A 47662-nucleotide genomic window follows, 5' to 3' on the forward strand; every position below is an offset into this window, starting at 1 on the left:
ACTTGATCGGGATCGACGAGGGCGCACCGTTGACGTTGGATCTACGCATCGAATCGGTGTCCGAAGGCGTGCTGGTCAGCGGGACGGTGTCGGCGCCGACGGCCGGTGAGTGCGCGCGCTGCCTGACCCCGATCACCGGCGACGTGGAAATCCAGCTCACTGAGCTGTTCGCCTACCCCGACAGCACCACCGACGCGACCACCGAGTCCGACGAGATCGGGCGGGTCGGCGCGTCGGGTGAGCCCGACACCGTGGATCTCGAGCAGCCGATCATCGATGCGATCGGGCTGGCGCTGCCGTTCTCACCGCTGTGCGGACCAGACTGTGCGGGGCTGTGCCCGCAGTGCGGGGTGCCGCTGGCCACCGCGGAGCCGGATCATCACCACGAGCAGATCGACCCGCGATGGGCCAAGCTCGCAGGTCTGCTGGACCAGGACGAGCCGTGACGGACCGGGGACCGCTGCTCAAAGCCTTGGGTGTCGACCTGCCCGCCGAACTGCTGACCATCGCGCTGACCCACCGCAGCTACTCCTACGAAAACGGCGGGCTGCCGACCAATGAGCGCCTCGAGTTCCTCGGCGACGCCGTGCTCGGCCTGACCATCACCGAAGAGCTCTACCACCGCCACCCCGACCGCTCGGAGGGCGATCTGGCCAAGCTGCGCGCCAGCATCGTCAACACCCAGGCGCTGGCCGACGTCGGACGCCAGCTCTCCGACGACGGCCTTGGCGCGTACCTGTTGTTGGGCAAGGGCGAGGAGCACTCCGGCGGCGCCGACAAGTCGAGCATCCTGGCCGACGGCGTCGAATCCCTTTTGGGCGCAATCTATTTGGAGCACGGCATCGCCGTCGCACGGGAAGTGATCATGCAGCTGTTCAGCACGCTGCTCGACACCGCCCCGACGCTGGGTGCCGGCCTGGACTGGAAGAGCAGCCTGCAGGAGCTGACCGCGTCGCGGGGCATGGGTGCGCCGTCGTATGTGGTGACCTCCACCGGCCCCGACCACGACAAGGAGTTCACCGCGACGGTGGTGGTCGCCGATGTCGAATACGGCAAGGGCGTCGGGCGGACCAAGAAGGAGGCCGAGTTGAAGGCCGCAGCCGCGGCGTGGACCGCGCTGTCCACCTCCGGTGTAGATGCCTGAGCTGCCCGAAGTCGAGGTCGTTCGGCGCGGATTGGCGGCCCACGTGACGGGCAGAACCATCACCGCCGTGCGGGTGCACCATCCGCGCGCGGTGCGCAGGCACGAGGCAGGTCCCGCCGACCTGACTGCCCGACTGCTCGACGCCAAGATCACCGGCACCGGGCGGCGGGGTAAGTACATGTGGCTGACGCTGGACGACGGGATCGACGAGCCTCTCGGGCGCGGAGAATCGGGCACAGCGTTGGTGGTGCATCTCGGCATGAGTGGGCAGATGTTGTTGGGTGAGGTGCCCAACGAGAACCATTTGCGCATCGCGGCACTGCTCGACGACGGCACCGCGCTGAGCTTCGTCGACCAACGCACGTTCGGCGGCTGGATGCTCGCCGAGCTGGTCACCGTGGACGGCACCGACGTGCCGACGCCCGTCGCGCATCTGGCTCGCGATCCGCTCGACCCTCGGTTCGACCGCGACGGTGTCGTTACGGTGTTGCGCCGCAAGCATTCTGAGATCAAGCGTCAACTGCTCGACCAGACCGTGGTGTCGGGCATCGGCAACATCTACGCCGACGAGGCGCTGTGGCGCGCGCGGGTCAACGGCGCGCGACTGGCGTCGTCGCTGTCGCGGGCGAAGCTGGCCGAACTGCTCGACGCCGCCGCGGAGGTGATGACCGACGCGCTCGGTGAGGGTGGCACGTCGTTCGACTCGCTGTACGTCAACGTCAACGGTGAATCCGGCTACTTCGACCGGTCGCTGGATGCCTACGGCCGCGAAGGTGAGCCGTGCCGGCGGTGTGGCGCGGTGATGCGGCGGGAGAAGTTCATGAACCGGTCGTCGTTCTACTGCCCGAAATGCCAACCGGCCCCGCGGGTCCGCCGGGAATAAGCTGCCGCGACAGACCGTGTTTGTACGTAGACACGCCGTGAATGTGTGGCATTTTGCGGTCTCTCGCGAGGAAGAGGAGTCATGACCGAACTGTGGGTTGAGCGCACCGGCGTGCGCAGCTACACCGGGCGCAGCACGCGCGGCGCGGAGGTGCTCGTCGGCAACGAGGACGTCGAAGGCGTCTTCACCCCCGGCGAGCTGATGAAGATCGCGCTGGCGGCTTGCAGCGGGATGGCCAGTGATGCGCCGCTGCGTCGACGCCTCGGCGACGACTACCAGACGACGATCAAAGTGTCCGGTGCCGCCGACCGCGACCAGGAGCGCTACCCGCTGCTCGAGGAGCGCATGGAACTCGACCTGTCGGGACTGTCTGCCGACGAGGTGGCGCGGGTACTCACGGTCGTCGAGCGGGCGATCGATCAGGTGTGCACGGTCGGCCGCACGCTGAAGTCTGGGACCAAAGTGACGTTTGAGGTCGGTGATGCAGGAGTTAGCTGAGGTACGGCTGACGGCATGGGTGCACGGCTATGTCCAGGGGGTCGGGTTCCGATGGTGGACCCGCTCCAGGGCGTTGGAACTCGGCCTGGTCGGATACGCCTCGAACAGGCCCGATGGTCGCGTCCAAGTGGTCGCCCAGGGCCCTCGGGAGGCCTGCGAACGGCTGCTTGACCTGCTGCAAAGCGGCAACACCCCGGGTCGCGTCGACAAAGTCATCGCCGACTGGTCAGAACCTGGCGACTCGCTTCAGGGGTTCACCGAACGTTAGCCTCCGCGGCGGTAGTGTGGCGCGTTGTGCACCTCAAGAGTCTGACGCTGAAGGGCTTCAAGTCCTTTGCCGCACCCACGACTCTGCGCTTCGAGCCCGGGATCACCTGCGTGGTCGGTCCGAACGGGTCGGGCAAGTCGAACGTGGTCGACGCACTCACCTGGGTGATGGGTGAGCACAGCGCCAAGACGCTGCGCGGCGGCAAGATGGAGGACGTCATCTTCGCCGGGACGTCGTCGCGGGCCCCGTTGGGCCGCGCCGAGGTCACCGTGACGATCGACAACTCCGACAACGCGCTGCCGATCGAGTACTCCGAGGTGTCGATCACCCGGCGGATGTTCCGCGACGGCGCCAGCGAATACGAAATCAACGGCAGCAGTTGCCGTTTGATGGATATCCAGGAACTGCTGTCGGACTCCGGCATCGGCCGCGAGATGCACGTCATCGTCGGCCAGGGCAAGCTCTCGGAGATCCTCGAGTCGCGCCCCGAAGATCGCAGGGCGTTCATCGAAGAGGCCGCGGGCGTGCTCAAGCACCGCAAGCGTAAGGAAAAGGCTGTCCGCAAGCTCGACTCGATGTCGGCAAACCTTGCTCGGTTGACCGACCTGACCACGGAGTTGCGCCGCCAACTCAAGCCGCTCGGCAGGCAGGCCGAGATGGCCAGGCGCGCCCAGACCATCCAGGCCGATCTGCGCGACGCCAGGCTCCGGTTGGCCGCCGACGACCTGGTCACCCGCAAGGCGGAGTTCGACAACACCGATCAGGCCGAGACCACGCTGCGCCGTGAACACGACGAGGCCGCGACGCTGCACGACGCCAAGACCGTCGAACTCAATGCGCACGAGGCGGCGGTCACCTCGCTCAGTGAGCGCGCAGATGCGGCGCAGCAGACGTGGTTCCGGCTGTCGGCGCTCGCCGAACGGGTCAGCGCGACTGTGCGCATCGCCACCGAGCGCGCACAACACCTCGAGGCCGAGCCGGACGTGTCCACCGGTCCCGACCCCGACGAACTCGAGGCCCAAGCCGACGAGGTCGCCGAACAGGAGCGGCGGCTGCTCGCCGAGCTGACCGAATCGCGGGCACACCTGGAGTCGGCGCGCGCCGAGCTCACCGAATGCGAGCGCGTGGCCGCCGAGGCCGAACGGGCTCATCTGGCCGCCGCCCGGGCGGAAGCCGACCGCCGAGAAGGTTTGGCGCGCTTGGCCGGACAGGTCGACACCATGCGAACCCGGGTCGAGTCGATCGACGAGACGGTGGCGCGGTTGACGGGCGGCATCGAGGAGGCCGCCGCCAAGGCGCAACAGATGCAGGCAGAATTCGAGACCGTGCAGAGCCGCGTCGGCGAACTCGACGCCGGCGAGGTGGGTCTCGACGAACACCACGACCGCACGGTCGCCGCGCTGCGACTTGCCGACGAACGCGTCGCCGAATTGCAGGCCGCTGAACGCGCCGCCGAACGGCAGGTCGCCTCGCTGCGGGCCCGCATCGAGGCGTTGTCGGTCGGGCTGGACCGCAAGGACGGCGCCGCCTGGTTGCAGCAGAATCACAGTGGCGCAGGCATTTTCGGGTCGATCGCCGATCTGGTGAAGGTGCGGCCCGGATACGAGGTGGCGGTGGCCGCCGTGTTGGGCGCCGCCGCGGACGCCCTCGCCGCGGAGAACTTCGGCGCGGCCCGGTCGGCCGTCGCGGCGCTGAAGGAATCCGACGGCGGCCGGGCGGCCATCGTGCTGAGCGACTGGCCGCATCACCCTGCGCCGCGCGACCCGTTGCCGTACGGCGCGTCGTGGGCCGTCGACCTGGTCGAGGCGCCGTACCGGCTACAGGGCGCGATCATCGCGATGCTGTCCGGTGTCGTGGTGGTGGCCGACCTCGCCGCTGCGCTGGATCTCGTCGCGTCGCGGCCGCAACTGCGTGCCGTCACCAGCGACGGCGATCTTGTCGGCGCGGGCTGGGTCAGCGGCGGCTCTGACCGCAAACCCAGCACGCTGGAGATCACCTCCGAGGTGGAGAAGGCCCGCGCCGAACTGGCCGACGCCGAGCGTCAGTCGGCCGAGCTGTCTGCTGCGCTGTCGGGCGCGCTGACCGAGCAGACCGCCCGCCAGGACGCGGCCGAGCAGGCGTTGGCCGCGCTCAACGAATCCGACGCCGCGATCTCGGCGATCTATGAGCAACTCGGCAGGCTCGGGCAGGACGCCCGCGCGGCCGACGACGAGTGGCAGCGGCTGATCCAGCAGCGCGACGAGCTGGAGGCGGGTCGCAACCGCACCGTCGAGGAACTCGCCGAACTCGAGCAGCGGCTGCACAACGCGCAGCAGGAGCCGACCTTCGAAGCCGAGCCCGTCGACCGTCAGGCGTCGATGGCGGCCGCGGAGCACGCACGCGCCTTCGAAGTGGAGGCGCGGCTGGCGGTGCGTACCGCCGAGGAGCGAGCGAACGCTGTTCGGGGACGGGCGGATTCGCTGCGCCGGGCAGCGGCCGCCGAACGTGAGGCGCGGCTGCGGGCCCAGCGTGTACGCGAAGCCCGCGAACACGCCGCAGCGGTCGCGGCCGCGGTGGCCGAATCGGGACGTCTTGTCGCGCAACGGCTGAGCGCTGCGGTCGCCGTCGCGTCCCGCGCCCGCGACGAGGTCGCCGCCGAACGTCAGCACCGCGCCGGCGCGCTGACCAAGACGCGGGAAGAAGTCAACGAACTGTCCGCGAAGATCACCGCGATCACGGACGCGCTGCACCGCGACGAGGTGGCCAAAGCGCAAGCGGCGCTTCGCATCGAGCAACTCGAGGCGACGGTCCTTGAACAGTTCGGGATGGCGACCGCCGATCTGATCGCCGAGTACGGGCCCGACGTGCCGTTGCCGCCGTCGGATCTGGAGATGGCGGAGTACGAGCAGGCGCGTGAACGCGGCGAGCAGGTGACCGCGCCCGCACCGATGCCGTTCGACCGGCCCACCCAGGAGCGGCGCGCCAAGAAAGCCGAACGTGAGCTCAACGAACTTGGTCGCGTCAATCCTCTTGCGCTGGAAGAGTTCGCGGCGCTGGAGGAGCGCTACAACTTCCTGTCGACTCAACTCGAGGACGTCAAGGCGGCCCGTAAGGACCTGCTCGACGTCATCGCCGACGTCGACGAGCGCATCCTCCAGGTGTTCGCCGAGGCCTACGCCGACGTGGAGCGCGAATTCCAGACGGTGTTCGCCTCGCTGTTCCCCGGCGGCGAGGGAAGGCTGCTGCTCACCGATCCCGACGACATGCTGACCACAGGCATCGAGGTCGAGGCCCGGCCGCCCGGTAAGAAGATCAAGCGGCTGTCGCTGCTGTCCGGTGGCGAGAAGTCGCTGACCGCGGTGGCGATGCTGGTGGCGATCTTCCGGGCCCGGCCTTCACCGTTCTACGTGATGGACGAGGTCGAGGCGGCGCTCGACGACGTGAACCTGCGCCGGCTGCTCGGGCTGTTCGAACAGCTGCGGTCGCAGTCGCAGCTGATCGTGATCACGCACCAGAAGCCGACGATGGAGGTGGCCGACGCGCTGTACGGCGTCACGATGCGCGACGACGGCATCACCCAGGTGATCAGCCAGCGCATGCGCGGCCAGGAACTGGTCGGCGCCGCCGCATCCGCCAACTGATCGGCGATTTGTGTGCGTTTCGGAGCGGTGAGCGCTCGAAACGTGCACGAATCACTGGATTTTGGTGACTCCGCGGCGGCGGAGCGCCGCCAGATTCGCCGCACCGCACCCGTGTAGGCACACCAGCAGCTCGTCGATGAACCGCTGCAGCCAATCGGCCACGGCCTCAGGCGAATCGATGGCAGGCGCCAGCAGCGGCCTGGCCACGGCGACCGCGTCCGCGCCCATCGCCAACGCCTTCGCCGCGTCCATGCCGGTGCGGATGCCGCCGGACGCGACGAGCGACACGTCGGGCAGCATGTGGCGCACCTCGACCAGTGCCTCGGCGGTGGGAATGCCCCACTCGGCCAGCGCGGGGTAGCGGATCTCGCCGTACCGGACGAACTGCTCCACACGCGCCCATGACGTGCCGCCCGCGCCCGCCACGTCGACGGCGGCGATGGGGGAGTCGACCAACTCAGCGGCCGCGGCCGCTCCGATGCCGTGGCCGACCTCCTTGAGCATCACCGGGAAGCCGATCGAGCCCGCGATGTCACGCAACCGCGCCACCGATCCGGAGAAGTCAGTGTCGCCCTCGTGCTGCATCGCCTCTTGCAGCGGATTGGTGTGCACCGCAACGGCATTGGCGCCGACGTGATCCAGCGCCGCGACGAGATCCGGCGCCATCACCGCGTTCAGCTGAGCCAACCCGATGTTGCCGATCAGCAACACATCCGGGGCCACGTCGCGCACCCGGAACGACGACGACGCCGCGCCCTTGTCGAGCATGATGCGCTGCGACCCGAGCATCATGCCGACGCCGAGTTGTTGCGCCGCCACCGCCAGATTGCGGTTGATGGTTTCGGACAGCTCGGCACCGCCGGTCATCGCGCCGATCAACACCGGCGCCCGCAACGCCACACCGAGGAATTCGGTGGACAGATCGACGCTGCCGAGATCCGTCTGGGTCAACGCGTTGTACGGCAACCGGTAGCGCTCCAGGCCGGTGGTGACAGACTGGAAATCGACCGCCTCGGACAGGCACATGTCGATGTGCCGTCGTTTGCGGGTCTCCATCCCGCCGGGGTCGACGGTCACCGGCTGTGCCCCCTGCGACAATGGCGTCGTGTCTGAAGCTGTGTGGATCGCAATCGCGGTCGTTGCCGTTCTGCTCGTGGTCGCGCTGGTCGTCGGGCTGGTGCGATACCGGCGCCGACGCATCAATCTGTCGTCTGCAGACACTGCCACGCCCATCGACCGCTCCGGCGGATATACCGCGTCTTCGGGCATCACGTTCACCCAATCGGCACCGACGCAGCCTGCCGAGCGCATCGACACCAGCGGCTTGCCCGCCGTGGGCGACGATGCCACCGTTCCGCGGGATGCGCCGAAACGGCCCATCGCCGACGTCAAGCTGCCTGAGCCCGCCGTCGAGCCGGTAGCGCCCGTAGAGCCGGTAGCGCCGGTAGAGCCGGTAGCGCCGGTAGAGCCGTTAGCGCCGGTAGCGCCCGTCGAGCCTGCCCCTGCCCCCGTCGAGGAGATCGCCCCGATTGACGGGCGCCTGGACCGGCTGCGCGGGCGGCTCGCCAAGTCGCAGAACACGCTCGGCCGCGGCATGCTCGGCCTGCTCGGCGGCGGCGACCTGGACGACGAGTCCTGGGAGGACGTCGAGGACACCCTGCTGATCGCCGACCTGGGGCCCGTCGTCACCGAATCGGTGGTGTCGTCGCTGCGGTCGCGGATGGCCAGCAGCCGGGTGCGCACCGAGGCCGACGCCAAGGCCGTCGTGCGGGAGGTGCTCATCGAAGAACTCCAGCCGCAGCTGGACCGGTCGATCAAGGCGTTGCCGCACCACGACAAGCCGTCGGTGCTGCTGGTCGTCGGTGTCAACGGCACGGGCAAGACGACGACGGTCGGCAAGCTGGCCCGTGTGCTGGTCGCCGACGGCCGCCGCGTGGTGCTCGGCGCCGCAGACACGTTCCGCGCCGCGGCGGCCGATCAGCTGCAGACCTGGGCTTCCCGGGTGGGTGCGGAAGTGGTGCGCGGCGCCGAGGGCGCCGATCCCGCGTCGGTGGCGTTCGACGCCGTCGACAAGGGCATCGACTCGGGCGCCGACGTCGTCGTCATCGACACCGCGGGCAGGCTGCACACCAAGACCGGCCTGATGGACGAGCTGGGCAAGGTCAAGCGCGTGGTCAGCAAGCGGGCAGAAGTCGACGAGGTGCTGCTGGTGCTCGACGCGACGATCGGCCAAAACAGCCTGCCGCAGGCGCGGGTGTTTGCCGAAGTCGTCGACATCACCGGCGTGGTGCTGACCAAACTCGATGGCACCGCCAAGGGCGGCATCGTGTTCCGCGTGCAGCAGGAGTTGGGCGTGCCCGTCAAACTCGTCGGCCTCGGCGAAGGCCCCGACGATCTCGCTCCCTTCGAACCCGCGGCCTTCGTCGACGCGCTGCTCGGTTAACGGGCAGCCGCGAAAACCGCACGACGTAACACCGGTGAAACGTCGTCGGCCAATCCGTTCACACGAGCGAAACACCGTGGCGTCTTAACCGAAACAACCACTCAGCAAAGTCTTGGACCAGGTCAACGGTCGCAAAAACGTTGCGGCCGTGGCGTGTCGAAGGAGGAAACTGCGAGTGGATGGATTTCCGACCCTCGGTATACCGGACACCGGTGATACCGCATGGATGCTGGCAAGCGCAGCGCTTGTCTTGCTGATGACGCCGGGGCTGGCCTTCTTCTACGGAGGCATGGTCCGAGCACGAGGCGTTCTCAACATGATCATGATGAGCGTCAGCGCGATGGGCGTCGTCACCGTGTTGTGGTCGCTGTACGGGTACTCGGTGGCCTTCGGCAACGACGTCGGCAACCTGTTCGGCAATCCGACCCAGTACTGGGGCCTCAAGGGGCTGATCGGCGGCACCTATCTGCAACTGGACTCAGCCGATCCTGCCGTGTCGATTCCGCTGGCAGGCACCATCCCGCAGACAGTCTTCGTGGCGTTCCAGCTGATGTTCGCGATCATCACGGTGGCGCTGGTCTCCGGTGCGGTGGCGGACCGGCTGAAGTTCGGCGGATGGCTGCTGTTCGTGGCGCTGTGGGTCACGGTGGTGTACTTCCCGGTGGCGCACTGGGTGTTCGCGTTCGACGGTGTCACCGCCGAGCATGGTGGCTGGATTGCCAACAAGCTCAAGGCGATTGACTTCGCAGGCGGTACCGCGGTGCACATCAACTCCGGTACCGCAGGCTTGGTGCTCGCGATCATCCTCGGCAAGCGCCTGGGCTGGCCGAAGACCCCGATGCGGCCGCACAACCTGCCGTTCGTGATGTTGGGCGCCGGCGTGCTGTGGTTCGGCTGGTACGGCTTCAACGCCGGTTCGGCCGTCGGCTCGAACGGCATTGCGGGGGCGACGTTCATCACCACCACCATCGCGACGGGGACGGCGATGCTGGGCTGGCTGCTCACCGAGCGCATCCGTGACGGCAAGGCCACCTCGCTGGGCGCCGCGTCCGGCATCGTGGCGGGCCTCGTCGCGATCACGCCGTCCTGCTCGTCGGTCAACGTGGTCGGCGCGATCGTGGTCGGGTTGTGCGCAGGTGTGATCTGCGCACTGGCTGTTGGCCTGAAATACAAACTGGGATTTGACGATTCGCTCGACGTCGTCGGTGTGCACATGGTCGGTGGCCTAGTCGGCACCCTGCTGGTGGGCCTGGTCGCTACGTCGGATGCGCCCGCGGCCGTCAATGGTCTGTTCTATGGCGGCGGTTTCGACCAGCTGTGGCGCCAGGCGGTTGGTGCGGGGGCGGTTCTGCTCTATTCCGCCGTTGGTACGGCTATCGTGGCCTTGATCGTGAAATACACCATCGGGCTGCGTATTAGCGAGGAGGACGAGTCGTCAGGCATCGATGAGGCCGAACACGCGGAAACCGGATACGACCTCGCCGCGGTCAGTGGTGGCAGCTCGGTACTGGCCCGTCACGGCGCGGAGGGATGAGGAACATGAAGCTGATAACTGCGATCGTCAAACCGTTCACGCTTGAAGACGTCAAGACCGGCCTCGAACAGACGGGTATTCTTGGAATGACTGTCAGCGAGGTTCAGGGTTACGGCCGCCAGAAAGGTCACACCGAGGTGTACCGCGGCGCCGAGTACTCGGTCGACTTCGTGCCAAAGGTGCGGGTCGAGGTCGTCGTCGATGACTCCGCGGTCGACAAGGTGGTTGACGTCATCGTCCAGGCAGCCCGGACCGGGAAGATTGGTGACGGCAAGGTGTGGGTCAGCCCAGTCGACACCGTGGTCCGGGTGCGCACGGGGGAGCGGGGGGCCGACGCCCTTTGAGCCGCAGGTGAAATGAGTCGTCGTCTCCCGGAACTACACCGTGAGCGTTGATGGGAAGGCCGGGAGAGGACTCTAAATGGCAAGTCAGACACCAGATTCTGCTGACGAGCGCTTGCGCGAGGAGCAGATCAACGCCGCCGGTGCGCCCAGATGGGTAGCACCGGCGGCGGCCTCGTCTCGTCCGGCGACCGATCTGGTGGCCGCCTGCGAGAAACTGCTCTCCGGTAAAGCGCGGCAACTCGATTCGGCCGCACTCCGTGACGCCCTGCTGGACCTGCACGATTTCTGGCTGACCACCAAGGCCACCGAGATCGGGATCACCGCGACGAGCGGGTTCGCGATCGTCGCGACGGGTGGTCTCGGCCGCGGCGAACTGTTGCCGTTCTCCGACCTCGACCTGATGCTGCTGCACGACAACATGCCGCGCGAAACCGTCAGCCAGGTCGCCGAGCTGTTGTGGTATCCGTTCTGGGACGCCAACATTCGCATCGACCACAGTGTGCGCACCGTCCCGGAGGCGCTGAAGGTCGCCGGGGAGGACATCTCGGCGGGCCTTGCGATGCTGGAGGCCCGCCACATCGCGGGCGACTCCGACCTGTCGTCGCTGTTGATCAGCGGGGCCCGTCGGCAGTGGCGCATTGGAATCGCCTCGCGTTTCGACGAACTCGTCGCACACACCGAGCAACGATGGGAACGCAGCGGGCAGATCGCCCACCGCGCCGAGCCCGACCTCAAGTGTGGCCGCGGCGGCCTGCGCGACGTGCAACTGCTCAATGCGCTGGCGATCGCGCAACTCGCCGACGTGTATCCCAGTCGCTCGCTGGCCTCACCGACGGGCACGCTGGGCGAGGCGCATCTCGCGCTGCTCAACGTGCGCACCGAACTGCACCGGGTGTCCGGTCGCGGTCGCGAACTGCTGCTGGCCCAGCACGCCGACGAGATCGGCGCCGCGCTGCACATCGGGGATCGATTCGACTTGGCACGCACACTGTCTGACGCAGCGCGCACTGTCAGCTACTACGTCGACGCGGGATTGCGCACCGCCGCGAATGCGTTGCCGCGCCGCGGGTTGGCGGCGTTCAAGCGTCCGGTGCGCCGCCCCCTCGACGAGGGGGTGATCGAGTATGCGGGCGAGGTCATCCTGGCTCGCGACGCGCGCCCGGAACGCGATCCCGGCCTGATCCTCCGGGTCGCCGCCGCATCGGCGACGACCGGGCTGCCGATCGCGGCGTCGACCCTGGCGCGGCTCACCGAGACCGCCCCGGAGTTGCGCACGCCGTGGCCGAGGCAGGCGCTCAAGGATCTGCTGGTGATGCTGGCCGCGGGCCCGAGCGCGGTGGCCACCATCGAGGCGCTGGACCGAACCGGGTTGTGGGGCAGGCTGTTCCCGGAGTGGGGCGCTGTGCGTGATCTGCCGCCTCGCGACGTGGTGCACATCTGGACCGTCGACCGGCATCTGGTCGAAACAGTGTCTCGGGCAAGCGCTTTCACTACCCGGGTGTCGCGGCCGGATATGTTGGTGCTCGGCGCGCTGTGCCACGACATCGGTAAGGGCCGCGGCGGGGACCACAGCATCATCGGCGCCGAACTGGCCACGCAGATCGGCACCAGACTGGGGCTGTGGCCGTCGGATGTCGAACTGCTGTCGAAGGTGGTGCGCCACCACCTGTTGCTTCCGCACACCGCGACGCGGCGAGACCTGCAGGATCCGAAGACCATCGAGGCCGTGGTGGAGGCGCTCGACGACGACCCGGTGCTGCTGGAACTGTTGCACGTACTGGCCGAGGCGGATTCGCTCGCCACCGGACCCGGCGTGTGGGGCGACTGGAAGGCGTCGTTGGTCGGGGACCTGGTCCGGCGCTGCCGGATGGTGATGGCGGGCGAACCGCTGCCAACACCGGATCCCATTGACCCGCGGTTCATTTCGCTGGCTGCTGACGGCGGTGTGCACGTCGAGATGACGCCCGGCGACAGCCCGCACATCTACAACCTGACGATGATCGCGCCGGATGTCCGGGGTCTGCTGTCGAAGGCCGCGGGTGTGCTGGCGCTCAATTCGCTTCGCGTGCACTCCGCGTCGGTGAACGGGCACGAGGGTTCGGCGATCAACACGTTCGTGGTGTCACCGCATTTCGGTTCGCCGCCCGCCGCCGAACTGTTGCGTCAGCAGTTCATCCTGGCGCTCGAGGGTGAACTCGACGTGCTGGCGTCGTTGGACAAACGGGACAGGGACGCGGTGCAGCACGGCACCACCCGGGCGGGACAGGTGCCCGACGCGGTGCCGATCAACCACGCGACCGCGCCGCCGAAGATCCTGTGGTCCGACGGCCCGCGGGAGGGGGAGTCGGTTGTGCAGATCCGTGCCACCGACCGGGCGGGGCTGCTGGCGAGGTTGACCGCGATCTTCGAACGCGACGGGGTCGACATCGCCTGGGCGAAGGTCACCACGCTTGGCTCGTCGGTGGTCGACGTGTTCGCGATCACCGTCGCGGGCTCGATGCGGGAGGAACTGCAGCGCGACCTCTATGCCGTGCTGCCGGCACCGGCGCCCGCGAAGCCGGTATCCGAAGCCAGTTAGGAGGTGGCGGGCGAGTGAGCATCGCAGGCGTCCGAACGGCGCCCGAGCGGTGGGCCCACGCCCGTAGGGCAGGGGACGAACCCAGAACCGACCATTCGTTAGGCTTGACAGCGTGTTTGAATCGCTGTCCGACCGGTTGACCGGCGCCCTGCAGGGGCTGCGTGGCAAGGGCAGGCTGACCGACGCCGACATCGACGCGACCACCAGAGAGATCCGGCTGGCGCTGCTCGAGGCCGACGTCTCGCTGCCTGTGGTGCGCGCGTTCGTGGCCCGCATCAAAGACCGCGCCAAGGGCGCTGAGGTCTCCGGTGCGCTGAACCCGGCCCAGCAGGTCGTCAAGATCGTCAACGACGAGCTGATCGGCATCCTCGGCGGCGAGACCCGCCAGTTGGCTTTCGCGAAGACGCCGCCGACGGTGATCATGCTCGCCGGTCTGCAAGGTTCCGGTAAGACCACATTGGCCGGCAAGCTGGCGAAATGGCTTAAGGATCAAGGCAATACGCCGCTGCTCGTGGCGTGCGACCTGCAGCGGCCCGGCGCGGTCAACCAGCTGCAGATCGTCGGTGAGCGCGCCGGTGTGCAGGTGTTCGCACCGCATCCCGGGGTTGGCCCGGAGGGCCGGGACAATGAAGCGGACGCCGGTCACGGCGATCCGGTGGCGGTGGCTGCCGCGGGCCTTGCCGAGGCGAAGGCCAAGCTCTTCGACGTCGTCATCATCGACACCGCGGGCCGGTTGGGCATCGATGACGAGCTGATGAGCCAGGCCGCCGCCATCCGCGACGCCGTTGACCCCGACGAAGTGATCTTCGTGCTCGACGCCATGATCGGCCAGGACGCCGTCACCACGGCAGAGGCGTTCCGCGGGGGCGTCGGCTTCACCGGCGTGGTGCTGACCAAGCTCGACGGCGACGCCCGCGGTGGCGCCGCGCTGTCGGTGCGCGAGATCACCGGGGTGCCGATCCTGTTCGCGTCCGCAGGCGAGAAGCTCGAGGACTTCGACGTCTTTCACCCCGATCGGATGGCCAGCCGCATCCTGGGCATGGGCGACGTGCTCACCCTGATCGAGCAGGCCGAACAGCATTTCGACGCGCAGAAGGCCGAGGAGGCGGCGGCCAAGATCGGCTCGGGCGAGCTGACCCTCGAAGACTTCCTCGAGCAGATGCTCGCGATCCGCAAGATGGGCCCGATCGGCAACCTGCTCGGCATGCTGCCCGGCGCGGGCCAGATGAAGGAGGCGCTGGCCGCGGTCGACGACAGCCAACTCGACCGCGTGCAGGCGATCATCCGCGGTATGACGCCCGCCGAACGTGCCGACCCGAAGATCATCAACGCCTCCCGTCGGCTGCGCATCGCCAACGGATCCGGCGTCACGGTGTCGGAGGTCAACCAGCTCGTCGACCGGTTCTTCGAAGCGCGCAAGATGATGTCGCAGATGGCCGGTCAGATGGGAATGCCGTTCGGCCGCAAGGGTTCTTCGCGGAAGGCGGCGAAGAACAAGAAGAAGGGGCAAAAGGGCCGTAAAAAGGTGGGTGGTCCGACGCCGCCGAAGGCGCGCAATCCGTTGGGCGCCGCAGGCATGCCTGCCGGGTTCCCCGACCTGTCGAACATGCCCAAGGGTCTCGACGAGCTGCCGCCGGGTCTTGCCGACATCGACCTGTCGAAGTTGAAGTTCCCGAAGAACTGATTGCGGGCGAGGTCATCGCGATGGACGACGCATTGTTGCTGCAGCACCGCGACGAGCGCGGCGTCGTCACGTTGACGCTCAACCGGCCGAAGGCTCTCAACGCACTGTCGGAGGCGATGCTCGCGGCGCTCGGTGAGGCTTTCGACGGGCTCGCCGACGACGAGTCGGTACGAGCCGTGGTGCTCGGCGCGGCAGGACGGGCTTTCAGTGCCGGCCACGACCTGAAGGAAATGCGCGCGGAGCCGTCGCTCGAGTACTACGAGCGACTGTTCGCGCAGTGCTCGGCCGTGATGCTCGCGATCCGTCGCGTGCCGGTGCCGGTGATCGCTCGGGTGCAAGGTCTTGCCACCGCAGCGGGCTGCCAGCTCGTCGCCATGTGCGACCTGGCGATCGCGAGTAGCGACGCCCAGTTCGCCGTCAACGGCGTCGACGTCGGGTTGTTCTGCTCGACGCCGGGCGTCGCGTTGTCACGCAACGTGCCGACGAAGGCCGCCTTCGAGATGCTCGTCACCGGCGATTTCATCACTGCCGAGGAGGCCTGCGCGAAGGGTCTCGTGAACCGTGTCGTGACACCCGACGCGCTCGACGGCGCGGTCGACGCGCTGATCAGGCGAATCGTCGCGAAGCCGCGCGTCGCGCTCGCGCTTGGCAAGAGCCTGTTCTACCGCCAGAGGGAAGAAACGATGGAGTCCGCTTACACCGACGCTGGTGCGACGATGGCCTGCAACATGATGGACCCGAGTGCGCTGGAAGGCGTGCAGGCTTTCCTCGAGAAGCGGCCGCCGAGCTGGTCAGCCAGCTAGCGTGCGGCTCCATGTGCGCGGCCGCGGGCTCCCGGACGGGGAGCCGGTCGAGTGGTGGATCGTCGACGGCGTATTGAGCGCCGAACCGGTCAGCGACGCGGAGACCATCTTCGACGGTGGCTGGGTGGTGCCAGGGCTGGTCGACGCGCACTGCCACGTCGGGCTCGGCCAGGACGGCGAGGTGCCGCTGGACGAGGCCGTCACGCATGCCGAGACCGAACGTGACGTCGGCGCGTTGCTGCTGCGTGACGCCGGGTCGCCGACGGACACCCGCAGCTTCGACGACCGCGACGACCTGCCCCGCATCATCCGTGCCGGGAGGCACCTGGCCAGGCCGAAGCGCTATCAGCGTGGATTCGCCCTCGAGTTGGATGACGAATCGCAGTTGCCCGACGCGGTCGCCGAGCAGGCCCGCTGGGGCGACGGCTGGGTCAAGCTGGTGGGCGACTGGATCGACCGGGACACCGGCGACCTGGCGCCGCTGTGGTCCGACGACGTCCTCAAGCAGGCGATCGACGCCGCTCACGACAACGGCGCCAGGGTGACCGCCCACGTGTTCAGCGAGGACGCCCTGCCCAGCCTGATCAACGCGGGTATCGACTGCATCGAGCACGGCACCGGACTGACCGACGACACCATCGAGTTGATGGTCGAGCACGGCACCGCGCTGGTCCCGACGCTGATCAACGTCGAGAACTTTCCCGGCATCGCCGCTGCGGCGCAGAAGTACCCGACCTACGCGCGGCACATGCGCGACCTCTACGCCAGCTGCTACCCGCGGACCAGCGCCGCGCTTGACGCAGGCATTCCGATCTTCGCGGGCACCGACGCAGGCAGCACGGTGGCGCACGGCCGGATCGCCGACGAGATCGAGGCGCTCAAGCGCATCGGGATGAGCCCGACCGAGGCGCTGGGCGCCGCCTGCTGGACGGCTCGAGAGTGGTTAGGCCGTCCCGGAATTCAGCATGGCGCGTCGGCCGATCTGGTGTGTTACGACGACGATCCGCGCTCCGGTGCCGACGTGATCAACAACCCGGCCCGCGTCATCCTGCGAGGCCGCGTTTTCTAGCGAGACGTCTCACCGGTATTGGCTGAAGCCCCAATCCAGTAGGCCGATGGCCTGGCCGTACATGTCGCCGTCGCCGTACATCTGCACGACGACGACGCGGTGGCCGTTGCGCTGGGCGGCCCCGACGAACGTGTGCTGCGCGAGATTGGTGAACCCGGTCTTGCCGACGAGGGTGCCGGGGTAGCGCTCGAGCAGCTGGTTCTGGTTGTCGATGGTCTTCGGCCCGTCGTCGGTCGGAAACAGCGACGACGGTTGACGCACGATCGCGGCGAAGGCCGGATAGCGCAGGGCGGCGCGGTAGATGAGGGCCAGGTCGTACGACGTCGTGATCGACTCCATCCCCGGGCCGTCGAGCCCCGACGGCGAGGATGCGTGCGTGTTGCGAGCACCCAGCGCGGCGGCCTTGGCGTTCATCCGCGCGACGGCGGACTGGTAGCCGCCGAGGCCTTCGGCGAGCGTGTTGGCGGCGTCGTTGCCGGACACCAGCAGCAGGCCGTCGAGCAACTGCCGCACGGTGTACGGCCTGCCCGCCTTGACCCCGACGCACGAACACTCCACGTCGGTGTTCGCGGGCGTCGCCGTGATCACCGCGTTGAGCGGGAGTTGGTCGAGCACCACCATCGCAAGCAACGCCTTGATGGTGCTGGCGGGTGCGTGTGGCTGATATGGGTTGCGGGAGGCCAGGATTCGACCGTTGTCGAGATCGGCCAGCAGCCATGCCTGCGCGGGCCCCTGCGGGAGATCTACCGCGCCTGCCGGTTGGATACCCGGCTCAGCGGATGTCGGGGCGGCGACCAGTATGGCCGCGGACAGCGCGATGCTCCACGCGGCCAATAAGATTCGCACGGCCGCCGAGCGTACTCAGCTCGTTCGCCGGTGAGGTCTCGGATGCGTTGCGATTGCGCAACTCAGAGCGTGCCGATGTCTGCGCCTGGGCTTTGGGTGAAGCCCCAGTCCAGAAGCCACGACGCTTGATCCCAATATGTCGGGCCGCCTTCTTTGATCAGCCCGTACATCATCGCGATCACCAGTCGTCGACCGCCGCGGTCGGCGGCCGCGACGAACGTCTTCTTGGCCGCATCGGTGAACCCGGTTTTGCCACCGATCGCGCCGGGGTAGCGGTGCAGCAGTTCGTCCTCGTTGACCAGCTGCTTGTCGCCGGCGCCGGAGGGGAACATCGCTGTCGGCTGCGCAGTGATCTGAGCGAACGTCGGGTTGGCCATCGCGGCGCGGAAAATGATCGCAAGGTCACGCGGGGTGGTGGCGCCCGATCCGGCGGCCCCGTCCAACCCGGACGGTGTCGTGGCGTGGGTGTTCACCGCCCCCAGCGACGCGGCCTTGGCGTTCATCTTCGCGACGGCGGTGCCGTAGCCGCCGATCATGTCGGCCAGCGCGTTGGCGGCGTCGTTACCGGACACCAGCAGCACCGCGTCGAGCAGTTGGCGCGCCGTATAGGTGCCGCCCGGCTTGATGCCCACACAATTGCACTCGACCTGGGTGTCGGCCGCGGTGCCGACGACCGTCGCGTCGAGGTTGGGCAACTCCTCCAGCGCGGTCAGCGCCAGCAGCGTCTTGATCGTGCTCGCGGGCGGGTGCGCAACGTCCATGTCGCGGCCTGCCAGCACCTGTCCGGTGTCCATGTCGGCGACGATCCAGGCGGGCGCGGGACCGTCGGGAATCGGCACGCTGCCCACCGGTTGGATGCCGGCGTCGGCCGCGGCCACCGGCGTGATCGACAGCGTGATCAAACTGAGGCAGGCGGCGACGGCCGTGACGAATCTCCCCATGGGGTCTGGAGCCTAACCGGGGTGCTTCATCGTGTTCAATATCGTGTTCAATCGACGCATGCTGAGCCTGGAGGAGATCTCGGACCGGTTCGAGATTCAGCAGTTGCTGATCGATTATTCGACGGCGATCGACAGCCGACGCTTCGACGATCTCGACAGGGTGTTCACACAGGACGCCTACATCGACTACCGGGCGATGGGCGGCATCGACGGTCATTTCCCCGAGGTGAAGGCGTGGCTGGCGGACACGCTGCCGAAGATCTTCGCCTCGCACGCCCACATGCTCGGCAACTTCGACGTGCGCATCTTCGGCGACACCGCGTCGTCGCGGACCTTTTGCTTCAACCCGATGGTGTTCGCAGGTGACAACAACCAGGTGATGTTCTGCGGGCTGTGGTATGTCGACGATTTCGTCCGCACGTCCGAGGGCTGGCGGATGAGCCGGCGTGTCGAGGAGAAGTGCTTCGACAAGGTGGTCTAGTCATTAGTGGCGTGCCAGGGCCGGTTTCGACACCACGGCCGTGAAACCGCCGGATCGGTGTCCCTAGGTTCGTCAGCTCAGCACTCGGTGCACGGCCCGCTTGATCCGATTCGACAGATACACGGAGATGAACACATTGAAGATGTCTTCGCGCAGCCTGGTCAGCGTCGAACTGGTGATGCGCCACTGCCCGTCGCGCTTCTCGTAGGTCTCCTGATAGTGGCCATAGCCGCGCAGGTTGAACCCCGGCGCCAACCGGACCACGTCTTCGAGCGCCCAGATGCCCCGCGCCGTGGTCGCCGACGTCAGTTCGATTTCGGGTGCATGCACCTGGTGGGCCGTGGCCCGGTTGCCGACGCCCTTACGGGTGAACGCGACGAAGTCGTCGGCGCCGCGGATCACCTCGCCGCCCGCCTGTGAGGTGTCGCTGAGGAAGTCGTCGGTGAACAGCCCACGCCACGCCGTCCAGTCCTTGGTGTCGAGGTAGCGGCAGTACCGTGCCTTCAACTGCTTGATCGCCTCGATCTCCATCAGGGCGGTGGCGTCGTCCATCGCCGAAGCGTGACACCGGAGGCAGATGTTGTAAAGGTGGGTGGGCCGCGATTTCCGCCGGGACCGGCTGTTCTGGCACAATGAGCGGCTGTCTGCCATGCGACCCGCCCTGAGCGATCCGCCTTCGGCTTCTCGCTGGGTGCTTGCATGGCGGTCACACACGTAAGGCAAAACCGGATCCGGGCATCCCGCCCGCGATCGCCGAATTGCAGCGTGGCAACCCCAGGAGATCGTTTCATCATGGCTGTCAAGATCAAGCTCACCCGGCTTGGCAAGATCCGCAATCCCCAGTACCGCATCGCCGTCGCCGACGCGCGCACCCGCCGCGACGGTCGCGCCATCGAGATCATCGGCCGCTACCACCCGAAGGAAGAGCCGAGCTTGATCGAGATCAACTCGGAGCGGGCCCAGTACTGGCTCGGCGTCGGCGCCCAGCCCACCGAACCGGTGTTGCAACTGCTGAAGATCACCGGCGACTGGCAGAAGTTCAAGGGTCTGCCCGGCGCGGAGGGCACGCTGAAGGTCAAGGAACCCAAGCCGTCCAAGCTGGATCTGTTCAATGCCGCGCTGGCCGAGGCCGAAGGCGGGCCGTCGACCGAGGCCACCACGCCCAAGAAGAAGAAGGCTCCGGCCAAGAAGGCCGCCGACAAGGTCGAGGCCGCCGAGGCAGAGGCGCCCGCTGACGCAGAGGCGCCCGCTGAGGCTGCCTCCGAAGCCACCGAAAGCTGACCACGGCCATGAGCTCTGTCGTCGTTGACGCCGTCGAGCATCTGGTCCGCGGGATCGTCGACAATCCCGATGATGTCCGGGTCGACATGGTGACCAGTCGTCGCGGCCGCACCGTCGAGGTGCATGTGCATCCCGATGACCTCGGCAAGGTCATCGGTCGCGGTGGTCGCACCGCGACCGCGCTGCGCACGCTGGTCGCCGGGATCGGCGGCCGGGGCATCCGCGTCGACGTGGTGGACACCGACCAGTAAGGGTCGCATGGACCTGGTAGTCGGGCGGGTCGTCAAAGCGCACGGCGTCACCGGCGAAGTGGTCGTCGAGATCCGCACCGACGACCCCGATTCCCGTTTCGCGCCCGGTTCGACGCTGCGAGGCAGGCCATCTCGCGGTGGTCGCGAAAGCCGGTACCTCATCGAATCGGTGCGCGACCACGCCGGGCGGCTGCTGGTGCGGCTGGACGGGGTGACCGATCGCGATACCGCGGATTCCTTGCGGGGCACCGTTTTTCTCGTCGACTCTGACGACCTTCCGCCGATCGAGGATCCCGACGAGTTCTACGACCATCAACTCGAAGGGCTGCACGTGGTGACCACCGCAGGCGCGGCCGTCGGCTCGGTGGCCGAGGTATTGCACACCGCGGCGGGCGAATTGCTGTCGGTGCGAAACGACGACGGCGAGGTGCTGGTGCCGTTCGTCAGCGCCATCGTCACGTCGGTGTCGCTGGCTGACCAGACGATCGTGATCGACCCGCCCGAGGGCCTGCTGGAGCTGGGCTGAACATCATGCGAATCGACGTCGTCACGATCTTCCCGGGTTACCTGGATCCGCTGCGACAGTCGTTACCCGGCAAGGCGATTGACGCGGGCATCGTCGACGTCGCGGTACACGACCTACGCCGGTGGACCCACGACGTGCACAAGTCCGTTGACGACTCCCCCTACGGCGGCGGCCCCGGCATGGTGATGAAGGCGCCGGTGTGGGGCGAGGCGCTAGACGAAATCTGTTCGGACGAAACGCTGTTGATCGTTCCGACCCCGGCGGGACGACTGTTCACACAGGGCAACGCGCACCGCTGGAGCACGGAGAAGCACCTGGTGTTCGCATGCGGCCGATACGAGGGCATCGACCAGCGGGTCATCGACGACGCGGCACGCCGGATGCGGGTCGAGGAGGTGTCGATCGGCGACTACGTGCTGCCCGGCGGAGAATCGGCCACGTTGGTGATGATCGAGGCTGTGGTGCGCCTGCTGCCTGACGTGCTCGGCAATCCAGCGTCGCACCAACAGGATTCGCATTCCAACGGCTTGCTGGAAGGGCCGAGCTACACCCGGCCGCCGAGTTGGCGCGGCCTCGACGTGCCCGAGGTGCTGCTGTCGGGTGACCACGCGAAGATCGCGGCGTGGCGCCGCGAGCAGGGGTTGCAGCGGACGCGGGAGCGTCGCCCCGATCTGCTGGACTAGATTCGGCCGCCCGGGAACATCGTCTTGACGGCCTGGGTGATCGTGTTGCGCGCGGTGACGTCGTCGACGGGCTGCATCGAGGCGATGGCCATCACATACCGACGGTCGGGTCCGACCACACCGGTCGACCAGTGCACCCAGTTGGCGCCGTTCCAACAGCAGAACCAGCCCTGCTTGACAGCCACCGGCTCAGCGAACAGCCCCTCGGGGATCCCGAACCGCTGCGGATAGATCCCGCCGGGCTGGGTGCCGTCCGGCGCGGTGGGCGTCGAGGCCGCCAGGTTGGCCATGATGAGATTGGCCCGCTCCGGCGGCAACCCGCCCTTACCGGACAGCAGCTTGTCGTAGTACTCGACGAGGTCGGCGGTGGTGCTCGTGGTGTTGAACCACCGCCCGTTGTACGGCGTCGAGGTCGACGCCAATCCGTAGCGCGCGGTGACCCGCGAAATGATCGCGCTGCCACCGCTGCGATTCCAGAAGACCTCGGCGGCGCTGTCGTCGGAAGACCGCAGCATCGCGTCGAACGCCTGCCGGTCGGCGGGGGATAGCTGAGTCTGGCCCTGTGCCTCCTGCAGCAGGAGGTCGTCGGCGATGAACAGCTTGACCACCGACGCGATCGGCATCGCTTCGCCGTTGCCGTTGGACAGGATCTGACCGGTATTGCGGTCCAGAACGGTGATCGTGATGTCGGCGCCGGCCTTCGACGCTTCTGCGGTGGCCTGCCGGATGCGGTCGGCCAGGCCGGTGAACGTCGCGGCGGGTTCGTCGGGCGGGGACTCGGGCAGCGGCGCCCTGGTGCCCATCGGCGCGACGACCGTCAGTTGGGGCATTGCGGACTCGGCGGTGTCGCCGTACACCTTCGCTTCGCAACCGGCAATCAAGGGGACCGCAACGACGACAGCTGCGGTCGCCGTGACCAGTCTCGGCGGCCGCCCTCGCATGGTCCTCCTTGCCGAATTTGTCACCCGAAAAGTCAGGTTTGCTCACCGCCTGGCGGTGGCTTAAGCCTAGCGGCTGACTGCGCACGACGTATGGTTAGTTCGCCTTGGCGTTTCGGGCGTCGTCAGCGACGATTTCAGGGATCGACGCCGATCTGGCACAATTGAGCAGTTGTCCGCGCAGGCCCAGTTCGCCCGCTGCGAGACGCCCCAGATAGGCCCGACAGACCGGCTCGGCGACGCGTCACCTCGTGACCCACTGTCCGCAGCCGCCAACAGCAAGGAAGTGTCACCGATGAACACGCTGGACTTCGTCGATCAGACGTCGCTGCGCGACGACATTCCGGTTTTCGGCCCCGGCGACACCGTGAACGTGCACGTCAAGGTCATCGAGGGCTCCAAGGAACGCATCCAGGTGTTCAAGGGTGTCGTTCTTCGCCGCCAGGGCGGCGGCGTCCGCGAGACCTTCACCGTGCGCAAGGAAAGCTACGGCGTCGGCGTCGAGCGCACCTTCCCCGTGCATTCGCCCAACATCGACCACATCGACGTCGTCACCCGTGGTGACGTGCGCCGCGCCAAGCTGTACTACCTGCGCGAGCTGCGGGGCAAGAAGGCCAAGATCAAGGAGAAGCGCTGACTTCGCGCATCGGAGTCTGATCCTTGGAAAGCGACGAGCGCGGCGGTGAGCCCCGCGCTGGCTACCCTGATGCGGTGACCGACGCTACGGACCCTCAGGACTCGACTTCTGATCCTTCGCCCGAGGCCGCCCAATCGGTCACCGACGAAACAACAGAAGAGCCCAAGAAGCGCGGCGCGCTGCGTGAAGCGGCGATCCTGATCACCATCGCGGTGGTCCTCTACTACGTAATGCTGACGTTCGTCGCGCGGCCGTATCTGATTCCGTCCGAGTCGATGGAGCCGACGCTGCACGGCTGCGCCGGCTGCACGGGCGACCGGATCATGGTCGACAAGGTCACCTACCGGTTCAGCACGCCGGAACCCGGCGACGTGATCGTGTTCAAGGGCCCGCCGAACTGGAACATCGGCTACAAGTCGATCCGCTCCAAGAACACCGCGGTGCGCTGGGTGCAGAACGCGTTGTCGTTCGTCGGCTTTGTGCCCCCCGACGAGAACGATCTCGTCAAACGGGTCATAGCGGTGGGCGGGCAGACCGTGCAATGTCGCGCCGACACCGGACTGACCGTCGACGGCAAGCGGCTCGACGAGCCGTACCTCGATCCGACGACCATGATGGCCGACCCCAAGCTCTACCCGTGTCTGGGGCCCGAATTCGGCCCGGTGCACGTGCCGGAGGGCAGGCTGTGGGTGATGGGTGACAACCGCACGCACTCGGCCGATTCGCGTGCGCATTGCGGCAATACACCCGAAGCCGCCCAACAGGGTCTCATCTGCACGGGCGACCCGATACCGGGCACCGTGCCGGTGGACAATGTCATTGGAAAGGCACGGTTCATCGCCTGGCCACCGTCGCGGTGGGGTGGAGTCCATGCGGTGAACCCGCAGACTCAGTAGCTCACTAGGGGGAACCTGCTCTTGCCGGCTACATGGCCTCCGCGAACTGTGATCCGGAAGTCCTCGGGCCTGCGCACTCTGGAGTCCGCGCTGTACCGCGGCGGGCTCGGCCCGGTGGCGGGTGTCGACGAGGTGGGCCGCGGTGCATGCGCGGGCCCGCTGGTGGTCGCGGCGTGTGTGCTGGGACCCAACCGGTTGGAGAGCCTTTCGGCGCTCGACGACTCCAAGAAGCTCAACGAGAAGGAACGCGAGCGGCTTTTCCCGCTGATTCGCCGCTACGCGCTGGCGTACCACGTGGTGTTCATCCCGTCGGCCGAGGTCGACCGGCGCGGGGTGCACGTCGCCAACATCGAGGGCATGCGCAGGGCCGTGGCGGGCCTGCCGGTGCGGCCGGGCTACGTGCTTTCCGACGGGTTCCGGGTACCCGGTCTGCCGATGCCGTCGCTGCCGGTGGTCGGCGGTGACACGGCCGCGGCGTGCATCGCGGCGGCCAGCGTGCTGGCGAAGGTGAGCAGGGACCGGCTGATGGTGAAGATGGAATCCGAGCACCCCGGCTACGGATTCGCCGACCACAAGGGCTACAGCACCCCGGCCCACAGTGCCGCTCTGGCCGAACTCGGACCGTGCCGCGAACACCGGTACTCGTTCATCAACGTGCGCCGGCTGGTGGCGGTCGAAGGCGAGCTCGTACCGGATGATGCGCTCGACTGGGAACCCGAGCAGCAGAGCCAACTGGGGTAGGGGAGAATGGACTCGATCGATATGAAGGACAGCTGAGCAGATGAGTGCCGAAGATCTCGAGAAATATGAAACCGAGATGGAGCTCTCGCTCTACCGCGAATACAAGGACATCGTCGGGCAGTTCAGCTATGTCGTGGAGACCGAGCGGCGGTTCTACCTGGCCAACAGCGTGGAATTGGTGCCCCGCAACTCCGACGGCGAGGTCTACTTCGAGCTCCGGCTGGCCGATGCCTGGGTGTGGGACATGTACCGGCCCGCCCGCTTCGTCAAGCAGGTGCGGGTGATCACGTTCAAGGACGTGAACATCGAAGAGGTCGAGAAGCCCGAACTGCGGCTGCCCGAATAGTCACCCGAATGCGCCGCTCGGGATCGTCAGCGGCAAGTCGACCGAGCTGAGCAGGCCGGGCCCACGTACGGGATGGCGTTGACGACGCGCATCGCGGTCGCCACCATTGCGCCCGCTCCCGACGTCATGCTCGCACCCAAGCCCCGATCAACTCGAGGTTGGCGCGGATGCCACACGACGACGCGATGGGGTTGCGCCATGCCTCCTCCTTCGAGGGCTGTTAAAAGCAATCACTATTAAAGGAGAACAAATTTTAGGTTAGAGTGCGCTTTGATGTTCACGCTGCGTTTCGATATGCGGTTGTCCCAGACTGCCGCGACCGAGCTCTACGCCGCCGCCGTCGACATGTGCGCGTGGGCCGAGACACGAGGCGCGGTGATCGCGGTGTTGTCAGAGCATCACGCGACCGAGGACGGGCACCTGCCTGCACCGCATCTGATGGCTGCGGCTTTGGCGGCTCGCACAAGGCATCTGGCGATCCTGCTGGCCGCCGTGCCGATCACGTTCTGGGACCCGGTTCGACTCGCCGAGGAGATGGCCGTGCTGGACATCCTCAGCAACGGCCGGATGTCCTTCGCTTTCGGCATAGGCCACCGCCCCGAAGAGTACGAACACTTCGGCATCGAGATGCATCAGCGCGGCAAGCTCGCCGATGAATCCCTGGCACTGCTGCTGCGCCTGCTGCGCGGCGACCCGATCGATCATTGCGGCAGGCGAATTCACGTCACGCCGGCACCGGCGACCCCCGGCGGTCCAGCCATTCTGATTGCCGGAGGCAGCAGGGCGGCGGCGCGGCGGGCAGCGAGGTTCGGCCTCGGGTTCATCTCGCAGACGGATGCGCCGGGCCTGGCGGAGTACTACGAGTCGCGGTGCCGGGCCTTCGGGCATGCGCCGGGACCGGCCCAGTTCCCCGTCTCCGGGGCTCCCACAGCGGTTTTCGTCGCCGACGACGTGGACGCCGCCTGGCATGAGTTGGGCCCCTACCTCCTGCGTGACGCGGTGATGGCGGCGTCGTACCGGCACGGCGACGACTCGGTGGCCAGCATCTCGCGTGCGGACAGCGTGTCGGCTCTGCGTGAGGCGCAGGGGGCCTACCGCATCTTCACCATCGACGAGGCGGCCGCCTACGTCCGCGGCGGCAGGCCACTTCCGCTACTCCCGCTGTGCGGCGGTGTACCGCCCGAGGTGGCGTGGCCCTACCTCGAACGCGCGGTGATGGCGAGCGAGCGCGCATGACGCCGCTGCGCACAGTGGTGTGGTCGACCGGTGGTGTCGGGTCGATCGCGGTGGAAGCGATCCTGCGACGACCGGACCTCGACCTGGTCGGCGTCTGGGTGCATTCCGCCGACAAAATCGGCAGGGACGCAGGTGAACTGATCGGTGGTGCGCCGGTCGGCGTCACCACCACCAATGACGCCGACCAACTCATCGCCGTGAAACCGGACTGCGTCGTGTATGCCGCCAGCGGACCAGAACGGGACGCCGCCGCGATACCCGACTACCTGAGGCTGCTGTCGGCCGGAATCAACGTGGTGTCAACGAGTTCCACCGCCCTGGTGTACCCGCCCTCGTTCTACTCGCCGGTCTGGCGTGACCAGTTGGACGAGGCCGCGAAGGCGGGGAACGCGTCGTTCTACGCCTCAGGCGTATTCCCTGGCTTTGGATCGGATCAGTTGGCGTTGCTGCTGACCACCCAGTCCAAGTCGATCCGAACGCTCAAGGTGACCGAGGTGGCGCTCAACGACCACTATCCGGTGGCGGACGTGATGCGCAACGGCATGGGTTTCGGTCATCCGCTCGACTTCGAGCCGATGCTGCAGACCCCCGGCGTCATCGAAATGGCATGGAGCGCACCGATTCATCTCATGGCCGCCGGGCTCGGAGCTCGGGTCGACGAGGTGCGCGGTTCGCTGGACCGCCGTCTCACCGACAGGGACATCGAGGTGGCCTTCGGGACGGTCGAGGCTGGGACGTGCGGTGCGGTGTGCACCCGCGCCGCGGGCGTGGTCAACGGCCGTGAGGCGATTGTCGTCGAACACATCATCAGGATGGCCCGCGACGTCGCGCCCGACTGGTTGTCCTCGGAGTTCGATGCCACCTATCGGGTCGACATCGAAGGGGATCCCGACATTCACTGCTCGATGAACCTCGGCGAGGCCGAGGGCCACGGGGCGGGCCGTGCCGCGATGGCCGCCACTGCGATGCGGGTGGTCAATGCGATCCCCTACGTGGTCGAAGCGCCCGCCGGGCTGCTCAGCAGCCTCGACGTGCCGAACACGTTGCCCCGCTACGCGTTCGACTGAGCCGGGAAGGAGGTGCGGATGTATTCGATCAGGTTCGACATGCGGGCTCCGGTTTTCGGCGCGCCGACCACCACATCGACGTGCTCCGTGCTGCGTTGCCGAATGGACCGGCAATGATGTGGGGCGGCGCCAGCCTTGCCGCCGCGCGCCGGGCGGGCAGGTATGAACTGGGCATGCTCGCCAACGGCAACGTCGCCGGGATGCGCGAGACCTACGAGGCGACCTGTCGCGAGTACGGGTTCGAGCCCGGCTTCGTCCTGATTCCAGAATCCGATACCCCGGCGGTGACGTTCGTCGCGGACGACGTCGACGCGGCGTGGCACGAACTCGGCGAATACCTGCTGCACGACGCTCGCGGGTACGCGAAGTGGAACCCGGACAACGACACGTCGGCGGGCATTACTCATGCCGAGAGTGTCGACGAACTGCGGAGGAAGTCGACGTCGCACCGGATTCTCAGCGTCGCCGAGGCGATCAACTCCATCGGTGCAGGCGAAATGCTGAACCTCTCACCACTGTGCGGAGGGGTGCCTCCGGACATCGCGTGGCCGTATCTGAAACGCGTCGGTGAGGTCGTCCTTTCCGCAGCCGCGACGAAAGGGAACTGATTGTGACGGATATCAACGCGGTCGAAGTGTATTACGACCCTTTCGATTTCGACATCGACGACAACCCGCACCCGACGTGGAAGCGGATGCGCGACGAAGCCCCGCTGTACTACAACGAGAAGTTCAACTTCTATGCCCTCAGCCGCTATGAGGACGTTGCCCGGGAACTTCCGAACTTCCACACCTACCGCTCGGGGCGCGGCACCACCATCGACGTGATCATGAGCGGCATCGAGGTGCCCCCAGGGGTGATTCTGTTCGAGGACCCGCCGTCGCATGATCTGCACAGGCGGTTGCTGTCGAGGGTTTTCACACCGCGCCGGATGGAGGCGATCGAACCGCTGGTGCGCCAGTACTGTGTCGGTGCGCTGGACCCGTTGATCGGCTCGGGACGGTTCGATTTCATCGAGAATCTGGGTGCGCAGATCCCAATGCGCACCATCGGTTATCTGCTCGGCATTCCTGAGAGTGATCAGGCGCAGATCCGGGACTCCACCGGCCGGGTTCTCGGGCTCAAGGACGGAACGTTCAGGACGGTCGCCGCGGAGGCATTCGAGAACAGCTATCAACTGTTCGCCGAGTACATCGACTGGCGTGCCGGCCACCCGTCGGATGACCTGATGACGCAACTGCTGAACGCCGAGATCGAAGAGGACGGCGCGCTTCGGCCGTTGACCCGCACCGAGGTGCTCACCTACACCAGCATGATCGCCGGTGCGGGCAACGAGACGACCACGAGGCTGATCGGCTTCGTCGGCCAACTGCTGGCCGAACATCCCGATCAACGGCGCCAACTGGTCGACGACTTCGCATTGATACCCCGGGCCATCGAGGAGGTGCTGCGCTACGAGGCGCCCTCGCCTGTGCAGGCCCGCTACGTCGCCCACGACACGCAATGCCGCGGCGAAACCATCCCAGCAGCCTCGGTCATGTTGTTGCTCAACGGATCTGCCAATAGGGACGAGCGACATTTCCCGGACGCCGACCGCTTCGACATCCACCGCGCCGGTGCACACCTGTCGTTCGGGCAGGGCCTGCACTTCTGCCTCGGATCGGCGCTGGCGCGGATGCAGGCGCGGGTGGCGACAGAGGAGATCCTCACCCGCTGGCCGGAATGGCAGGTCGACTACGACAACTCGGCGATGGCGCACACGTCGAGCGTGCGTGGTTGGGGAAAGCTGCCCGTCACCATCGGATAGTCATCTGCCGCGGTCTACGACGCCACGCAGTGAGGTGTCGCGGACGTGAATCAACGACGCCCGCGTGCCGAGGTCGTGAAGGATGTTCTCTGGTACCCATCCGACGCCGATGACGGACCGCGCCAGCATTTCGTTCGACGGGCTGTCGATGGTGATATCACCCGATTTGATGCCGTGAGCCAGCAGGGATTTCATCTGTTTGACCCGTTTCGCGAACAGCCACCCGATATTCGGAGTGTTCGGCGGCGACTGCCGCATCCACGCCAGCTGGATACGGAACTCGTCCCCGAATCGAGCCAACACGTTGGTGTTCACCCAAGACAGCGCGTCCAACTTCTCGATCGCCGATGAATCGGAGTGCAAGACATTGGTCCAGCCCAGCGCCACCTTCTCGCCGAAGGACTGCATGATCGAGGCGAGCAGTTCCTCTTTCGAACCGATCAGCCGGTAAACGGTGCCGGTGCCCAGCCCCGCCGCGGCGGCGATGTCGCGAATTGTCGTGACCTCGTATCCCTTACGACCGAACTCCGCGCGAGCCACCGCGCGGATGTGCGCGCCCTTGTCGTCACCATCGTCGTCGGTGTCGTGCCAGGATCGCACGACTTCGTCGGCGGCCACGAACGCCTTCGAGGAGTCGAGCTGTTCGTCGGTCGGTGGGACGGTGGCCAGGCCCTCCAGCAGGATTCGGCACAGCAGCGCGGCGGCCTTCGGCGCGCTCGCGTTGTGGCGGATCACGTCGAGGCCGACCTGCAGCATGGTCTGAACGATTCGATCCGCCAGCACCGGCAGTTCGACGTCGGGCCGCAAGTAGCCGCTCCACCTGGCGGCGCGCAGCGTCTGCACCATCGCCTGCAACACGGCGGTGGGCCGTTGCTGCGCGAGTGCCGTCAGTTCCGGATTGGATCGGGGGCCTTCGTAGAAGGTCATCTGCATGGCGGCGCCGTGCGTGACCGCGCACTGAGCAATCGCCGAACCGAGGTCGACGATGCGGTCGAAGGCCGACAGCGAGGTCGGGTCGTCCAACCTGCTCTGCGCGTGCTCGGCGATGCGGTCGAGGTCGGCGTGGTAGCGCCGCAGCAACTCGACGAGGATCGCTTCCTTCGATTCGAAGTGGTGGTAAAGGCTGCCCGGCAGGATGCCTGCCGCGTCCGCGATCTCCTGTAGTGAGGTGCGCAGCCCCGAACTGGCGATCAATGAGGCTGCGGTTTGGAGGATTTCGGTGCGTCGGGTGCCGTCGTCAAACGAGTGCCCGGCGTGGGCGGCGAGGTCAGCTTTCGGCGTCATGCGACGGCGCCCCACAGCACCCTCAAGCCCCGGCTCCCGTCCGTCGGTTTGGTCTGACCGACCCAATGTTTGGTTAAACGCTACCAGAACGGGGTCGTCGCGCGGCCTCTCCCGACACACGAATGCGCCGGTAGACGGGCTGCGCGGGGGAGTCATGGCCCGCCGATCCCCAGTCTCTCGGTCACGGAGAACACTTCCTCATAGATCGAGCCGGGCACAGTAAAGGGTTGCGTCGCAGAGATTTCCCCGATGTGGGCCGCGACGTCGTCCGCAGTGGGGACCTCGTCGGAGTCGGCCAGCCAGCCCTGGCCGAGGCCGGCGAACACCCGTGCAAACCGGCCCCCGCACGCCGAGAAGTTCTGGTGGCTGAGCGTGCACGCCCTGCTGGCCAGGTACACCACCAGCGGCGTCACCAGTTCCGGTCGGATCGCCCTGAAGAAGCCACTGGTTTCGAGCAGATCCGGGTCGCCGAGCGTCTCGGTGACCATTCGGGAGATGCCGAACGGCAGCACCGTGTTGGCGAGAATTCCGTGCGGTTCCCCTTCGAGTGCGATGACGTTCGTCAGCCCCACCAGGCCGGCCTTCGCCGCGGCGTAGTGCGCTTCGAGGTGTTGGCCGAACATGCCTGCCGACGAGGTGATGAACACGAAGCGGCCGTAGCCCTGCGCCTTCATCACCCGGTAGGCGGGTTGCGATAGATAGAAGCCGCCGTCCAGATGCACCCGAAGCATCCGGCGCCAGTCGTCTGCGGACAGTTCGTCGAACGGCACGCTCGTGAAGATGCCGGCGTTGCTCACCACCGTGTCGAGGCGGCCGAACGCATCGAGTGCAATCTGCACGATTGCCTGGCCGCCCGCCACACTGTCGACCGAGTCGTGCGAAGCCACTGCGGTGCCCCCCGCGGCGGTGATCTCGTCGACGACCAGCGCGGCGACGCCCGCGTCGGCACCGTCGCCCGCCATCGAGCCACCGAGGTCGTTCACCACGACCGAGGCGCCGCGCCTTGCCAATTCGAGTGCGTATTCGCGGCCAAGTCCACGGCCTGCGCCCGTCACGACAGCAACCTGCCCGGTGAAGTCGATCATGTCCCCTCCGATGGTTGACCGGTGGTGGTGCCGGACTCTACGTTGGAACAGATATTTGGTCAACGACGAAGGAGGCCGGTGCAGGGCCTGGGCACGGTCGACGACGACGACGGCCCGCAGCGGCTGGCGATGCTGGCATCTGCGCTGGCCGGCCGCACCGTCATTGTGGCGCCTGCCGCGCCGGGCGAACCGGCGTGGACCGACGGCGTCACGGTGTTCGTCGACGCGGCGGCGGATGCCCGGGCGCAACTCGAATCGGTGACGGTGCAGGCATCTCTGCTCGCGAGCGGGGGACTGGATCCTGACGTGGTGCGCAGGCTGGTCAGGCGTCGGGCCTTGACCCGGCGGTACCTCGCGGTCGAGGGCCAACGCGCACTGGCGGTGAACGACGATCTGCTGCCGTATTCCGTCCGATCGATGATCGATCTCGACCTCGCGTTGCGGGCCGATTCGCCCGCCGGGTCGCTGGAACTCGCAAGCGGCAAGAACATCGCCGATCCGCCAACGAGCTTCGGCGTCATCAAGCCGCGCAATCTGCTTGCCGCGCATGCCGACGTCGCGCAGGCAGACGGGGCCGCCACTCATCATGCGCGCCGCAACCCGACAAAGGATCTCGCCGACCTCGGCGACGAATCCGACGATGCGGACGACGACTATCAGGATCCATTCTCCAGCCCGGTCGGCGGTGGCGGCGCGATCGGAAAACTGTTGCAGGGCATGTTGAACAGAGTCAGACAGCTCAACGGCAGCGGTCCGCCCGGCGCCGACACGCCAACGCATCGTTCGCACAACGGTATTCGTGGTGCCGGAATGGTGACGTCTACATCGAGGCTGACTGAAGCCGACGACGCTGCCGACAGCGAGGGTGGGGGCAGGAAGTATCCCGAGTGGGACGTGCACCGCAGGCGCTACAAGCGCGACTGGTGCACGGTCAGCGAGGTCGACGCCCCGCTCGACGGACATCCGTTGGCGCATCCCGATGTCCACGCCCTACGCCGTCCGCTGACCCGATTAGGGATCGGGTTGGATCGCTGTCGCCGCCAGGTGCAGGGCGACGACATCGACGTCGATGCGGCGGTCGAGGCACGGGTCGAATTGCTCGCCGGATCGGCCCCCGACGAAGCCGTCTACGTCGACAGCCTGCGACGCCGACGCGACCTCGCCGTGCTCGTGCTGCTCGATGTGTCCGGATCCTCTTCCGAGGCAGGAACTTTCGGTCAAACGGTGCACGAACAGCAGCGGGACGCCGCCGCTGCCCTGGCGCTCGCGCTGCACGAACTCGGCGATCGCGTCGCGCTGTACGCCTACCAGTCACAGGGCAGGGACGCGGTGCACATGCTGCCGGTGAAGCGGTTCGACGACAACATCGACGCGCTGGTGATGCAACGCCTCGGCAGCCTCGTCCCAGGCTCGTACTCCCGGTTGGGTGCCGCCATCCGTCATGGCACCGCGATCGTCACCGAAAAGGCGGGCACCGCGCGTCGGCTGCTGGTGGTGCTGTCCGACGGGTTGGCCTACGACCACGGATACGAACGTGACTACGGCGCGGCCGACGCACGACGCGCGCTCGGCGAAGCCCGTCGTCGCGGAATCGGTTGCCTGTGCCTGACGATCGGCGCGGCCACCGACAGCGGCGACTTGCGCAAGGTGTTCGGCAGCGCCGCGCACGCGTCGATACCGAAGCCGCGGCAATTGGCCGACGTGATCGGGCCGCTGTTCCGCGCCGCACTGCGCAGCGCGGACCTGCGGCGCAGGGTGTTATGAGACGGTCAGTCTTGAACCAAACATCTGTTCCGCGTTACTGTGCTGGGAAGCGATCCGACGGAGAGGATGCGATGCCGGTGAAGCCGCCCCGCCCGTACTACGTGCCAGTTGGCAGCGAGGAGCAGGTCTTCAAGGCCGCGTACCGGCAGGGTCTGTCCATCGCGCTCAAGGGCCCTACCGGGTGCGGGAAGACGCGGTTCGTCGAGGCAATGGCGCACGATCTGGACCGCCCGCTTGTCACCGTCTCCTGCCACGACGATCTGACCACCGCCGATCTCGTCGGGCGCTTCCTGTTGCGGGGCGGCGACACCGAATGGGTCGACGGTCCGCTGACGCGGGCGGTGCGCGACGGTGCGATCTGCTACCTCGACGAGGTGGTGGAAGCCCGTCAGGACACCACGGTGGTGCTGCATCCACTGTCCGACCACCGACGGCAACTGCCGATCGAGCGGTTGGGGGAGACGCTCGATGCGGCACCCGGGTTCTGCCTCGTGGTGTCGTACAACCCGGGGTATCAGAGCGTGCTCAAGGACCTCAAGGACTCCACCCGGCAACGGATGGTCGCCATCGAATTCGGTTTCCCCACACCGGATGTCGAGGAGAAAATCCTCGTCAACGAGGCGGGTATCGGACACGAACAGGCCGCCGAACTGGTCCGGCTCGGGCAGGCCATCCGTCGGCTGGAGACCGGTGGCCTGCGCGAGGTGGCCTCGACGCGTGTGCTGATCGCCGCGGGCCAACTGATCGGCGAGGGGTTGAGCCCGCGCGACGCCGCCCGTGCGGCCATCGCAGGCCCACTCACCGACGACGCAGGCGTGACACGTGGACTTCTCGAAATGATCGACGTTTACCTGTCCGCCGATTCACCCACCGACTGAAGCAGCCCACCCACGGAGGCCGGATGTCCTACGAGAGCACAGCCGAACCGATCAAGGTCGGATACCTGATGGATTTCACACTGCCACCAGGATTTCCTGAGGAACTGTCGGCGTCCTTCACCCAGACGTTCGATCTGGTCTTCGAGGAGGCGCACGCCGAGGGCCTGATGGACCGACCGGTGCAGATGATCTACCGCGAAGTGGAAGGCCTGCCCAAGGGTTCGGTCAAGGCGGTCATCGACGCGTACGGCGAACTCGTCCACGAGGGCTGCCTGGTGGTCTTCGGTCCCAACATCACCGACAACTGTGTCGCGGTGCGCGAAGCCATCGAGGAACGTTTCAAGGTGCCCGCCATCAGCGTCACCGGCACCGACGACTGGCTGGGCGAATGGACGTTCGCGTTCCCACAGGGCTCGATGACCGACGAGCCGATCTTCCTGGCCGATCTGGTGGCCAAGCGCGGACTCAACGAGATCGGCGTGCTGGTCGAACAGAATCTGATCGGCGAGAGCTACCTGAGGAATCTACGAACTGCGTGTGCCCGCAAGGGTATCCGGATCGTCGCCGAGGCCGCCATCGCGCAGACTGCACAGGACATCAGCGCAGCGGTGAGCACACTGCACGAGGCCAAGGCGCAGGCGATCGTGCACCTGGGCTTCGGCTTCGGCATCGTGTTCATCAACCCGGCCCTGGAGGCCGTCGGTTGGGATCCGCCGCGGTTCACCACCACCGCCTTCCAGAACGCATGGGTGAACCCGATCATGTGGAACGCGTTCCTCGGCTGGATCGGGGTCGACCAGTACGACGAGAACAACCCGATCGGCCAGGCCTGGCTGGACCGGTATGCGCAGAGATACAACGGCAGTCGGCCGGAATACTGCGTGTCTGTCGTGAACCACGATGTGGCCGCCACGCTGGTGCGGGCCTTCACCGACGCACATCCGCTCAGCCCGCGCGGCGTCAAGGAGGCGCTGGAGCGGGTCAAGATGATGCCCGCCGCATCGGGAGCACCGGGAACCCGGGTGTCCCTGGGTAAGTGGACCCGGCGGGCGTGGATGGGATCCGGCTACCTGGTGGCCAGGACGCTCGACCCCGACGGCATCAATTCCCACCTGGTCGACCGCTTCGGGGAGGACTGAGAGTGACCACACAGCAGTCGAAACCGGTTGGCACCGACACGAACTCCCCGGCGCCGCCGCGCACTGGCCCGAACTGGGGCCGGGTGATCGCGCTACTCGCGTGGCTCGGCTTCCTCGGACTGTTCGCCGCGGTCGGACGTACCGACGTCGATCCGCGGGTGGCCAATCCGAACGTCGACGGACGTCCGCGTCCGGTGGGGTTCCTGACGTCGTTCGACCACTGGCAGATCATTCCGCAGGTGGGCGCCGTGATCATCGTCGTGGTGTTCACCGTCGCCTTCATCCGCGGGTGGCGGAAGAACCCGGGCAGTCCGGTGCTGCTGATGGTGCTGTGCACCACGCTGATCGTGTGGCAGGACCCGATCATGAACTGGTCGCCGTACGCGGTGTACAACCCGATGCTCCTGCACTGGCCGGAGAACTGGCCGCTGATCATGATGTCGCCGACCGTCGAACCCTTCATCGTGTTCGGCTACGTCCTGTTCTACTTCGGGCCGTACTTTCCAGGCATCTGGATCCTGCGCAAGTTACAGGCCAAACGCGGGCCCGAAGCGTTCGTCTCCCGCCACCCTCTCATCAGCCTGGGCGCGCTGGTGCTGGTGATCGGCTTCATCTTCGACGCCATCCTGGAAGTCAGCCTGGTGCGCACCGGGCTGTACATCTACTCGCAGGCGATTCCGTTCGGAACGTTGTTTCCAGGCAGCACCTTCCAGTTCCCGCTGATCTGGGAGTCGTTGTCGGTGACCTTCGTGATGATCCCGGCCGCCATCCTCGTCTACCGCGATGACACGGGTAAGTCGGTGGCGGAGAAGCTCGCCGCGAAGGCCAGGTTGTTCCCGACGAAGCCGGTGCTCGGCACCTTCCTGGTGATGTTCGCGATCATCAACGTGTCGTACTTCGCCTACGGCGGTTGGTTCTGGGCGATCAAGGCCAGCGGCCTGGCGACCTCGGTCGCCTGCCCGTGGCCCTATCCGGAGGCCAAAGTGTATGACCCGCAGGGCTATTACCGGGCGAACGGAGCCGAGGGGCCGTACTCGGTGGGCAAATGGGCCACCTGGCAGCAGGGCCCGTTCCGCAACACCGACGTGGAACTGGGTTCGAAGAGCAAGCGGTGCGCCACCGAAGGCACCAATGACTGACGGTCGCAGCGTCGTCATCACCGGCGCGTCCCGCGGACTCGGCTTCGCGTCCGCCTGCCACCTGTACAAGCAGGGGTGGCGCGTCGTCGCCGCGATGCGGTCGGTCGACACGGGCATGGACCGACTGCGTGAGGCGACCGGCGCTGGCGAAGATGACCCGCGCCTGATCGGGATTGTGCTCGACCTCACCGATTCCGCGTCGGTCGCCGCGGCCGCCAAGTCGATCGACGAGGCGATCGGCGCGCCCTACGCGCTTGTGCACAATGCAGGCATCTCGGCGGCCGGGATGCTCGAGGAGACTCCGCTGAGCGTGTGGGAACGCATGTTCGCGACGAACATCTTCGGCCCGGTCGCGCTGACCAAGGCACTTCTGCCAGGTATGCGGGAGGCGGGCCGCGGCCGCATCGTGCTGATCTCGAGCGTTGCCGGTGTGCGCGGAATGCCCGCCACCGCACCGTATTCCGCGGTCAAGGGTGCGCTCGAACGCTGGGGTGAAGCGATGGCGGGCGAAGTCGCCCCGTTCGGTATCGGTGTCACCGTCCTGGTCACCGGCACCTACGACACCGAGATCATCACCGATGCCGGCACGACCGACACCCGTGAGTTCGACGGGCCGTACGCCGCTCACCACCGCACCATGGACAAGCGCGGGCGGGCGATGATGAAGCGCGCCGCCAAGTCACCGGACGAATTCGCCACGGGCCTCGCCAAGGCCCTTGACGACAAGGCGCCCTACGCCAAAAACGCGGTCGGCGTTGACGCGCGAATGCTGTTGGTCGCCAATCGGTTGTTGCCGAGCTCCGGTCTGCACCACATCACGCGGCTGTTGATGGGGATTCCGCGCTTCGGCGCACTGCGAGGAAGCGTGAAGCATGCCTGACGTCGCATTCGAGACCAAGATGATGATCGACGGCAAGCTCGTCGACGGTGAGGCGGGCACCTTCACCAACATCAACCCGGCGACCGAAGCGGTGCTCGGCGAGGTCGCGGACGCGTCGAAGGCCGATATGCACCGCGCCATCGACGCCGCGCGCCGCGCGTTCGACGAGACCGACTGGGCGACCAACCATGCATTCCGGCAGCGCTGCCTCCTGCAACTGCACGACGCAATCGAAGCCGAAAAAGAACAGTTGCGTGAGGAACTCATCCTCGAGGTGGGCTGTCCCCGCGCGGTCACCTACGGCCCGCAGTTGGACGCCCCGCTGGAGGACGGGCTGAAGTATCCGGCCCGGCTCATCGGCGAATACCCTTGGGAGACATCGCTGGGTGACACGGTGGTGTCGCTCACCGGGGTGAACACCACACGCAAGGTCTGGCGCGAACCCGCCGGTGTGGTCGGCGCGATCGTGCCGTGGAACTTTCCGTTCGAGGTCACCATCCAGAAACTCGGCCAGGCACTCGGCACAGGCAACACCGTCGTCTTGAAACCGGCGCCGAATACGCCGTACAACGCGACCCGGTTGGGTCGGCTCATCGCCGAGCAGACCGATATCCCTGCGGGCGTGGTGAATGTGGTGACCGCGTCGGACCACTTCGTCGGCGAAGAGTTGACGTTGTCGCCGAAAGTGGACCTGATCTCGTTCACCGGGTCGACCGTCGTCGGCAAGCGGATCATGGAAAAAGGGGCGGCGACCATGAAGCGCCTGTTCCTCGAATTGGGCGGTAAGTCGGCGACGATCGTCCTGGAAGACGCCGACTTCGCGATGGGTTGCATGATCGGCATCGGGGTCTGCATGCACGCGGGCCAAGGCTGCGCGATGCCCACCAGGATGCTGCTGCCGCGCTCACGCTACGACGAGGGCGTCGAGATCCTGAAAGGCATCTACGAGGGCATCACGCCCGGGGACCCGCAGGATGCGGGTGTCATCTGCGGGCCGGTCATTTCCGACAAGCAGCGCAGTCGGATTCGGGGCTACATCGCCAAGGGTGTCGAGGAGGGCGCCAAACTTGTTGTGGGCGGGGCAGAGCCGCCCGCCGGTATGGACAAGGGCTTCTTCGTCAAGCCGACGCTGTTCGTCGATGTCGACAACTCGATGACGATTGCGCAGGAGGAGATCTTCGGCCCGGTGCTCGTCGTGATCCCGTACGAGGACGAGGACGACGCCGTGCGGATCGCGAACGACAGCCAGTACGGGCTGGCGGGCAACGTCATGGCAGGAACCCTCGATCGCGCGCTGGCCGTCGCGAAACGGTTGCGTGCCGGGTTCATCGGTCTCAACGGCACCGCGGGATACGGCGCCGACACGCCGTTCGGTGGTTACAAGGCAAGCGGTGTCGGGCGCCAGAACGGAGTCGCCGGGTTCGACCAGTACACCGAAGTCAAGTCCGTCGCTTACCCCGCTCAGTGAAGGAGTAGTTCGTGCAGTTGTTCGATGATCTCGAGGACTTCGGAGAATTCGACGATTTCGTGTCCGGCGATGTGCGGGATCCGTACACCGAGCTTGCCCGACTGCGGCGCGAGGAACCCGTGCAGAAGATCGAGATCCCCGGCATCCCTGGCCAGGAGGGTAAGCCGATCTTCATGGTGTACCGCTACGAGGAAGCCCAGCAGATGCTGCGGGACAACGAGACGTTCTCGTCGTCGATCATCATCCAGGCGTTCGGCGACGTCTTCGGTAAGCACGTGATGCTCGGCATGGACGAACCCGAGCACGGCAGGCACCGGGCGCTGGTGTCGAAGGCGTTCTCGCAGAAGGCGTTGGCGCGCTGGGAGGACGACCTGGTCGGCAGGGTGGGCAACGCGCTCATCGACCGCTTCGTCGACCGCGGTAGCGCAGATCTGGTGAAAGAGTTCAACTTTCCGTATCCCACACTGATCATCGCAGGCCTGCTCGGTCTGCCGCAGGAGGACTACGCCCAGTTCCAGAAGTGGTCGATCTCGCTGCTGTCGTTCACCGTCAACGCCGAGCGGGGGCGGGAGGCGTCGCAGGCACTGGCGGACTACTTCACCCCGATCCTGGCGGCGCGGCGTGCGGATCCGCGCGACGATCTGATCAGCGGGCTGGCCGCGGCCGAGATCGACGGGGAGAAGCTGTCCGACGAGGAGATCTTCTCGTTTTTGCGGTTGCTGCTGCCCGCCGGCGTCGAAACCACCTACCGGGCGCTGGGCAACCTGTTGTTCGGGCTGCTGTCCAACCCCGATCAGCTCGCCGCGGTCCGCGCCGACCGGTCGCTGTTACCGCAGGCGATCGAGGAGGCGGTGCGGTGGGAGCCGCCGCTGATCATGATCACCCGGGTGGCCACCCGGGACACCGAACTCGGCGGGGTGCAGATCCCGGAGGGCTGCTCGGTGATGCCGGTGCTGGGTGCGGCCAACCGGCAGGACGAGCGTTACGCCGACCCGGACACCTTCGACATCTTCCGCGACGTCAAACCCAATATCGGTTGGGGACACGGTGTTCACGTCTGCCTCGGCATGCATCTGGCACGGCTGGAGATGCGGGTGGCGCTGAACTTGCTACTCGACCGTCTGCCGAACATGCGGCTCGATCCCGCGGGCGACGATCCCTACATCCGCGGTCAGGCCTTCCGCTCGCCCACATCGGTGCCCATCCTGTTCGACCCGGTTCGCGCGTCTGCTCGCGGAAGCTCGCGGCAGAAAGAGAGTGCTTCGTGACCGAATTCGACACCGTCGATTTCTTCACCGACGAGTCCCTCGTGGGTGACCCGTACCCGTATTTCGACCACCTGCGGTCGAAATGCCCTGTCACACAGGCGACACCGTTCAACGTGCTGACGGTCACCGGCTACGAGGAGGCGCTGGCAGTCTACAAGGATCCGGCGTTCTCGTCGTGCGTGTCGGTGGCGGGCCCGTTCTCCGGCATGCCCTTCAGCCCCGGCGAGAGCGACGACGTCACCGAGCTGATCGAGCAGCATCGGGCGAACGTCCCGATGGCCGAACACATCACGTCACAGGACCCGCCGCTGCACACCAGGACGCGCGGTCTGCTGAACAAGCTGATCACACCGAAGCGCCTCAAAGAGAACGAGGACTTCATGTGGCGGCTGGCCGACCAGCAGCTCGACACCTTCATCGAGCGGGGGTCGTGTGAGTTCCTCGAGGACTACGCGAAACCGTTCTCCCTCCTGGTGATCGCGGATCTGCTCGGTGTGCCCGCTGAGGACCACGAAGAGTTCCGCGCCGTGTTCGCAGGGGAACTCGTGGGCCAACTCGGCGAAGAGGCGCCGACGACGCACAACCCGCTGCAGTGGCTGAACGAGAAGTTCTACGGCTACATCGAAGACCGGCGGCGCGAACCGCGGGCGGATGTGCTGACCGAACTCGCGCAGGCCAAACACGAAGACGGGAAGACGCCCGACATCGAGGACGTGATGAACCTGTCGACGTTCCTGTTCGCCGCGGGTACCGAGACGACGACCAAGCTGGTCAGTTCCGCGGTGCGGATCATCGCTGAGAACCCCGACTTCGAGAAGACGTTGCGCGAGGACCGCGGCCGGATTCCGGCGTTCCTCGAAGAGACGCTGCGGATGGAAAGCCCTGTCAAATCACACTTCCGGATGGCCCGCACCACCACCACGGTGGGGGACGTCAAGGTGCCTGCGGGCACCACCGTCATGGTGCTACCGGGCGCGTGCAATCGCGACGAGCGAAAGTTCGCCGATCCCAACGTGTTCAACCCGGACCGGCCGAACGTGCGCGAGCAGATCGCGTTCATCCGCGGTGTGCATTCTTGTCCGGGCGCCCCGCTGGCGCGCGCGGAAGGCCGCATCTCGCTGAACCGGATCCTCGACCGGATGGTCGACATCACGGTCTCCCAACAGCATCACGGCCCGGCCGACGACCGTCGCTACACCTACGAGCCGACCTTCATCATGCGCGGGCTCGCCGAACTACACATCACGTTCACACCGGTCTAGGCCGGCGCGGGGACGCGAGAGAGGAGATCCATCACGTGACCGCATGACGCGATGTCATTCGTCGACGCCAGCGACGTCGACCTGCGCGGCGTGATAAGCACCGTCGCGGTCACCATCCCGCACCTGCCCGACGGAGCGTCGGTCATCATCACCGGATCGACCGCGGGAATGATCCGCGGCACCACCGACAACCCGAACATGGGTCCCGGTGGCCGGGGTTACGGCTGGAGCAAACGGGTACTGATCGAATACGTCGAAGAGATGTCGATGGCGCTGGCCGACAGGATGATAGGGAAGACGCCGAGCCGTTGTTCTCGCTCTTCCAAGCAATGCCGATCCGTACATCGAACCGCAGGACGTGGCCAATCTCGCGGTGTTCCTGGCCAGCGAGGAGAGCCGCTACGTCACGGGTCAGCAGATCCGCGTCGATGCCGGATCACTTCTGAAGTGGCCCAACGTGCCCGGGGGATAGGCCCGCTCAGTCGGGGCGGTGCAGGAACCCGTACAGCGTCGCCTGGACAAGTTCGTCGATGATCGCCTTGCGTGAGGGCTGCTTGGCTCCGAAGAACGTCGACCGCATGGCCACCATGCCGACGATCATCGCCACGGTGGAGTGCGCGGGCAGGTCCGGATGGCTCGAGTGCATCCCGCGAATCTGCATGCCCTCCGCGCTGATCCGGCTGAGCACGGTGAGCGCCCGCCGGATGTCGGCGATGCCCGCGCTCTCGATCTCCTCGTCGCTCAGGCTGTCGGATGCGACGAGGGTCAGCAGCAGACCCCGATGCTCGACGAGAACGTCGTAGAGTCGGCCGACAAACTGCCGCGCCAGTTCCTCCTCGTCGGTTTCCTCGGGGACGACCGCCTGCCACGTCTGCCCGAACTCGTCGACGAAGGTCGTGAACGGCAGCACCAGAGCCTCGCGGAACAGTCCGGCCTTCGAGCCGAAGTGTCGGAACAGCAGGTATTCGCTGACGCCGGCCGCCTCGGCGATCTCCCGTGTGGTCGTGCTGCGGTAGTCACGACGGGCGAAGAGCTCGCGGGCGGCGTCGAGCAGAAGTCTGCGCGGCTCGCCGCGGGGCCTGCGGGCCGGCGAACGTCGCGGGGGCATGGACATTGACGATAGCCGTCGCGTTTGACCTTCCACTTAGAATAGTGTGCACTATTAGACGCCGAACGGCCGAAAGGAACGTCGTGGGTCAACTCATCATGCTCGGCACCCTGTTCGGGCTCATCGTGCTGATCTTCGCTGCGGTCATCTATTTCGACCCCGAAGCGCGGGGCGGCGACGACCGGTGAACACAGAGTTGACGCCGCTGCTGGCGGCGGCCGTTACCTTCGGTTGGCTCAGCGGCATCGTCTTCGTCGTCGCAGGGATCTATCTGAGCGTTCGGCGCGGCCGCCTGCACCCACTGCTGCTGCTGTGCATCTCGGCGATCTCGTTCTCCTGGATCGAGGCGCCGTATGACTGGGCGATGTATGCGCAGTTCCCGCCCGCGCTACCGCGCATGCCGTCGTGGTGGCCGTTGAACATGACGTGGGGCGGGCTGCCCTCGTCGGTGCCGTTGGGCTACATCGGCTACTTCTGCATTCCAGCGGTCGTCGGCGCGGCGCTGGGGTGTCGGCTCAGCGCGCGATTCCACTGGCGTAGGCCGATCACCCTGCTGATCGTGGGCCTGCTCGTCGGCTTCTGCTGGGCGCTGCTGTTCAACGGCGGCCTCGGGGCCCGACTCGGAGTCTTCCACTACGCCTACGTGATTCCCGGTCTGGGACTCTTCGAGGGCACGCTGCACCAGTACCCCATCTACGACGCGATCGCGATGGGCATCCAGATGATGGTGTTCACATATCTGCTGGGCAGGACGGACCCACAGGGCCGCAACGTCATCGAGATGTGGTCCGACAGCGTCGGCAAGACCAGAGTCCGGTCGTCGATCTTGTCGGTCGTCGCCGTCATCGTCGTCGGAAACCTGCTCTACGCCGCCGTTTTCGCGCCGCATCTGGTGACCAAGCAGCTGGGCTTGGTGACCTCGGGGCCCGACGTGCAACTGTTCCCCGGGGTGCCGAACCAGCCGCGCTAGGGCTCGACATCATCGCCGAACGTGAGCTCGCGACTGACATTTCGCGAAACACTCGAACACAACTTTACGTTCGACACCGCGGAAACTAAGCCGTGACCGCGGCCGCGATCGCCGCCGCCGAGCGGTCGATGTCCTCATCGGTGGTGGCCCAGTTCGAGATCGATACGCGCAGAACGTATTCGCCGTTCCAGGTCGTGCCGCCGAGCCAACACGTCCCGTCGTGCTGAATCGCGGTGACGGCGGCGCGGTTGGCGTCGTCGCCGCCGGGGAGTCGGACCAGCACCTGATTGAGTACCACGTCGTTGAGAACCGCGGCACCCGGGACAGCGGCCAGCAGGCCGGCCATACGGCGGGCCTGCGCACAGTTGCGTTCCACCATCTCCGCGATGCCCGCGCGTCCCAGCGAGCGGATCGCCGCGTAGATCGGGATCGCCCTGGCGCGACGCGAACTCTCCGGCACGAAATTGGTGCCGTCACGCTGGCCCGGATCGGCAACGAGATACGGCCCCGCCAGGCTCATCGCGGCGACGTGCGCGCCCCGGTCCGCGACGATCGCCATCGCGCTGTCGTAGGGCACGTTGAGCCACTTGTGTGCGTCGACGGCCCACGAGTCGGCGCGCTCTATGCCGACGGTCAGCGACCGAATGGCCGGTGCGGCGGCGGCCCACAGGCCGAACGCGCCGTCGATGTGCAGCCACGCGCCGTGCTCGGCGCACGCGTCGGCGATCGGCCCGAACGCGTCGAACGCGCCGGTGGCCACATTGCCCGCCTGGGCGCACACGATCGCCGGTCCGTCGTTGCCCGCCAATGCTTTTGCCAGCGCCTCCGGATCCATCCGGCCCTGCTCATCGGCGGGTAGCCGGATCACCGTTTCGGCACCCAGGCCCAGCAGACGCAACGCCGTGTAGATGGTCGCGTGCGCCTGCTCACCGCACAGCACGCGGACGGCCGGTGCACCGATCAGCCCGTCGCGCTCCACATCCCAACCCTGCCGGGACAGGACGGCGTTGCGCGCGGCGGCCAGACATGTCGTGTTCGCGCCCTGCCCGCCGGTGACGAAGCCGACGCTGGCAGTGCCAGGCAGGCCGAGCAACTCGAGCGTCCAAGCCGACGTGATCTCCTCGATGGCGGCCGCAGCAGGCGACAGCGAATGGAATGCGGCGTTCTGGTCCCAGGCCGACGCCAGCCAGTCGGCGGCCAACGCGGCGGGCAGTGTGCCTCCTATGACAAAGCCGAAATGGCGCGGACCCGCGGTCGCCACCAGGCCCGGTTCAGCGCCCGCAGCCAGCGCGTCGATGACCGCGGCAGGGCTATCGCCGCGATCCGGCAGCGGTCCGCCGAGGCGGTCGCGGACGGCCGACGCGTCGGCCCTGGCGGCCACCGGTCTTTCGTCGAGTGTGCTCAAGAACGACTCCGCGTGCGCTGCGGCGGCGCGGAGGCCGGCGGTGCGGTCAGGCATGGGCAAAACCTACCGCGTACCGATGTATAGCCCGGAATATGTAGTTTGACGGTGCCTTCAATTTCCGGAGGCGCGACCGAGCACGGGTCATCTAGCGTTCGATGTCCAGATACGTTGCTACACAGTTGTATTTGGTTCGAATGGCGGCGGGCGATCCGCCGGGTCGGCGTCGCTACCGAGCCGGCGAGTTACCTGTGAATTTGCTGTCACACGCTTCGGATTGCCGCTATATAGGGCACATGATATAGATACCGTGTGCAACAACAGCCTGGTCAAGCAGACGCCGGCGATTGCGTCGGCGAGCTGTTGGATCAGGCGATGGATCTCACCGCGAGGTTCCTCAGCGATCGCGCCGAGTTGAGCGCATCGGCGGCATTCGTGTTGAACAGGGTCTGCCGAGAAGGGCCGGTGCGGCTCACGGCCCTCGCGGCCAGGGAAGGCGTCAGCCAGCCGTCGATGACACAGCTGGTCCAGCGGCTCGAAAAGCTGGGGCTGGTGGTCAGGCTCGCGGATCCCGACGACGGGCGCGCCGCGCTGATCGGAATAACCGAGGACGGTCAGGCGCTGCTGAACGACCGGAAGCAGTTACGCCGCGAGCGTCTAAAGGCGTTGATGGCGACGCTGACCCCGGAGGAGGAGTCCGCTTTGTGGCTTGCCGCCCGGGTCGCGCTTCCCACGCTGCACCGGCTTGCCGCGAACGCGGGCTGTCCGGCAGACGATGCTGCGGTGGACTCGGCGGCCACACGAAAGGTGTTCGGGTGAAGGTTGTTTCCGCGGGGCGCGTGCTGAAACGCGCGTGGCTCCCGATCCTGCTGATCGTCGTGCTGGCCGTGTCGGGTCTGGTCGTGTCGCGGCTGCACAAGATGTTCGCGTCGCAGGATCTGAACGCCGGTTCCGGCGCTGGTATCGAGATCGTCCAGTTCAACCCGAAGATCATGGTCTACGACGTCTACGGTTCACCCGGAACGACCGCCCAGATCAGTTATTTCGACCCGGACGCGAACGTGCACACGATCACCGCGTCGCTGCCCTGGTCGGTCACGCTCTCGACGACGTTGCCGACGGTCAGCGCCAATCTGATGGCGCGCGCCGACGGCGACCAGATTGGATGCCGCGTCACCGTAAATGGAGTCGTCCGTGAGGAGCAGTCCGCCGATGGCATCAACGCCCAGACGTACTGCCTGGTGAAGTCCGCATGACCGGCCTGAGCGCCAGGCACGAGAAGCGGCCCGTGCTCGCGCACAGCCTGCGGGTCCTGGCGGTGCCGATCATCCTGTTCTGGGTCGTGGTCGCTGTCCTGGTGAATGTGCTTGCGCCGCAACTGGAAGTCGTCGGCGAGCTGCACTCGGCGCCGATGGCGCCAGAGGATGCGCCGTCGATGGTGGCGATGAAGCGGATGGGCGCCAACTTCAAGGAGTTCGACTCCAACAGCACCATCATGGTGGTGGTCGAGGGGCAGAAGCCCCTCGGTCCGGACGCGCACGCCTACTACGACGAGATCATTCGCAAACTGCGCCAGGATCCCGTGCACATCCAGCACATTCAGGATTTCTGGGGTGACACCTTGACCGCGGCCGGCGCGCAGAGCGCCGACGGCAAGGCCTCCTACGTGATGCTCAACCTCGCAGGCGAGCAGGGCCAAACGCTGGCCAACGAAGGTGTGGAAGCTGTCCGCAAGGTCATCGAGGAAACCAAAGCGCCACCGGGAGTGCAGGCTTACGTCGCGGGCCCGGCAGCACTGACCGACGACCTGCACGTGATCGGCAACGCGAGCCTGGCGCAGATCACGTTGTTCACCCTGGCCGCGATCGCGTTGATGCTGCTGATCGTGTACCGGTCGATCGTCACCACGCTGATCCAGTTGTTCCTGACGTTCATCGGGTTGCTGACCGCTCGCGGGGTGATCTCCGTGCTCGCGATGCACGGCGCATTCGGGCTGACGACGTTTGCGGGAAACATCCTGACGATGCTCGCGATTGCCGCCGCGACCGACTACGGCATCTTCATCTTCGGACGTTATCGCGAGGCGCGGGCCTCCGGTCTCGACCGGGAAGACGCGTACTACACCACGTTCAAATCCGTCGCTCCTGTCATCGTGGGTTCGGGCCTGACGATCGCCGGGGCGACGTACTGCCTGAGTTTCGCGCGGTTGCCGTACTTTTCCACGATGGGGGCGCCCGTCGCGATCGGCATGGTCGTGGTGGTGGCGTCGGCGGTCACGCTCGGTCCTGCGGTGCTGTTCCTCGGCAGCCGCGTCGGTCTGTACGAATGGAAACGCCCGCCGAAGGGCCGATTCTGGCGACGTGTCGGCACCATCGTGGTGCGTTGGCCCGCACCTGTGCTGGTGGCCAGCGGCTTCGTGGTGGTGGTGGGGTTGGTCGCCGTCCCGGGTTACAAGCCGGCGTACAACGAC

At 66.6% G+C, this 47662-nt stretch carries 45 protein-coding genes and 4 pseudogenes (1 of these 49 running past the window's edge); 39 read left to right on the forward strand and 10 right to left on the reverse strand.

All coding sequences use genetic code 11. The features are described from left to right. The 6 genes from A5724_RS13795 to smc form a co-directional block, all read left to right on the forward strand. Positions 1-446, forward strand: partial view of a DUF177 domain-containing protein gene (locus tag A5724_RS13795; RefSeq protein WP_067802325.1) — the 3' portion only. The gene continues 139 nt to the left of window position 1, outside the view; the window shows 446 of its 585 coding nt (coding positions 140-585); its start codon lies beyond the left edge, outside the window; it ends in the stop codon at positions 444-446. Then, positions 404-1144: a ribonuclease III gene (rnc, locus tag A5724_RS13800; RefSeq protein ID WP_067802328.1), complete on the forward strand. Its 741-nt coding sequence runs from the start codon at positions 404-406 to the stop codon at positions 1142-1144. Before A5724_RS13795 ends, rnc begins: the two co-directional genes overlap by 43 nt. Next, positions 1137-2027, forward strand: coding sequence for a bifunctional DNA-formamidopyrimidine glycosylase/DNA-(apurinic or apyrimidinic site) lyase (mutM, locus tag A5724_RS13805; protein WP_067802332.1), 891 nt, complete (start codon positions 1137-1139; stop codon positions 2025-2027). The genes rnc and mutM overlap by 8 nt, the downstream gene beginning before the upstream one ends. An 81-nt stretch (positions 2028-2108) precedes the next feature. Further along, positions 2109-2525 carry an OsmC family protein gene (locus A5724_RS13810; protein WP_067802335.1) on the forward strand — a complete coding sequence of 139 codons (417 nt, stop codon included), beginning with the start codon at positions 2109-2111 and terminating at the stop codon, positions 2523-2525. Beyond that, the gene (locus A5724_RS13815) at positions 2509-2793 is read left to right on the forward strand and encodes an acylphosphatase (protein WP_067802338.1); all 285 of its coding nucleotides are present in this window, start codon (positions 2509-2511) and stop codon (positions 2791-2793) included. Before A5724_RS13810 ends, A5724_RS13815 begins: the two co-directional genes overlap by 17 nt. 26 nt (positions 2794-2819) lie before the next feature. Continuing rightward, positions 2820-6413: a chromosome segregation protein SMC gene (smc, locus tag A5724_RS13820; protein ID WP_067802341.1), complete on the forward strand. Its 3594-nt coding sequence runs from the start codon at positions 2820-2822 to the stop codon at positions 6411-6413. Positions 6414-6464: 51 nt separating this feature from the next. On the opposite strand, the gene fni is transcribed toward smc, so the two are convergent. Next, entirely contained in the window at positions 6465-7469 is a 1005-nt protein-coding gene (gene fni, locus A5724_RS13825; RefSeq protein WP_369830636.1) for a type 2 isopentenyl-diphosphate Delta-isomerase, read from the reverse strand. A gap of 49 nt (positions 7470-7518) precedes the next feature. On the opposite strand from fni, the gene ftsY reads away from it, so the two are divergent. The 7 genes from ftsY (at position 7519) to A5724_RS13860 (ending at position 16868) form a co-directional block, all read left to right on the forward strand. Continuing rightward, the gene (gene ftsY / locus A5724_RS13830) at positions 7519-8856 is read left to right on the forward strand and encodes a signal recognition particle-docking protein FtsY (RefSeq protein WP_067802348.1); all 1338 of its coding nucleotides are present in this window, start codon (positions 7519-7521) and stop codon (positions 8854-8856) included. Between the two features lie 175 nt (positions 8857-9031). Further along, entirely contained in the window at positions 9032-10390 is a 1359-nt protein-coding gene (locus A5724_RS13835; RefSeq protein ID WP_197518648.1) for an ammonium transporter, read from the forward strand. A gap of 5 nt (positions 10391-10395) precedes the next feature. Continuing rightward, complete coding sequence (locus A5724_RS13840) at positions 10396-10734, forward strand: P-II family nitrogen regulator (protein ID WP_003881099.1); 339 nt, start codon at positions 10396-10398, stop codon at positions 10732-10734. A gap of 76 nt (positions 10735-10810) precedes the next feature. After that, positions 10811-13312: a [protein-PII] uridylyltransferase gene (locus A5724_RS13845; RefSeq protein WP_067802351.1), complete on the forward strand. Its 2502-nt coding sequence runs from the start codon at positions 10811-10813 to the stop codon at positions 13310-13312. Between the two features lie 112 nt (positions 13313-13424). After that, positions 13425-14996: a signal recognition particle protein gene (ffh, locus tag A5724_RS13850; RefSeq protein WP_067802354.1), complete on the forward strand. Its 1572-nt coding sequence runs from the start codon at positions 13425-13427 to the stop codon at positions 14994-14996. Between the two features lie 20 nt (positions 14997-15016). Then, positions 15017-15799: an enoyl-CoA hydratase gene (locus tag A5724_RS13855; protein ID WP_067802357.1), complete on the forward strand. Its 783-nt coding sequence runs from the start codon at positions 15017-15019 to the stop codon at positions 15797-15799. After that, complete coding sequence (locus A5724_RS13860) at positions 15738-16868, forward strand: amidohydrolase family protein (protein WP_197518649.1); 1131 nt, start codon at positions 15738-15740, stop codon at positions 16866-16868. The genes A5724_RS13855 and A5724_RS13860 overlap by 62 nt, the downstream gene beginning before the upstream one ends. Positions 16869-16877: 9 nt before the next feature. On the opposite strand, the gene A5724_RS13865 is transcribed toward A5724_RS13860, so the two are convergent. Together A5724_RS13865 and A5724_RS13870 are read right to left on the reverse strand one after the other, a co-directional pair. Next, positions 16878-17714: a D-alanyl-D-alanine carboxypeptidase family protein gene (locus tag A5724_RS13865; RefSeq protein WP_067802363.1), complete on the reverse strand. Its 837-nt coding sequence runs from the start codon at positions 17712-17714 to the stop codon at positions 16878-16880. Between the two features lie 62 nt (positions 17715-17776). Beyond that, a complete protein-coding gene (locus A5724_RS13870) occupies positions 17777-18655 on the reverse strand; it encodes a D-alanyl-D-alanine carboxypeptidase family protein (RefSeq protein WP_067802367.1) in 879 nt (292 codons plus the stop codon). A 58-nt stretch (positions 18656-18713) separates the two neighbouring features. On the opposite strand from A5724_RS13870, the gene A5724_RS13875 reads away from it, so the two are divergent. Continuing rightward, on the forward strand, positions 18714-19136 hold the full coding sequence (locus tag A5724_RS13875; protein ID WP_067802371.1) for a nuclear transport factor 2 family protein: 423 nt from the start codon (positions 18714-18716) through the stop codon (positions 19134-19136). Between the two features lie 72 nt (positions 19137-19208). Here A5724_RS13875 and A5724_RS13880 read toward each other — a convergent pair whose 3' ends face one another. Beyond that, positions 19209-19688, reverse strand: coding sequence for a nuclear transport factor 2 family protein (locus A5724_RS13880; RefSeq protein WP_067802374.1), 480 nt, complete (start codon positions 19686-19688; stop codon positions 19209-19211). Positions 19689-19928: 240 nt separating this feature from the next. Between A5724_RS13880 and rpsP the strand changes: the two genes are divergently transcribed. The 4 genes from rpsP to trmD are packed head-to-tail and all read left to right on the forward strand — an operon-like array spanning position 19929 to position 21877. Then, positions 19929-20417: a 30S ribosomal protein S16 gene (gene rpsP / locus A5724_RS13885; protein ID WP_067802378.1), complete on the forward strand. Its 489-nt coding sequence runs from the start codon at positions 19929-19931 to the stop codon at positions 20415-20417. An 8-nt stretch (positions 20418-20425) separates the two neighbouring features. Further along, positions 20426-20668 carry an RNA-binding protein gene (locus tag A5724_RS13890; protein WP_003881089.1) on the forward strand — a complete coding sequence of 81 codons (243 nt, stop codon included), beginning with the start codon at positions 20426-20428 and terminating at the stop codon, positions 20666-20668. A gap of 7 nt (positions 20669-20675) precedes the next feature. Further along, positions 20676-21194 carry a ribosome maturation factor RimM gene (rimM, locus tag A5724_RS13895; RefSeq protein WP_067802383.1) on the forward strand — a complete coding sequence of 173 codons (519 nt, stop codon included), beginning with the start codon at positions 20676-20678 and terminating at the stop codon, positions 21192-21194. Positions 21195-21199: 5 nt separating this feature from the next. Further along, positions 21200-21877, forward strand: coding sequence for a tRNA (guanosine(37)-N1)-methyltransferase TrmD (trmD, locus tag A5724_RS13900; protein WP_067802386.1), 678 nt, complete (start codon positions 21200-21202; stop codon positions 21875-21877). On the opposite strand, the gene A5724_RS13905 is transcribed toward trmD, so the two are convergent. After that, a complete protein-coding gene (locus A5724_RS13905; protein ID WP_067802389.1) occupies positions 21874-22818 on the reverse strand; it encodes a hypothetical protein in 945 nt (314 codons plus the stop codon). The two genes, trmD and A5724_RS13905, sit on opposite strands and share 4 nt — an antisense overlap. Positions 22819-23110: 292 nt before the next feature. Between A5724_RS13905 and rplS the strand changes: the two genes are divergently transcribed. The 4 genes and pseudogenes from rplS to A5724_RS13925 all read left to right on the forward strand — a co-directional run bounded on the left by rplS (position 23111) and on the right by A5724_RS13925 (position 25435). Then, positions 23111-23452 (forward strand): 50S ribosomal protein L19, encoded by a 342-nt coding sequence (rplS, locus tag A5724_RS13910; protein ID WP_067802489.1) that lies wholly within the window; start codon positions 23111-23113, stop codon positions 23450-23452. Between the two features lie 74 nt (positions 23453-23526). Then, a complete protein-coding gene (gene lepB / locus A5724_RS13915) occupies positions 23527-24348 on the forward strand; it encodes a signal peptidase I (protein WP_197518650.1) in 822 nt (273 codons plus the stop codon). Positions 24349-24369: 21 nt separating this feature from the next. After that, positions 24370-25114, forward strand: a pseudogene (locus A5724_RS13920) (ribonuclease HII). Between the two features lie 15 nt (positions 25115-25129). Continuing rightward, entirely contained in the window at positions 25130-25435 is a 306-nt protein-coding gene (locus A5724_RS13925; protein ID WP_064398671.1) for a DUF2469 domain-containing protein, read from the forward strand. On the opposite strand, the pseudogene A5724_RS35150 reads toward A5724_RS13925, so the two are convergent. After that, positions 25436-25569 (reverse strand): annotated as a pseudogene (locus A5724_RS35150) (dihydrodipicolinate reductase); the annotation flags it as partial. Positions 25570-25708: 139 nt separating this feature from the next. Between A5724_RS35150 and A5724_RS13930 the strand changes: the two are divergent. From A5724_RS13930 to A5724_RS13945, 4 genes and pseudogenes are all read left to right on the forward strand, one after another. Beyond that, on the forward strand, positions 25709-26671 hold the full coding sequence (locus A5724_RS13930) for an LLM class flavin-dependent oxidoreductase (protein ID WP_067802397.1): 963 nt from the start codon (positions 25709-25711) through the stop codon (positions 26669-26671). Continuing rightward, on the forward strand, positions 26668-27738 hold the full coding sequence (locus tag A5724_RS13935) for a dihydrodipicolinate reductase (protein WP_067802399.1): 1071 nt from the start codon (positions 26668-26670) through the stop codon (positions 27736-27738). The genes A5724_RS13930 and A5724_RS13935 overlap by 4 nt, the downstream gene beginning before the upstream one ends. 86 nt (positions 27739-27824) lie before the next feature. After that, a pseudogene (locus tag A5724_RS13940) lies at positions 27825-28346 on the forward strand (LLM class flavin-dependent oxidoreductase); the annotation flags it as partial. Between the two features lie 2 nt (positions 28347-28348). Continuing rightward, complete coding sequence (locus tag A5724_RS13945; protein ID WP_067802402.1) at positions 28349-29545, forward strand: cytochrome P450; 1197 nt, start codon at positions 28349-28351, stop codon at positions 29543-29545. On the opposite strand, the gene A5724_RS13950 is transcribed toward A5724_RS13945, so the two are convergent. Together A5724_RS13950 and A5724_RS13955 are read right to left on the reverse strand one after the other, a co-directional pair. Continuing rightward, entirely contained in the window at positions 29546-30829 is a 1284-nt protein-coding gene (locus A5724_RS13950) for a TetR/AcrR family transcriptional regulator (protein WP_082965008.1), read from the reverse strand. A gap of 152 nt (positions 30830-30981) precedes the next feature. After that, the gene (locus tag A5724_RS13955; RefSeq protein ID WP_067802404.1) at positions 30982-31914 is read right to left on the reverse strand and encodes an SDR family NAD(P)-dependent oxidoreductase; all 933 of its coding nucleotides are present in this window, start codon (positions 31912-31914) and stop codon (positions 30982-30984) included. Positions 31915-32043: 129 nt separating this feature from the next. On the opposite strand from A5724_RS13955, the gene A5724_RS13960 reads away from it, so the two are divergent. The 9 genes and pseudogenes from A5724_RS13960 to A5724_RS33050 form a co-directional block, all read left to right on the forward strand. Next, a complete protein-coding gene (locus A5724_RS13960) occupies positions 32044-33678 on the forward strand; it encodes a nitric oxide reductase activation protein NorD (protein ID WP_082965011.1) in 1635 nt (544 codons plus the stop codon). A 71-nt stretch (positions 33679-33749) separates the two neighbouring features. Then, positions 33750-34556 (forward strand): CbbQ/NirQ/NorQ/GpvN family protein, encoded by an 807-nt coding sequence (locus A5724_RS13965; protein WP_067802410.1) that lies wholly within the window; start codon positions 33750-33752, stop codon positions 34554-34556. A gap of 23 nt (positions 34557-34579) precedes the next feature. After that, positions 34580-35695, forward strand: a complete 1116-nt coding sequence (locus tag A5724_RS13970) for an ABC transporter substrate-binding protein (RefSeq protein ID WP_067802413.1) — start codon at positions 34580-34582, stop codon at positions 35693-35695. Between the two features lie 2 nt (positions 35696-35697). Further along, entirely contained in the window at positions 35698-36834 is a 1137-nt protein-coding gene (locus tag A5724_RS13975) for a spirocyclase AveC family protein (protein WP_067802416.1), read from the forward strand. After that, positions 36827-37714, forward strand: coding sequence for an SDR family oxidoreductase (locus A5724_RS13980; RefSeq protein WP_067802419.1), 888 nt, complete (start codon positions 36827-36829; stop codon positions 37712-37714). Before A5724_RS13975 ends, A5724_RS13980 begins: the two co-directional genes overlap by 8 nt. Next, positions 37707-39182, forward strand: coding sequence for an aldehyde dehydrogenase family protein (locus tag A5724_RS13985; RefSeq protein ID WP_067802422.1), 1476 nt, complete (start codon positions 37707-37709; stop codon positions 39180-39182). Before A5724_RS13980 ends, A5724_RS13985 begins: the two co-directional genes overlap by 8 nt. Positions 39183-39193: 11 nt before the next feature. After that, positions 39194-40450 carry a cytochrome P450 gene (locus A5724_RS13990; RefSeq protein ID WP_067802425.1) on the forward strand — a complete coding sequence of 419 codons (1257 nt, stop codon included), beginning with the start codon at positions 39194-39196 and terminating at the stop codon, positions 40448-40450. After that, positions 40447-41712 (forward strand): cytochrome P450, encoded by a 1266-nt coding sequence (locus tag A5724_RS13995; protein ID WP_067802428.1) that lies wholly within the window; start codon positions 40447-40449, stop codon positions 41710-41712. The genes A5724_RS13990 and A5724_RS13995 overlap by 4 nt, the downstream gene beginning before the upstream one ends. 45 nt (positions 41713-41757) lie before the next feature. Next, positions 41758-42184 (forward strand): annotated as a pseudogene (locus tag A5724_RS33050) (SDR family oxidoreductase); the annotation flags it as partial. A gap of 6 nt (positions 42185-42190) precedes the next feature. Here the strand turns inward: A5724_RS33050 and A5724_RS14005 are convergent. Then, positions 42191-42826 (reverse strand): TetR/AcrR family transcriptional regulator, encoded by a 636-nt coding sequence (locus A5724_RS14005; RefSeq protein ID WP_067802434.1) that lies wholly within the window; start codon positions 42824-42826, stop codon positions 42191-42193. Between the two features lie 178 nt (positions 42827-43004). Between A5724_RS14005 and A5724_RS14010 the strand changes: the two genes are divergently transcribed. Further along, positions 43005-43790: a spirocyclase AveC family protein gene (locus A5724_RS14010; RefSeq protein ID WP_067802437.1), complete on the forward strand. Its 786-nt coding sequence runs from the start codon at positions 43005-43007 to the stop codon at positions 43788-43790. An 85-nt stretch (positions 43791-43875) separates the two neighbouring features. On the opposite strand, the gene A5724_RS14015 is transcribed toward A5724_RS14010, so the two are convergent. Continuing rightward, positions 43876-45249 (reverse strand): pyridoxal-dependent decarboxylase, encoded by a 1374-nt coding sequence (locus A5724_RS14015; RefSeq protein WP_067802439.1) that lies wholly within the window; start codon positions 45247-45249, stop codon positions 43876-43878. A 255-nt stretch (positions 45250-45504) separates the two neighbouring features. Here A5724_RS14015 and A5724_RS14020 point away from each other — a divergent pair, with 255 nt between their 5' ends. From A5724_RS14020 to A5724_RS14030, 3 genes are all read left to right on the forward strand, one after another. Further along, positions 45505-46011, forward strand: coding sequence for a MarR family winged helix-turn-helix transcriptional regulator (locus A5724_RS14020; RefSeq protein ID WP_232004818.1), 507 nt, complete (start codon positions 45505-45507; stop codon positions 46009-46011). Beyond that, on the forward strand, positions 46008-46448 hold the full coding sequence (locus A5724_RS14025) for an MmpS family transport accessory protein (protein ID WP_082965009.1): 441 nt from the start codon (positions 46008-46010) through the stop codon (positions 46446-46448). Before A5724_RS14020 ends, A5724_RS14025 begins: the two co-directional genes overlap by 4 nt. Next, the coding region (locus A5724_RS14030; RefSeq protein ID WP_156752268.1) for an MMPL family transporter at positions 46445-47662 on the forward strand (1218 nt) is incomplete at its 3' end. The genes A5724_RS14025 and A5724_RS14030, both read left to right, overlap by 4 nt.

Origin of the sequence: Mycobacterium sp. ACS1612 (assembly GCF_001667505.1) — a bacterium.
In the GTDB taxonomy this organism is placed as follows: domain Bacteria; phylum Actinomycetota; class Actinomycetes; order Mycobacteriales; family Mycobacteriaceae; genus Mycobacterium.

Bases quoted from the DNA above. Each gene is read 5' to 3' on its own strand.
- rnc (WP_067802328.1), top strand. From the start codon at position 404: ATGGGCCAAGCTCGCAGGTCTGCTGGACCAGGACGAGCCGTGACGGAC.
- mutM (WP_067802332.1), top strand. From the start codon at position 1,137: ATGCCTGAGCTGCCCGAAGTCGAGGTCGTTCGGCGCGGATTGGCGGCC.
- A5724_RS13810 (WP_067802335.1), top strand. From the start codon at position 2,109: ATGACCGAACTGTGGGTTGAGCGCACCGGCGTGCGCAGCTACACCGGG.
- A5724_RS13815 (WP_067802338.1), top strand. From the start codon at position 2,509: ATGCAGGAGTTAGCTGAGGTACGGCTGACGGCATGGGTGCACGGCTAT.
- fni (WP_369830636.1), bottom strand. From the start codon at position 7,469: ATGGAGACCCGCAAACGACGGCACATCGACATGTGCCTGTCCGAGGCG.
- A5724_RS13840 (WP_003881099.1), top strand. From the start codon at position 10,396: ATGAAGCTGATAACTGCGATCGTCAAACCGTTCACGCTTGAAGACGTC.
- A5724_RS13845 (WP_067802351.1), top strand. From the start codon at position 10,811: ATGGCAAGTCAGACACCAGATTCTGCTGACGAGCGCTTGCGCGAGGAG.
- A5724_RS13855 (WP_067802357.1), top strand. From the start codon at position 15,017: ATGGACGACGCATTGTTGCTGCAGCACCGCGACGAGCGCGGCGTCGTC.
- A5724_RS13870 (WP_067802367.1), bottom strand. From the start codon at position 18,655: ATGGGGAGATTCGTCACGGCCGTCGCCGCCTGCCTCAGTTTGATCACG.
- A5724_RS13875 (WP_067802371.1), top strand. From the start codon at position 18,714: ATGCTGAGCCTGGAGGAGATCTCGGACCGGTTCGAGATTCAGCAGTTG.
- A5724_RS13880 (WP_067802374.1), bottom strand. From the start codon at position 19,688: ATGGACGACGCCACCGCCCTGATGGAGATCGAGGCGATCAAGCAGTTG.
- rpsP (WP_067802378.1), top strand. From the start codon at position 19,929: ATGGCTGTCAAGATCAAGCTCACCCGGCTTGGCAAGATCCGCAATCCC.
- A5724_RS13890 (WP_003881089.1), top strand. From the start codon at position 20,426: ATGAGCTCTGTCGTCGTTGACGCCGTCGAGCATCTGGTCCGCGGGATC.
- rimM (WP_067802383.1), top strand. From the start codon at position 20,676: ATGGACCTGGTAGTCGGGCGGGTCGTCAAAGCGCACGGCGTCACCGGC.
- trmD (WP_067802386.1), top strand. From the start codon at position 21,200: ATGCGAATCGACGTCGTCACGATCTTCCCGGGTTACCTGGATCCGCTG.
- A5724_RS13905 (WP_067802389.1), bottom strand. From the start codon at position 22,818: ATGCGAGGGCGGCCGCCGAGACTGGTCACGGCGACCGCAGCTGTCGTC.
- rplS (WP_067802489.1), top strand. From the start codon at position 23,111: ATGAACACGCTGGACTTCGTCGATCAGACGTCGCTGCGCGACGACATT.
- A5724_RS13925 (WP_064398671.1), top strand. From the start codon at position 25,130: ATGAGTGCCGAAGATCTCGAGAAATATGAAACCGAGATGGAGCTCTCG.
- A5724_RS13930 (WP_067802397.1), top strand. From the start codon at position 25,709: ATGTTCACGCTGCGTTTCGATATGCGGTTGTCCCAGACTGCCGCGACC.
- A5724_RS13935 (WP_067802399.1), top strand. From the start codon at position 26,668: ATGACGCCGCTGCGCACAGTGGTGTGGTCGACCGGTGGTGTCGGGTCG.
- A5724_RS13950 (WP_082965008.1), bottom strand. From the start codon at position 30,829: ATGACGCCGAAAGCTGACCTCGCCGCCCACGCCGGGCACTCGTTTGAC.
- A5724_RS13955 (WP_067802404.1), bottom strand. From the start codon at position 31,914: ATGATCGACTTCACCGGGCAGGTTGCTGTCGTGACGGGCGCAGGCCGT.
- A5724_RS13960 (WP_082965011.1), top strand. From the start codon at position 32,044: ATGCTGGCATCTGCGCTGGCCGGCCGCACCGTCATTGTGGCGCCTGCC.
- A5724_RS13965 (WP_067802410.1), top strand. From the start codon at position 33,750: ATGCCGGTGAAGCCGCCCCGCCCGTACTACGTGCCAGTTGGCAGCGAG.
- A5724_RS13970 (WP_067802413.1), top strand. From the start codon at position 34,580: ATGTCCTACGAGAGCACAGCCGAACCGATCAAGGTCGGATACCTGATG.
- A5724_RS13980 (WP_067802419.1), top strand. From the start codon at position 36,827: ATGACTGACGGTCGCAGCGTCGTCATCACCGGCGCGTCCCGCGGACTC.
- A5724_RS13985 (WP_067802422.1), top strand. From the start codon at position 37,707: ATGCCTGACGTCGCATTCGAGACCAAGATGATGATCGACGGCAAGCTC.
- A5724_RS14005 (WP_067802434.1), bottom strand. From the start codon at position 42,826: ATGTCCATGCCCCCGCGACGTTCGCCGGCCCGCAGGCCCCGCGGCGAG.
- A5724_RS14015 (WP_067802439.1), bottom strand. From the start codon at position 45,249: ATGCCTGACCGCACCGCCGGCCTCCGCGCCGCCGCAGCGCACGCGGAG.